Origin of the sequence: Streptomyces sp. NPDC059851 (assembly GCF_042732005.1) — a bacterium.
Classification (GTDB): Bacteria; Actinomycetota; Actinomycetes; order Streptomycetales; family Streptomycetaceae; genus Streptomyces.
Window position 1 is genome coordinate 1 of the sequence record NZ_JBHWJJ010000001.1, and the last position, 56,053, is coordinate 56,053.

Sequence of the window (56,053 nt, forward strand, 5' to 3'; positions counted from 1 at the left end):
TCAATCGCCGGCGGGGCTGGCTTCGGGCTGGGCCCGGACCCGCGCGTCGATCGTTGGTGGGGCTGGTTTGGGGCTGGGGCCGGACCCACGCCTCAATCGCCGGCGGGGCTGGCTTCGGGCTGGGCCCGGACCCGCGCGTCGATCGTTGGTGGGGCTGGCTTCGGGCTGGGCCCGGGCCTGCGCGTCGGTCGTTGGTGGGGCTGGTTTGGGGCTGGGGCCGGGCCTGCGCGTCGATCGCTGGTGGGGATGAATTGCGCGGGTCGTAGGCTCGCTGCATGAGTGAACAGACGGTGCGGGACTGGCGTGCGGCTGCGGAGGGCGGCGATCTCGTCGTACTCGACGGGTTCCATGCACTGAAGCACGCGCTGCGGTTCGGGGCCGACGTGCGGGTTGCCGTGGCCGACGATCCCGAGGCGGTGCGGGCGCTGGCGGCGCAGCTGGCTCCCGATGTGGAGGACGAGGTCGAGCGGCTCGTGCGGGCCGCCGAACTGCGGACGCTCCTCCCCCGTGTGCACCCCACCGGGGTGGCCGCGCTCGCCGTGCGGCCGGACGCCGCCGACGGGCGGGTGCGGCTGGAGCGGATGCCGCGGACGGCACCGGTCGTCGTGCTCGACAATCCGCGCAACCTCGGGAACGTCGGTGCCGTGGTGCGGCTGGCCGCCGGGTTCGGGGCGACCGGCGTGGTCACCCGGGGCGACCTGGACCCGTGGCATCCGAACGTGGTGCGGGCCGGCGCCGGGCTGCACTACGCCACCACCGTGCAGTCCGTGACCCTGGACACCCTCCCGGACGGGCCGGTGTACGCGCTCGACCCGGAGGGCGAGGACATCCGTGCCCTCACCCTCCCGGACGACGCGCTGCTGGCCTTCGGCTCCGAGCGGCACGGGATCTCGCCCGAGCTGCGCGCCCGGGCCGATCACCTCGTGTCCCTGCCGATGCGCCCGCAGGTGTCCAGCTACAACCTGGCCACCAGCGTGGCCATGGCCCTCTTCCACTGGGGCGGACCGCACCCCGGCTGAGCCGCGGTCACGCCTGGCGGCGGACCTCCACCATGCGGAAGCGGTTGGCGACGAACGCCCCGTCGCACAGCGCCGCGTTCGCGGCCGGGTTGCCGCCCGAGCCGTGGAAGTCGGAGAACGCCGCGGTCTGGTTGACGTACACCCCGCCGGTCAGGTTCAGCGACAGCTGCGCCGACTCCTCCAGGCAGACCTCCTCGACGGCCCGCTCGGTGTCCTCGGAGGTGGTGTAGGCGCCGACCGTCATCGCGCCCTTCTCGCGCACCGTGCGGCGCAGCAGGGAGAGGGCGTCCGCCGTGCTGTCCACCGCCACCGCGAAGGAGACCGGGCCGAAGCACTCCGAGAGGTAGGGCGCCGAGTCGTCCGCCTTGCCGGCGTCCAGCTTCACCATGACCGGGGTGCGCACCACGGCGTCCGGGAACTCGGGGTTGGCCACCTCGCGGGAGGCCAGCGCTACCTCGCCGAGACCGGCGGCCGCCTCCAGGCGGGCCTTGACGTCCGGGTTGACCAGCGCGCCCAGCAGCGCGTTGGCGCGGGCGTCGTCACCGAGCAGGCCGCTGACCGACGCCGCGATGTCGGAGACGACCTCGTCGTACGTCTTGCGGCCGGCGTCCGTGTCGATGCCGTCCCGCGGGATCAGCAGGTTCTGCGGGGTGGTGCACATCTGGCCGCTGTAGAGCGACAGGGAGAAGGCGAGGTTCGCCAGCATGCCCTTGTAGTTGTCGGTGGAGTCGACGACGACCGTGTTGACGCCGGCCTTCTCCGTGTACACCTGCGCCTGGCGGGCGTTGGTCTCCAGCCAGTCGCCGAACTCGGTCGAGCCCGTGTAGTCGATCACCTTGACCTCGGGGCGGACGGCCAGGTCCTTGGCGATGCCCTCGCCCGGGCGGTCGACGGCCAGCGCGACCAGGTTCGGGTCGAAGCCCGTCTCCTCAAGGACCTCGCGGGCCACCTTCACCGTCAGGGCGAGCGGGAGGACGGCGCGCGGGTGCGGCTTGACCAGCACCGCGTTGCCGGTGGCGAGGGAGGCGAACAGGCCGGGGTAGCCGTTCCACGTCGGGAAGGTGTTGCAGCCGATCACCAGGGCGATGCCGCGCGGGACCGCCGTGAAGGTCTTGTCCAGCTGGAGCGGGTCCCTCTTGCCCTGCGGCTTGGACCAGTCGGCCCGCCCCGGGACGCGGGTCTGCTCCTCGTACGCGTACGCCACCGCCTCCAGGCCGCGGTCCTGCGCGTGGGGGCCGCCCGCCTGGAAGGCCATCATGAACGCCTGGCCGCTGGTGTGCATGACCGCGTGGGCGAACTCGTGGGTCCGTGCGCCGATGCGGGCCAGGATCTCGATGCAGACCAGGGCGCGGGCCTCCGGCCCGGCGTCCCGCCAGGCGCCCATGCCGGCGCGCATCGCGGGCAGCAGCACGTCCGGGTCCACGTGCGGGTACTCGATGCCCAGGGCGGGCCCGAACGGGGAGACCTCGCCGCCGGCCCAGCCGTCGGTGCCGGGCTGGTCCAGGTCGAAGCGGGTGTTGTGGAGGGCCTCGAAGGCGGCGAGGCCGTCGGCGGGGGCGGTCTCGCCGTACGCCTTGGGGTGCTCCGGGTGCGGGGACCAGTAGGCACGGCTGCGGATGGCCTCCAGCGCCTGGTCCAGGGTGGGCCGGTGCTTGGCGGACAGCTCCGACAGGGCGGGCGACTGGGAAACGGTGGGCTCGGCGGCCATCAGGGACCAACTCCTCGTTGAGCCGGGCAGGATCAGACTGGATCGCAGACTGGGATCAGGCAAGGGCGGGTGAAGAAGAGCAGACTGGAGTTAGAGTAACCGAACGATCGGTCGGGACAAGAGGGCCCGACCGACCTGTGGATAACTCGGTGCGGGAGGATCAGGACATGACAGCAATCGAGCGGTCCCGCACCGTTGCGGTGGTCGGCGCCGGCACCATGGGCCAGGGCATCGCCCAGGTAGCGCTCCTCGCAGGTCACCGGGTGCTGATCTACGACATCAACGCCGCCCTCGCCGCCGACGGCGTCGCCATCGTCCAGGACCGCGTCGAGCGCATGGCCGCCAAGGGCCGCCTGGAGCCCACCGAGGCCGAGGCCGCGAACGGCAGGATCCTTGCGGCCTCCGCCCTCTCCGACCTCGCGGACGCCGCGCTCGTCGTCGAGGCGATCGTCGAGGACACCACCGTCAAGCGCACGCTCTTCGCGGCGCTCGAAGAGGTGGTGGCCGAGGACGCCCTGCTGGCCACCAACACCTCCTCCCTCTCCGTCACCGAGCTGGCCGCCGGGCTCGCGCACCCCGGCCGCTTCCTCGGTCTGCACTTCTTCAACCCGGCCCCGCTGCTCCCCCTCGTCGAGGTGGTCAGCGGCCACGCGACCGACCCGGCCGCTGCCGAGCGCGGCTACCGCACCGTGCTGAGCTGGGGGAAGACCCCGGTCCGCTGCGCCGACACCCCGGGCTTCATCGTCAACCGCATCGCCCGCCCCTTCTACGCCGAGGCCTTCGCGGTGTACGAGGAGCAGGGCGCCGACCCGGCCACCATCGACGCCGTGCTCCGCGAGAGCGGCGGCTTCAAGATGGGCCCGTTCGCGCTGACCGACCTGATCGGGCAGGACGTCAACGAGGCCGTCACCCGGTCGGTGTGGGAGTCCTTCTTCCGCAGCCCCAAGTTCACCCCCTCGCTCGCGCAGCGCCGGCTGGTGCAGTCGGGCCGCCTCGGCCGCAAGTCGGGGCACGGCTGGTTCCCGTACGGTCCGGACGCGGTGGCCGCGGCCCCGCACACCGCCGGCCCGGAGGAGGCCCCGGAGAAGGTCACCGTGGTCGGTGACCTCGGCCCCGCCGCGGACCTCGTCGAGCTGATGGAGGAGGCCGGGATCGCGGTCACGGCCACCGGGACCGGGGGCCCGTACATCCAGCTGCCCGGCGAGGGGCAACTGGTGCTCGCGGACGGCAAGACCTCCGTCGAGTTCACCGACGTCGTCTACTTCGACCTCGCGCTGGACTACCGCGGGGCGACCCGCATCGCGCTCTCCGTCGGCGAGGACACCGGCGAGCGGACCCTCGCCGAGGCCGTCGGGCTGTTCCAGAAGCTCGGCAAGCAGGTCTCCGTGATCGGCGACGTCCCGGGCATGATCGTGGCCCGTACGGTCGCGATGCTGATCGACCTGACCGCCGACGCCGTCGCCCGGGGCGTGGCCTCCGCCGAGGACATCGACACCGCGATGAGGCTCGGCGTCAACTACCCCCTGGGCCCGTCCGCATGGCACGAGCGGCTCGGCCGCGACTGGGCGTACGACCTGCTGCACAACCTCGACGAGCGCTGCCCCGGCGGCCGTTACGCGCCCTCGCTGGCCCTGTTCAAGCTCGGCTACGCGGAATCCCCGGAGGAGGCTGCGGACGCCGAGGACGCTGCCGGGGGCGCCGAGGACGCCGCCGCGGCGGAGGAGCGCGCATGACGACCGCCAGGCGGGACACCTACACCCCCGAGTCGCTCCTGACGGTCGCGGTCCAGGTCTTCAACGAGCGCGGCTACGACGGCACCTCCATGGAGCACCTCTCCAAGGCGGCCGGCATCTCCAAGTCTTCGATCTACCACCACGTCGCGGGCAAGGAGGAGCTTCTCAACCGCGCGGTCAGCCGCGCGCTCGACGGGCTCTTCGCCGTGCTCGACGAGCCGGGGTCGGTGCGGGGCCGGGCGGTCGAGAGGGTCGAGTACGTCACGCGCCGCACGGTGGAGGTGCTGGTCGCCGAGCTGCCGTACGTGACGCTGCTGCTGCGGGTGCGCGGCAACACCCGGACCGAGCGCTGGGCGCTGGAGCGCCGCCGGGAGTTCGACCACCAGGTCGCGGAGCTCCTCAAGGCCGCAGCGGCCGACGGCGACCTGCGGGCGGACGTGGACATCCGGCTGGCCACCCGCCTGCTGTTCGGCATGGTCAACTCGCTGGTCGAGTGGTACCGCCCGCACCCCGGGACCACCCCGGACCAGCTCGCCGACGCCGTGGTCCACATGGCCTTCGACGGGCTGCGCACGGTACGCGGCTGATCGGCGGGGATGGTTCGCCGGGTTCGCGGCGAATGTGGCCGAAAAACTGTGCGATCAAGGGGCCCCTCCGGCATGTACGCTGAGCGCGACTCACAATCCTGAGCGTGTTCAAAACTGGGGGGCCGGTGCTCAATCGCCGTCTTGTAATGTCCGCTGCCGTCGCCGTGGCGGCCAGCTTCGGAACGGTGCTGGCGCCGGCGGCGGCCCAGGCCGCTCCCGCCGCGCCGGCGGCCGCGGTCAAGGGGAAGTCCGTCCCGGGCCCGGACGCGGGCAAGCCGGTCAAGCTGGCCCAGCCCGAGGTCAAGACCTTCCACAGCCCCGCCGAGCGCTCGGTCCGCAAGAGCCTGCGCACGACCAAGGGGCAGACGTCCGGTGCCACGCCGCAGGCCGACGCCGCGCCGCAGGCCGACACCGCCGTCTCCGCCGGCAACCCGGACCTCGCCGTCGTCCTCAACGCCAAGCCCACGTCGGCGCACGGCATCGAACTCCAGTCCTCGATCGTGAGCGCCCCGGGCGTCTCGCTGAAGGTCACGTACGACTGGGGCGACGGGTCGGTGGACGTCGTCGACGGCACGCCCGACCTGGAGACGACGCAGCAGCACCGCTACGCCGAGCTGGGCGAGTACAACGTCAAGGTCACCGTGACGGACGCGACGAACCAGGTGGCGGTCGTCAACGAGCTCCCGCTCTCGACGATCGGCTCGGACTTCACGCCGCACACCCCGACCCGTCTGCTGGACACCCGCAGCGGGATCGGCGCCGCGAAGGCCAAGGTCGCGCCGTACACCTCGGCCCGCGTGAAGATCGCCGGCAACGCGAAGATACCGGCGGGGGCCAGCGCCGTCGCCCTGAACGTCACCGTCACCAACACCACCAGCGGCGGCCACGTCACGGCCTTCGCGTCCGGCGGCAAGCGCCCGACCACCTCGAACCTCAACTTCGAGCCCGGCCAGACCGTTCCCAACATGGTGATCGTGCCGGTCGGCAAGGACGGGTACGTCGAGCTGTACAACGGCGGCTGGGAGTCGGTCGACCTCCTCGCGGACGTCACCGGCTACTTCACCCGCTCCGCCTCCAGCGGCTACAGCCCGATGACGCCGACCCGCTTCGTCGACACCCGCGAGGGCCTCGGCACCTCCTGGGGCCAGGTGCCCGGCCAGGGCACGTTCGGCACCCAGATCAGCGGCCTGCGGGGCGTCCCCGGCGGCATCACCGCCGTGGCGCTCAACGTGACCGTCACCAACCCGCGCGAGGACGGCCACCTGACCGTCTTCCCGAGCGACGTGCAGCAGGTCCCGACCACCTCGAACCTGAACTTCCGGGCGGGCCAGACCATCGCCAACTCGGTGATCGTCCCGGTCGGCGCCGACGGCAGCATCAAGGTGCGCAACGGCGCCTGGGCCGGGGTCGACGTCATCGTCGACGTCGTCGGCTACTACAGCCCCGACAGCCAGGGCGCGTACATGTCGGTGGCCCCGAACCGCATGATCGACACCCGGGACCCGGAGTGGGGCAGTGAGCCGCTGCCCGGCCGGTACTACCTGTGGCAGCCGATCTCCCACAAGGAGCAGGGCATCGCCGGGTACGTCATGAACACCACCGTGACCAGCCCCGCCGAGGCCGGCTTCCTGTCGGTCGCCCCGGACCCGAACACGCCGGACCAGTACTTCAACAACACCGCGGTCGAGCCGGCGCGGCCCACCGCGTCCAGCCTGAACTGGGCGGCCAACAAGACCGTCGCGAACATGGTCCAGGCGAGCTCCGGCGGTCCCAACGGCGTCGTCGACTTCTGGAACCAGAGCTGGGGCCCGATCCACCTGATCGTGGACATCTTCGGCTACTACGAGACGAAGTAGGACCGTTCGCGGGCGGCCCGGTCCCGGATGGCGACCGGGCCGCCCCGATGGCAGCCTGGGAGAGAAGTTCCCGGCGACCGGTCGCCACCTCCGCACCGCTGTACACACAGTTCCTCCGCGGGAGGTGGACCCTCGTGACGAGCCGTGCTTCTCGAACCCGCTGTCTTCTCGGCCCCCTCGTGGCCGCTGCCCTCTCCGCCGCGCTGGTACCCGTCGCGGCGCCCCCGACCGCAGCCCAGGGCTGTGACACCTCCGTGGTGTGCCTGATCAACGCCCAGCGCACCAGCCGCGGGCTACCGGCCCTGACCCTCAACGGACCGCTGACGAGCGCGGCCCGGCAGCACGCCGTCGCCGCCGTCCAGCAGAAGTGGTGGGGCCCGGGCAAGGACCCGCACCGGAACCCGCAGACGGGCTCCACGCCGGAGAGCCGCATCAAGGCGGCCGGCTACTGCCCGAATCCGCGCTCCTGGGCGTTCGGCGAGATCACCTACACCGGCTGGGGCACCGGAGGCACCCCGAAGGCCGCCGTCAACTGGTGGATGAACAGCCCGGGCCACCGCGCGCTCATCCTCGACGGCTCCATGCGCGACATCGGCAGCTGGGCGCAATCCGGTGCGGCCGACCCCGCCGGTGCCGGTGCGAGCAATGCCTGGACCTACGTGGTGACCTTCGGCCGCTGCCAGCAGTGACCCGGTCCGGCGCGCCACACGTCTGCGGGCCGGCCCGGCCTCCGGGGGCCGCTAGTCCTCCGGGAGGGCCGGGCCGGCTCCGCCGCCCTGGTGCGCCTGGTCGAGCAGGTCCGTTTCCTCGAAGACGAGCAGGGTGCGCGTGGAGAGGACCTCCGGAATGGCCTGGAGGCGGGTGAGGACCAGCTCGCGCAAGGTCCGGTTGTCCGGGGTGTGGACGAGCAGCAGGACGTCGAAGTCGCCGCTGACCAGGGCGATGTGTGCGGCGCCGGGCAGCTCGCGGAGCTTCTCGCGGACCGTGCGCCAGGAGTTCTGCACGATCTTCAAGGTGATATAGGCGGAAGCCCCTTGACCTGCGCGTTCGTGGTTGACGCGGGCCGTGAACCCGCGGATCACCCCGTCGTCGATGAGCCGGTTGATCCGGGCGTAGGCGTTCGCGCGCGACACGTGGACCTGCTCGGCCACCGAACGTATCGACGCCCGGCCGTCCGCCTGGAGCAGCCGCATGATCGACCGGTCGATGGGGTCCAGCGGGCGCGGCGGGACGGACGGGGCCTGTGGGCCGGAGGAGGCACCCCCCGCCGGGACCGGTGCGGAACCGCCTGCGGCCATTTGTTCATCCGGCATTGCCCACTGCCTCCCTGCTCTGGACGTCCTGCACCCATCCCAAGGCCCCGGCGCCCGTTTGTCCACAGCCTGAAGCCGCCTGTAGCCAAATTGCGCCAACGACCGAACAATCGGTTGGTGAGGCGCCTCACAGCCGAGGTAGCCCCCTGCCCGCTTCCCAAGAGGAGGTGTACGCCGCCATGACGGTCCAAGAGCTGCCCGGTGCCGGGGCGTCCCACCGCTCCACCCCGCCGCCCGCCTGGAGTCCCCGTACGGACCCCGCCCCGCTGCTCCCGGACCCCGAGCCGTACCGGGTGCTGGGCACGCCGGCCGCAGACGGGCTCGACCCCGAGCTGATGCGCCGCTGCTACGCCGAACTGGTGCGCGGGCGCCGTTACAACGCGCAGGCCACCGCCCTCACCCGACAGGGCCGGCTCGCGGTGTACCCCTCCACGGTCGGCCAGGAGGCCTGCGAGATCGTGGCCGCGCTGGTCCTCCAGGAGCAGGACTGGCTCTTCCCCAGCTACCGCGACACCCTCGCGGCCGTGGCGCGCGGGCTGGACCCCGTACAGGCCCTGACCCTGCTGCGCGGCGACTGGCACACCGGCTACGACCCCCGCGAGCACCGGATCGCCCCGCTGTCGACCCCGCTCGCCACCCAGCTGCCGCACGCGGTGGGCCTGGCGCACGCCGCGCGGCTGCGCGGTGACGAGGTCGTCGCCCTCGCCATGATCGGCGACGGCGGCACCAGCGAGGGCGACTTCCACGAAGCCCTGAACTTCGCGGCCGTCTGGAAGGCCCCGGTGGTCTTCCTCGTCCAGAACAACGGCTTCGCCATTTCCGTGCCGCTCGCCAAGCAGACCGCCGCCCCGAGCCTGGCCCACAAGGCCGTCGGCTACGGCATGCCCGGTCGCCTGGTCGACGGCAACGACGTGGCGGCCGTCCACGAGGTGCTGTCCGAGGCGGTCCGGCGGGCCCGGTCCGGCGGCGGGCCGACCCTGATCGAAGCCGTCACGTACCGCATGGAAGCCCACACGAACGCCGACGACGCGACCCGCTACCGCGGTGACGCCGAGGTCGAGGCATGGAAGGCGCACGACCCGGTGGACCTGCTGGAGCGCGAGCTGACCGCCCGCGGCATCCTCGACGCGGAGGGCATCGAGGCCGCCAAGGAGGCCGCCGAGCAGATGGCGGCCGCCCTGCGCGAGCGGATGAACGCGGACCCGGTCCTGGACCCGATGGACCTGTTCGAGCACGTCTACGCGGAGCAGACCGGCCGGCTGCGCGAGCAGGCGGACATGCTGCGCGCCGAGCTCGAGGCGGAGGAGCAGTCGTGACGACGGTGGCGGCGAAGCCCGCGACGATGGCGCAGGCCCTGAACCGGGCCATGCGCGACGCCATGGCCGAGGACCCGACGGTCCACATCATGGGTGAGGACGTCGGCACCCTCGGCGGCGTCTTCCGCATCACGGACGGCCTCGCGAAGGAATTCGGCGACGACCGCTGCACGGACACCCCGCTCGCGGAGGCCGGCATCCTCGGTACCGCGGTCGGCATGGCCATGTACGGTCTGCGGCCGGTCGTCGAGATGCAGTTCGACGCGTTCGCCTACCCGGCGTTCGAGCAGCTCATCTCGCACGTGGCGCGCATGCGCAACCGCACGCGCGGCGCGATGCCGCTGCCGATCACCATCCGTGTGCCGTACGGCGGCGGGATCGGCGGCGTGGAGCACCACAGCGACTCCTCCGAGGCGTACTACATCGCCACGCCCGGCCTGCACGTGGTGACCCCGGCGACCGTCGAGGACGCGTACGGGCTGCTGCGCGCGTCGATCGCGAGCGACGACCCGGTGGTCTTCCTGGAGCCGAAGCGGCTGTACTGGTCGAAGGCCGACTGGAACCCCGAGGCGCCCGCCGCCGTACCGGGCATCGGCACGGCGAAGGTCCGGCGCACGGGCACGAGCGCGACGCTGATCACCTACGGCCCCTCCCTCCCGGTGTGCCTGGAGGCCGCCGAGGCGGCCCGCGAGGAGGGCTGGGACCTGGAGGTCGTCGACCTGCGCTCGCTGGTGCCGCTCGACGAGGACACCGTCATGGCCGCCGTGCGCCGTACCGGGCGCGCGGTCGTGGTGCACGAGGCGAACGGCTTCGGCGGACCGGGCGCGGAGCTCGCCGCCCGCATCCAGGAGAAGTGCTTCCACCACCTGGAGGCGCCGGTGCTGCGCGTGACGGGCTTCGACATCCCGTACCCGCCGCCGATGCTGGAGAAGCACCACCTGCCCGGTGTGGACCGCATCCTGGACACCGTGGCCCGCCTGCAGTGGGAGAACTGATGGCGCAGGTAATGGAGTTCAAGCTCCCCGACCTCGGGGAGGGACTGACCGAGGCCGAGATCGTCCGCTGGCTGGTGGCGGTCGGCGACGTCGTCGCCGTCGACCAGCCGGTGGTCGAGGTCGAGACGGCCAAGGCGATGGTGGAGGTGCCGTGCCCCTACGGCGGTGTGGTCACCGCCCGCTTCGGGGAGGAGGGCACGGAGCTCCCCGTCGGGGCACCGCTGATCACGGTGGCGGTGGGCGCGGGTGCGGCCGCCGCGGCCGGTGCGGGTGCGCAGGCGGAGCCGGAGGCGTCCGGCTCCGGCAACGTCCTGGTCGGCTACGGCACGGACCACTCCCGCCCGGCGCGTCGGAGGCGGGTGCGACCGGGCTCCGCCGCGCCGGCTCCCGCCGCTGCCGCCGTGTCCCGGCCCGTTGCCGCTGCTCCGGCTCCGGCTCCGGCTGCTGCTCCGGCTCAGGCCGCTGTTGGCGCCCCGGCTGCCCCGGTTGCCGGACCCGTGCCGGTCATCTCGCCCCTGGTGCGCAAGCTCGCCCGGGACCACGGGATCGACCTGCGCGCCCTGCGCGGCTCCGGCCCGGAGGGCCTGATCCTCCGCGCGGACGTCGAGGCGGCGCTCAAGGCTCCCGCCCCGGCTCCCGCCCCCGCCCCGGCGGTGGCCGCTCCGGTCGCGGCGGCCGGCGAGCGCATCCCGCTCAAGGGCCTGCGGGGCGCGGTGGCGGACAAGCTCTCGCGCAGCCGCCGGGAGATCCCGGACGCCACGTGCTGGGTCGACGCCGATGCCACCGAGCTGATGGCGGCCAGGGCGGCGATGAACGCCGCGGGCGGCCCGAAGGTCTCGGTGCTCGCGCTGCTGGCCCGGATCTGCACGGCTGCGCTCGCCCGCTACCCGGAGCTCAACTCCACCGTGGACCTGGCGACGAACGAGATCGTCCGGCTGCCGGCCGTGCACCTCGGCTTCGCCGCCCAGACCGAGCGCGGCCTGGTCGTGCCGGTCGTGCGCGACGCCCAGGGGCGCAGCGCCGAGTCGCTGACGGCGGAGTTCGCCCGGATGACGGAGCTGGCCCGGACCGGGAAGCTGGCCCCGTCGGACCTCACGGGTGGCACGTTCACGCTGAACAACTACGGCGTGTTCGGGGTGGACGGGTCCACGCCGATCATCAACCATCCGGAGGCGGCGATGCTCGGGGTGGGCCGGATCGTCCCCAAGCCGTGGGTGCACCAGGGCGAGCTGGCGGTCCGCCAGGTGGTCCAGCTGTCCCTCACGTTCGACCACCGGGTCTGCGACGGCGGGGCCGCAGGCGGCTTCCTGCGGTACGTGGCCGACTGCGTGGAGTCCCCGGCGGTCCTGCTGCGCTCGCTGTAGCCGCCCGGGCGGTACCGCCGCGGCTCCCGGCACGGGTCATACGGCCCGCGTCGCCGGGAGCCGCGGCGGCGTCCAGTCCGCGTGCCGCAGGATGCCGCGGACCACGGCGCCGGAGGGGGCCAGGCGCAGCGCGCCGTTGCGCAGGGACACCGCCACGGGGTGGGAGAGCCGGTGGCCGAGCCGTCCGGCCCGGCGGGCCGCGCGGGCCACGCCCTGGCTGCGGGGCCGGCGTACGGCGTCGTAGCGGGCCAGTGCCGTCTCCACGTCCGGGGCGGCGGCCAGTTCGGCGGCGAGGGTGACCGCGTCCTCCAGGGCCTGGCAGGCCCCCTGGCCCAGGTTCGGCGTCATCGCGTGCGCGGCGTCCCCGAGCAGCGCCACCCGGCCGGCGGTGTAGGCCGGCAGCGGGGTCGCCAGCTCGTGGACGTCGTGGTGCAGCACGTCCTCGGGCCGGGTGGCCGCCAGCAGCCGGGCGACCGGCTCCTGCCAGTGCGCGAACCGCTGCCGGAGCACGGCCAGGGGGTCCGCGTGGCGGATGCCCGCCGGGGAGGCCAGCACGGCGTGCCATTCCGCCCGGCCGTCGGCGAAGGCGATGTGCCCGAACTCCGCGCCCGGCCCCCAGGTGAGCTGGAAGTCGGTGTCCAGGGCGACCGGTTCGGCGGTGATGGCGCGCAGCACCGTGGACCCGCTGTAGACGGGGCCCGGATGGTCCGGGAAGAGCCGCGTGCGGATGCCGCTGCGCAGCCCGTCGGCCGCGACCACCACGTCCGGCGTCGTGCCGGGCCGCCCGCCCGGCCCCTTGCCGAGTGCCGTGTCGAGCGAGCCGGTCACCCCGGTCCGCAGGCAGCCCGGCGGCAGCGCCCCGCGCAGCAGGCGGTGGAGCTCGGCGCGCGGGATGCCGGTCATGGGGACGCCGAGGGCGCGCTCCAGGGCGGCGCCGTCCATCCGGGACAGGGTGCGCCCGTCGGGGGTGCGGGTTCCGCCGGTGTACTGGTGCCGGGCGGCGGCGCGGACTACCCCGCCCACGCCCAGCGCGTCGAGGGCGCGGATGCCGTTCGCGGCGAGCGAGATGCCGGCGCCCGCGTCGTCGAGTACGGCGGACCGCTCCAGGACGGTCACCTCCCAGCCCGTGTGGTGCAGGCCGATCGCTGCCGCGAGGCCTCCTATGCCGCCGCCGATCACCAGGGCCCTGCCGTTCATGCGCACCTCTTTCTACAGATGTAGAAGTCGTGCTGCGCAGTGTACCGCGGAGCTTCTACAGGTGTAGAAATGGGGGGTGAGCGAAGAACGACGCGCCGTGCTGGCCGATGCTGCCATCGAGGTCCTGGCCGACGCGGGCATGCGAGGACTGACCCACCGTGCGGTGGACCGGGCCGCCGGCCTGCCCGACGGCACCACCTCGGCCTACTTCCGGACCCGCGCCGCCCTGCTGACGGCCCTCGTACGCCGTCTCGTGGCCCGGGACCAGGCCGAGCTGCAGGCCGCCGGTGAGCACACGCCCCCACTGCGCACCCCCGCCGAACTGGTCGACGGACTGGCCGCGCTGACACGGGCCCGGCTCACCGGGGAAGGGCGGCGGCGCTCGCTGGCCCGCTCCGCCTGCGTCCTGGAGAGCGTCCGGGACCCCGAGCTCCGCGAGATCCTCCTGCCCCGCGAGAACGCCGGCCGCGCCGCCGTACGGGCCTTCCTGGCCGCGTACGGCGCACCCGACCCGGACGCCCGCACGCAGACCCTGCTGGCCTGTGTGGACGGCCTCGTATTCGAACACCTGGTGCAGGGCACCGAGGTGCCGGTCGACGCCCTGGAGGGACTCGTCGCCGCTGCCCTCAGGTAGCCGCCCCGATGGGCGGACGGAACGTCAGACGGTCAGCAGGAGCTTGCCCACGTGGGTGCTCGACTCCATCGTCCGGTGGGCCTCGGCGACCTCCTGGACGGGGTACGCGGCGTGCACCACCGGGCGGACCCGGCCCGCTTCCACCAGGGGCCACACGTGCTCCCGGACGGCCGCGACGATGGCCGCCTTCTCGGCCGGCGGGCGGGCCCGCAGCGTGGTCCCGGCGATCGCCGCCCGCTTCGACAGCAGGGTGCCCAGGTTCAGTTCGGCCTTGACCCCGCCCTGCAGCCCGATGACGGCGAGCCGCCCGTTCACGGCGAGTGCGTCGACGTTCCGCGCCAGGTACTTCGCCCCGATGATGTCCAGGATCACGTCGGCCCCGGCTCCGCCCGTCGCGGCCCGCACCTCCGCCACGAAGTCCTGCTCGCGGTAGTCGATCAGGATGTCGGCGCCCAGTTCCTTGCAGCGGGCCAGTTTCTCCGGGCCCCCGGCCGTCACCGCCACCGTCGCGCCGACGGCCTTCGCCAGCTGGATCGCCATGGTGCCGATACCGCTGGAGCCGCCGTGCACGAGCACGGTCTCGCCGGGGCGTACGTGGGCGACCATGAACAGGTTCGACCAGACCGTGCAGGCAGCCTCCGGCAGGGCCGCCGCCGTCACCAGGTCCACGCCCGCCGGAACGGGCAGCAACTGGCCCGCCGGTACGGCCACCCGCTCCGCGTACCCGCCGCCGCTGAGCAGCGCGCACACCTCGTCGCCCACGGCCCAGCCGGAGACGCCGGGGCCGACCGCGGAGATCCGCCCGGAGCACTCCAGACCCGGGTGGGGCGAGGCGCCGGGCGGCGGGGCGTAGAACCCTTGGCGCTGAAGGACGTCGGCACGGTTGACGGCGCTCGCGGCGACGTCGACGAGGACCTCGCCCTCGCCGGCCACCGGGTCGGGGGCCTCGGTCCAGACGAGGGCCTCGGGACCGCCGGGCTGCTCGATCGTGATCGCATGCATGGCCCGGAGCGTACGCCAACACCCCGGTTGCGGGCCCCGTCACGGGCACCGATAGTGGGAGGGGCGTCCGACCTTGATCAGCGGCCGCCGGCGGGCCCGCCACGCGGCGCCGGCGCCTTTCTCGCGGCATCTCCCGCGGCATCGAGAGAGGGGCACTCCATGCGCACGTCCCCCCGCATCCGCCGTCTGGCGACGGCCGCGACGGCCCTCGCGACCGGCGGCCTCATGCTGCTTCCCGTTCCCGCAGTGGCGCACCCCGCTGTGCCCGCCGGCCCGGGTCCGGTGTCGGGGGGCTCGTTCCAGTTCGTCAACCTCCAGACCGCCAAGTGCGCGACCGTCGCCGGCGGCGTCTCCACGGCCAACAACGTCGAGCTCGTCCAGTTCGGCTGCGACACGCACCCGTCGCGCCGGTGGGTCCTCACGGACTACAACGGTCGCTCGTACCGGATCTACAACGACCAGACCGACAGGTGCGCGACCGTCGCCGGCGGCGAGTCCCAGGAGAACAACGTGGGGCTCGTCCAGTTCACCTGCGACAGCCACCCCTCGCGCCGCTGGCGGCTCAGCAACTGGGACAGCGCGAGCAGCTCTTACCAGGTCGTCAACGCGGCCACCGGCCTGTGCATGACGGTGGCAGGCGGGGTCTCCACCGACAACAACGTCCGGCTCGTGCAGTACGACTGCGACTCGCACCCGTCGCGCCGCTGGAGCCTGCGCCTGGCGGGATGACCGTCGCCGGGGCCGGCCGGCGGGCTGCGGGCGGGACTACTCCCCCTCGGTGGCCGGGGAGGCGGGCGGAAGCGCCCGCACGATGGTGATGAGACGGTCCGTCAACTGGAGCGGACTCGCGTGCGGGTCGTCGTACGGGATCAGCCGGTGGCCCCGCAGCACGCTGACCACCAGGTCGTCGGTCTCCCGCACGCTGCGGCCCACCTCGGACTTGGTGACCGGCCGCTCCATGATGTCCAGGCCGCTGCCCTGCTGGATCAGGTCCTCCATGACCGTGCCGGCGCTCGGGCTCAGGACCGAGAGCCCCAGCAGGCGGCCGGCCGCGCTCGCGCTCGTGATGACCGCGTCCGCGCCCGACTGGCGCAGCAACGGGGCGTTCTCCTCCTCGCGGACCGCGGCGACGATCTTCGCGCCGCGATTGAGCTGCCGTGCCGTCAGCGTCACCAGAACCGCCGTGTCGTCCCGCTGGGTGGCGACGATGACCTGACGGGACCTGTGCACCTCCGCGCGGAGCAGGACCTCGGAACGGGTCGCATCGCCCACCACCCCCGTGTAGCCCTCCGCGTTGGCCGCCTCGATCACCTTGGAGCTGGGGTCGACGATGACGACCTGATCCTTCCGGAGGCCGGTGGCCAGCAGGGTCAACAGGGCGGAACGACCCTTGGTGCCGAAGCCGACGACGACCGTGTGATCTCGCAAGTTCTTCCTCCAGCGGCCCAGCCGCCACTCTTCCCTGGTCTTCTCGGTCAGCACTTCCAGGGTGGTCCCCACCAGGATGATCAGAAAGAGCACGCGGAGCGGGGTGATCAGCAGGACGTTGACCAGCCGGGCGCTGTCGCTGTGCGGGACGATGTCGCCGTAGCCGGTCGTCGACAGGGTCACGGTGGCGTAGTAGACGCTGTCGAGGAAGTCGACCTTCTCGTCCGCGTTGTCGTGGTAGCCGCCGCGGTCGAGCCAGACGATCAGGACCGTCAGGCACAGGACGAACAGGGCCAGCAGGAGGCGTTTGACGACCTGCCGGGTGGGCTTCTCCACCACCCGCCGGGGCAGTTGGACGCGGCGGGAGACCAGCTTCTCGCCGGCCTCCCGGGCGATGGCGTCCTGGCCGTGGAGTTTCACGTGAAACATCCCCCCGAGACCCACGGCAGATCGAGGATCTCCAGGTCCTGCCCCGCCCGTGCGCCGTGCGGGGGTACGACGGCCAGCGCGTCGGCGGCGGCGATGCCGCGCAGCATCGCGGGGCCGGTGTAGCGCAGCGGCACGGCGTGTTCGTCGGTCAGCACCACCGGCACGAGCCGGGTGTCGTACGGGTGGCCAGGGATGCCGCTCTGGACGGGGACGGCGTACCGGGGGCGCTGCCGGCGGCCCGCGAGGGCGCGCAGCAGCGGTTCGGCGAGGGTCAGCAGGCCGGACACGGCGGCGAGCGGGTTGCCGGGCAGCCCGACGAGGTGGCGGCCCTCGGCGCGGTCGCCGAGCCGGGCCAGCAGCATGGGATGCCCGGGGCGTACGGCCACCCCGTCGACCAGGAGCTCCGCCCCGGCCCGCCGCAGGACGGGGTGGACGTGGTCCACGGGCCCGGAGGCGGTGCCGCCGGTGGTGATGACCACGTCCGCGTCGGAGCCGGTGACGGCGTCCAGCAGCTCCTCGGCCCCCGCGGGGTCGTCGCCGATCCGGTGGGTGGCGGTGACCTCGGCACCGATCCGGGTCAGCCAGGGGCCGAGCATGGGGCTGAGGGCGTCGCGGATCAGGCCGTCGTGCGGGCGGCCCTCGGTGAGCAGCTCGTCGCCGAGGACCAGGACCTCCACCCGGGGCCGCTGCCGGGTGGCCAGCTCGTCGTACCCGGCGGCTGCGGCGAGGCCGAGCACGGCGGGGGTGACGAGTGACCCGGCGGGCAGCATCAAGTCGCCGGAGCGGCACTCCTGGCCACGCGGGCGGATGTCCTGGCCGGTCTGCACCGGCCGGTCGGCGTAGAGCTGGGAGCCGGACTCCCGCGAGTGCTCGCTGCGGAGCACTGCGGTGGTGTCGGCGGGGATCCGGGCGCCGGTGGCGATCCGTACGGCCTCCCCGTCGGCCAGCGGTTCGGGGCGTTCGGAGCCGGCCAGCACGCCTTCGCCGGGGCGGACGGTCCAGGGGCCGGGCCCGGCCACGGCCCAGCCGTCCATGGCGGAAGTGTCGAAGGACGGCAGGTCGGTCAGGGCCTCCAAGGGCTGGTGCAGGACCTCCCCGAGCGCATCTGGCAGGGGCACGTGGTGGGTGCGGGCCCGGACACCGGATCCGGCGCGGGTGGCGGTCTCGCGGGCCTGCGCCCAGCCGGGCGCGCGGCGTCCGCCGGGCCCCGGGCCCGGGCCGCTGCCGGCGGGGTTCCGGCTGACCAGGGCGAGGGCCTCGTCGAGGGCCTCCATGGCGTGGTCGGAGTCGGTGGGGCTCATGGCGTGCCGCTCTCTTCGGTACCGGCGCCGTCCCCCGCCTCGGCGGCCCAGCGCAGTGCGAGGTCTGCGGCCTTGCGGGCGGCCTCCGCGACGGCGGCGGCGGGGTCCGCTCCGGCGGCTTCGGCACGGGCCGCCGCGTAGCCGACCAGGAAGGTGGTCAGCGGGGCGGCGGGCCGGGCGACGCCGTGGGCGGCGTCACGGGCGAGGTCGAGCAGGGCCTTGGTGTCGACGTCCACGTCGATGCCCAGCTCGGCCTTGGCGGCGGTGATCCATTGGTCCAGCACGTTTCCATGCTCCCTGATCCTGGCGCGGGCTGAAGCAAGATCCTCCCAGGTGTCGCAGTCGAAGGAGGCGAGCGGCTCGGTGTCCGTCACGTGCGCCAGCCGCAGTTCGGCGGTGAGCGCGCGCAGCGGCAGGCCCGACAGGGTTCCGTGCTCGGCGGCCAGCAGGGCGATCTCCCGGCGCAGCGGTTCCGCCCGGTAGGCGGCGACGAGGGGCTGGTCGCGCCCGGTGCGGTCGCGCAGCACGGCGCCCTCCACACCTCCGGCGCCCTCCACCCCCTCGGCACCGGGGCCACCGGGCGTTCCGGCGGGCGCCGCGAGCAGGGCCCGGACGGTGGCCCGGTCGAGGAAGGGGAGGTCGGCGGAGAGGACGAGGACCACCTCGGCCGTGGTCTGCCGCAGTCCGGCGTCGAGGGCGGCCACGGGGCCGGCGCCCGGCGGGTCCTCCCTGGCCCAGCGGACGGGGCGGGCGGTGGGCCGGCGGCTCCCGACCACCACGGTGGCCGTCGCGTCGGCGCAGGCGTCGAGGACGCGGTCGAGCAGGGTCCGGCCGCCCACGCGCAGACCCGGCTTGTCCACACCGCCGAGTCGACGCGCGGCGCCGCCGGCGAGGACGATCGCGTCGTAGCTCATGCCCCCGAGTATGCGCGGACCATGTACCAGCCGGTGAACCGCACTTGTCGTGACCTTCTGCGATCTGCCGTGACCTGCCCGAACCTGCCCGAACCTGCAGCCACTTGCGCAGGCCTGCCGCGACCTGCGCGACCTTCCGGTGACCTGGCCGCGCCGCACCCCCGGCGTCGCACCGTCCGCGCGCGTCCGTGCCCTGAGGACGGGAACGGGAACGGGAACAGGAACGGGCGGGGCCGGAGGAACCGGTCCCGCCCGCGTACCACTGCTCGCCCGCTCGGTGCCCGCTACAGATAAGGACCCGAGCGGACGGGTCGCTGCGGGCCTTCCTCGTCGTCGTCGTGGGATGCGCCGGCCGGCAGGGCCCGGCGCATCTGCTCCAGTTGGGCCCGCGCCGCCATCTGCTGCGCGAACAGGGCGGTCTGGATGCCGTGGAAGAGGCCCTCCAGCCAACCCACCAACTGGGCCTGGGCGATGCGCAGTTCCGCCTCGGACGGTACGGCATCCTCGGTGAACGGCAGGGAGAGCCGCTCCAGTTCCTCGACGAGCTCCGGAGCCAGGCCGTCCTCCAGCTCCTTCACCGACGCCGCGTGGATGCCCTTGAGCCGGACCCGGCTCGCTTCGTCCAGGGGTGCGGCGCGGACCTCTTCCAGAAGTTGCTTGATCATGCTGCCGATCCGCATGACCTTGGCGGGCTGTTCGACCATTTCCGTCACTGGGACCTCGCGCGACTCGTCATCGGCGCCGCCGACCGCCATCCCGTCCTGTCCCACGATCAGGACGTGCGGGGGACTGTCCTGCGACCGTTCACTCCTCGGCATCTCCATGCCTGTCATTCTCTCGCACACCTGCGTACCCCACGGTGTGCCCCCGTACGGGCGTGATCCACCCTGTACGGGGGCGGCAACACCGGGTGACCGTTCAGGCGGCCGCGCGCCGCGCGAACCCGCCGTCGGACCTGGTCACCAGGGCGGCCAGGAGGGCGGCGCCCAGCGGGACCAGGACCAACAGCGCCCCGAACGTCTCCCACGGCAGGACGATCGGCACGTACAGCACGTCGTCCGGGCCGCCGGCCTCCTCGATGAACTGCGCCGCCTCGCGCCGCTGGAAGAGCCGCAGGCCGACCGCGGGCAGCATCCCGGACACCGTGCCCAGGACCACGCCCATGAAGGCCACGAGGCCGCACTGGAAGCCGCTGAACGCCCGCCGCACCCGTGGTGCCGCGCCGACCGCCGCGAGGGTCCGCAAGTCGGGTTCGGCGTCGGTCTGGGCGAGGCCCGTCGCGATGCCGGCGGCGCCGATGGTGACCAGTCCCGCGAAGACGGTCAGCGCGAGCAGGGTGAGGTTGCTCTCGCTGCGGTAGCCGGACTCGATGAGGACGGGGGCCGCCACGCCGATCCGGTCGATCTGCGCGGCCAGCTGCTGCTGCCGGTCGGTGGCCTTCCCGTCCAGGGTGAAGTACGAGGCGAACGGCTGGGTGGTGAGCCCGGCGGCCCGGGCGGCGGACGGTGGCAGGACGAGGGCGATCCCGTAGGCGTGGACGCCTTCGGGTGCCTGGTGCACGGCGAACACCGCGTCCCGGCCGGGCGGGTCCTCGCCGTCCGCGCCCCGCGCGTCGTCCCCCAGCTCGGGGACCAGCCGCAGGGTGACCTTGCCGTCCTTGACGTCACGCCGGTCGAACGAGACGGCGCGGCCCGACTTCAGCGCAGAGACCGTACCCGGGTCGGTGACGGCGAGGGTGGCCAGCAACTTCTCGTCGGCGACCACCGTCCGGTGCATCGCACCGTGCCGGACCGAGGCGCAGCGCCAGTCCCGCAGCAGCGCCTTGCGCTCCGCGTCGGAGAACGAAGAGGGAGTGAGCGGGTCCTGGAAGAGCGGGCAGCGCTGCTCCTTGGGCCGGATGATCTCGGCCCGGCCGCAGCCCGGGCTGAGTGCGGGCTGCTCGCAGCCCGGCCCGCCCACCTGGACGTGGTCCACGTCCGCCCGTACGGCCAGCGGGAGTTCACGGCTCACGGCCTCACGGACGGCGGCCATGGTCTTCTGGTGGCCGGACTCGTGCAGCTCCACCTTGCCGGAGCCGGCCGGTAGTTCGGCGACGTACTCGAACCGGGCCTGGGCCTCGCTGCTGTGCTCGTAGGTGGCGACCGCGACGGTGCCGGCGACGGCGGCCAGGACGGCGGCCACGGCGGGGGCCGTACGGCCACGGTTGCGCACCGCGTCGCGCAGCGCGAGCCGCGGCGAGAGCGGCAGCCGGTGCCCGAGCCGCCCGAACAGGCCGATGAGCACCGGGGTGAGGGCGACGAGGCCGAGCTCGGCGAGGGCACTGCCGAACACGACGACGCTGGCGCCCGTCCCGGAGGCGGCGCCGAACAGGGCGATGGCGGCGCCGAGGCCGATGGCCGCGAGCCCGACGACGGGCAGCACGCGGTTGGCCCGGCGGACTCCGCGCCGGCCGGTCAGCGAGGCCAGCACGGGCTGCCGGGAGGCGGTGACGGCCGGGACGACCGCGGCCAGCAGGCCGGTCACGACGGCGAGCAGGGCGATTCCGGCGATCTCCAGCGGGCGGACGTCGAGGCTGCCGAAGCGCGCGCCGACGAACTCCTCCAGCAGCGGCCGCAGGGCCACGGTGAGCAGGGTGCCGGCCGCGGTGCCGAGGACGGCGGCCGCGGCGCCGATGACCAGGCCGCCGGAGAGCACGATGGCCCGGATGTGACGCCGGTCGCCGCCGTTGGCGCCGACGAGCCCGAGCTGGCGGCGCGAGCGGCGGGCGCCGACCGCGAAGGCGGGCCCTGCCAGCAGACAGATCTCCAGCACGGCGAGGCCGACGATCGTGGCGACCCCGGCCATTTCGCTGACCGGCAGCCGCGGCTCGGAGTCGCCCAGGCTCTCCATCTGCGCGTACAGCGGCACGTCGGACGAGGCCGGCGGGTCCAGCACGACGGCGCGGGAGTGGACCAGCACGCCCTTGGCGTTGGCCTCCTTGACCATGTTCCACGTGAAACCACCCGGCCCGACCTTCACGAGGTACGAGTCGTCGGCGACCACCCCGGGCACCCCGGCGGCCTGGAGCTCCTTGTCGAGCGGGGTCAGCAGGGTGCCGGGCGGGGCGATGACCTCGCTCTTGCCGAGTTCCGAGGGCAGCTCGTAGGCGCCCACGATCCGGTACCAGGTGCTCGATCCGCGGGGAGTGAACTGGGAGCCGACGAACAGGCCGGAGGCCTTCAGGAAGGCGTTGGTGGCGACGACCTCGCCCGCCTCCTCGGGTGTCCGGCCGCGGTCCAGCACGACCATGCCCTTGACCAGCGGACTGGACAGGTCGACCTCGCGCAGCGCGGTGTCGAGGAGCCCGTACCGGGTACGGACCTTGGCGTGGCCGGAGCTGTCCTTGAGGGACTCGGCGCCCGCCGGGACCAAGGACACCAGCTGCTGCGGGCCCGGCTCGGGCAGCTCGTCGGAGGTGAAGCCGCCGACGGGCGAGAAGCCGCCGCCGTCGGGCTTCTGGTAGACGGGCGCGCCCGTGCCGGAGGAGGTCAGGACGGCATCGGCGGCACCGATCCGCCGCGTGACGGTCTCGGCGGGGGAGAGCTCCGCGCTGCGCAGGGTCAGGTCCGCCGCGCTGACCCCGAGGATGGGCAGGGCGATCATCGCGAGGACGAGGGAGCTGCGGCCCTTGGCGCGCCAGGCATCGCGGCGCGCGATGCGGAGGGCCGCGACCCAGGAGTGGTACGCCTTCACGGACGGCCCGCCTGCCCGGACAGCAGCGATTCCGCGTGGCTGCGCAGGGTCGAGTCGACGATGCTGCCGTCGCGCAGGAAGACCACACGGTCGGCCCAGGCGGCGAACCGGGGTTCGTGGGTGACGAGGATGCCGGCGGCTCCTGCGTCGCAGCGCGAGCGGAGCAGGGCGAGGACGGATTCGCCGGTCTCGGAGTCGAGGGCGCCGGTGGGTTCGTCGGCGAGGACCAGGCGGCGGTCGCCGACGAGGGCGCGGGCGATGGCCACGCGTTGCTGCTGGCCGCCCGACATCTCGTCGGGGAACCGGTCGGCGGCCGCGCCGAGTTCCATCTCGTCCAGGGCGGCGAGGGCGGCGGCCCGGGCCTTGCGGGCGGAGGTCCCGTCGAGTTCGAGGGGCAGGGCGACGTTCTCGGCGGCGGTGAGGGCCGGGACCAGGTTGTAGTCCTGGAAGACGTAGCCGATGCTGCGGCGGCGCAGGGCGGCGAGCTGCCTGCGGTTCGCGGCGGTGATGTCGGTGCCTTCGACGAGGACGCGGCCGCCGGTGGGCCGGTCGAGGCCGCCCGCGAGGGTGAGCAGCGTGGACTTGCCTGAGCCGGAGGGCCCCATGACGGCGACGAGTTCGCCGGGGTACACGGCGAGGTCGACACCGCGCAGGGCGTGCACCTCGGTGGCCCCGGTGCCGTGCGTGCGGACGAGCTTGTCGAGCTGGAGTACGGGTTGCGCGGGGCGCTGGTCGGTCATGGGTCCCCCCTGGGACGGCGGTGGCGTCAGCTCCGCGGGGAGCGGGCGGCGCGGGGTGGCGGGGCGGCGTCGGTACCGGCCGCGGGTTCGGTGGCCTGGGACGGGGTGGGTTCGGCTCTCCGGCCGGCCGTGAGGGAGAGCCGGACGAGCCGGGACTCGCTGTGGTCGAGCCAGCGGGCCTCGGCTTCGGTCTGGAAGATCAACTGTTCGAGGACCAGGAGCCAGGCCACGTCGTCGCGTTCGCGGGAGTCGCCCTTCTCGATGGCGGCGAGTGCCTGCACCTTGAGGCGGGTGTAGTCCTGCATCGCCTTGATCGTGGCGTGCCGCTGGGCCTGGATGACGGCGCGGATGTCCACGCCGGGCGAGCCCACCGCCATGGCGAGCTTGATGGACAGCTCGTCGCGGGGCGGGTTGGCGCGGTCGACGGGGCGCGCGTACCACTCGCTCAGTTCGGCGCGGCCGGTGTCGGTGATGGCGTAGAGGGTGTGGCCGGCGGTGTCCTCGCCGCCGGGGGCGACGAGGCCGTCGCGTTCCAGGCGGGCGAGGGTGGTGTACACCTGCCCGACGTTGAGCGGCCAGGTGGAGCCGGTGCGGGATTCGAACTCGGTGCGCAGTTGGGAGCCGTACCGGGGTCCTTGTTCCAACAGGGCGAGAAGGCCGTGACGGATCGACATACTGAGTATGTATACCGAGTATGTTCGACTGCGCAACCGTCCCCCGGGCCGCTCCGGGCGCCGCCCGCCACATGGGCCCCGGGCGGGGTCCCTCACGCCCGGCGCGGGGTCAGAGGCCCTTGCGCAGCCGTGCGCCGAGATAGCCCAGCCCCAGCCCCATCAGGGCGAACCCGGTTCCGAGCGGCAGCAGGTGCGCGGCGAGGTCGGCGGCCCGGTCGTTCGTCCCGGCGGCCAGGGTGGGGTACGGGTCGGCGGGGGTGTGCTGCGCGGGGGGCGGCTCGGGCGGGGGCGGAGTGGGGGGCACGGGGCGGGGCCGCGCCGGGAGGAAGGGGCGGGAGGCGAGGACGGCCTCGGGATTCGCCGGCTCGGCCGCGGGGCGCCCCGGCCGCACCCGCCCGACCCCGGCGACGCTGCCGGCCAGCTTCCCGTACCACTCCTCGCCGGGGGCGTCGTCCGCCGGATCGGGAGCCCGGGGTGCCGACGCGGAGGGTGCGGCGAGCAGGGAGGCGGAGGCGGCCGGGGCGGCCGGCGAGAGCGCCGCGGCGAGCAGTGCGGCGACGGCGGGCAGGTGCCGGGTGCGCGCGGCCGGCGGGCGCGGCGCCCGGAGGCTTCGGTTCACGGGGAGCCCCTCCCATCCGTGGGGGTCCCCCCGGACGGAGTCTGGGGGAGGCCGGGATGTCCCGCTCAGATTCACATGGTGGGGCAAAACAGGCATCCCGGGCGCCCTGTCGGGGGTGCCCGGGATGCAGTGTCCCGCTACATGGGGCCGAACGGCCGACATCCATCCGGCGGACCGGACCATCCGGCCGACCGGACGGTCCGCCCGAACCGGAGGGTCCGTCCGAACCGAACCGAACCGAACCGAACCGGACCGTCCGCCCGAACCGGACCGTCCGCCCGAACCGGACCGTCCGCCGACGCCGGCCGGTGCCGGTCAGGTCGGCCGGACCGGGCGGCCGCCTACTGCGGGTCGCCCGTGGAGACGATCAGCGTGAACTCGGTGCCCTCCTTGTCGACCTTGCCGCCCGCCTCGGGCAGCTGCGACAGCACCGTGTCCTCGCCGTAGACCGCCTCGTCGCGCTTCTCGATCTTGTACTTCCAGCCCGCCGCCTGGATGCACTCCTTCACCGAGCGGAGGTGCCTGTACCGGAAGTCCGGCGCCATCACCTTCGTGGCGTCGCTGTAGTGCTTGCTCGGCTCCTTGCACTGCTTCGGGTCGATCGTGCGGGTCGGGTCCGGCCCCTTGTGCCCGGCCTTGGCGGAGCCGGACGGGGTGGCCGCCTGGCCGCCCGTGGTCTGCTGGCCGGCCTGGGTGCCCTTGTTGCCCTCGTCGTCGCCGTTGTTGACGACCGCGTAGACGAGGCCGCCGATGGCGATCAGCGCCACCGCGATCGCGCCCACGACCACCGGCATGTTCCTCCTGCCGCCGGAACCGGCCGAGGCCTGCTGGCCGGTCGGCGCGGAGGCGAACGGCGGCGGGGTCTGCGGCGCGTACTGCTGCGCCACCGGCGGCTGCGGCGGGTAGGCGTAACCGCCCTGACCGTGCGTCTGCGCCACCGGCGGCGGGGTCTGCGCGTACGGGGCCGGAGCCGGCGTCGGCGCGTACGGCTGCTGCACCGACGGGCCGGCCGGCGTCTGGAAGCCGGAGTCCAGCGGCGGGAACACGGTCGAGCCGACGCCCGCCCCGCTGCCGCCGGTGTGGGCGCCCGGGACGATGGCCGGGGCGCCGGTCTGACCGGCCGCCAGGACGCGAGCGATCTCGTCCGCCATGGTGGCCGCGGTGGGGAAGCGCTCGTTCGGGTTCTTCTTGAGGGCCCGTGCCACCAGTGCGTCCACCGCCGGGGTGAGCGACCGGTTGATGGAGGACGGGGCGACCGGCTCCTCCTGTACGTGGGCGTAGGCGATGGCCAGCGGCGAGTCGGCGTCGAACGGCAGCCGGCCGGTCAGCAGCTGGAACAGCATGATGCCGACCGAGTACAGGTCGGAGCGGGCGTCGACGCCGCGGCCCAGCGCCTGCTCGGGCGACAGGTACTGCGGGGTGCCGACCACCATGCCGGTCTGCGTCATCGAGGTGACGCCGGACTGCATGGCGCGGGCGATGCCGAAGTCCATCACCTTGACCACGCCGCGCTTGGTCATCATCACGTTGCCGGGCTTGATGTCGCGGTGGACCAGCCCCATCTCGTGGCTGGTGTCCAGCGCGGCCAGCACGTCGGCCGTCACCTTCAGTGCCTTCTCGGCCGGCATCGCCCCGTACTGGCGGACGTCCGCGGCGAGCACCGAGCCGAGCGGCTGGCCCTCGACGTACTCCATGACGATGTACGGCATGACCGCCGCGTCGCTCCGGCCGTCGGGGAAGGTGACCTCACCCTCGCCCGTGTCGAAGACCGAGACGATGTTCGTGTGCGACAGTTTCGCAACAGCCTGGGCCTCACGGCGGAAACGCTCGCGGAACGAGGCCTCCCGGCCGAGGTCGCTGTGCAGGGTCTTGATGGCGACTTGCCGGTCGAGCGCGCTGTCGTACGCCAAATAGACGGACGCCATACCGCCCGCACCGAGCAAGTCCCTTAGCTGGTAACGGCCACCGGCCAGAGAGCCGCCCGCGTACTGGGCCTGATTGCCGTCCTGGCTCATGACTGTTGCTTCCCCTCGGGGTGTGTCTCTACGCGTCTGGCTGAGCGCATGTCGGGCCCAGTCTGCCGGAGGGCAAGCACACGTCAAGCCAGGTACCCGTTCCGTGACGACGGGGCCACCACGAGCCATTGTCCGAACGGCGACCTGTTCCGAGGCTGTAGCGTTCATCGGAGCACACGAAATGGACCTACCGCTCAGCGGCGGCCGAGAGAGACGACGGCGAGGACTCATGGCACCCGAACCCGAGGACAGCGGCGCCGGGATGGCCGACGATCCTGAGCATTGGGGCGCCAGCGGCCTGGTCGGCGACGGCCGCTACCGGCTCACCCACCGCCTGGGCCGCGGCGGCATGGCGGAGGTGTTCGCCGCCGAGGACGTCCGGCTGGGCCGGACCGTCGCCGTGAAGCTGCTCCGCGCCGACCTCGCCGAGGACCCGGTCTCGAAGGCCCGCTTCACGCGTGAGGCACAGTCGGTCGCCGGGCTGAACCACCACGCCGTCGTGGCCGTGTACGACTCGGGCGAGGACAAGGTCGGCCCGAACACCGTCCCCTACATCGTCATGGAGCTGGTCGAGGGCCGCACCATCCGCGACCTCCTCCTCAGTGCGGAGGCCCCCGGGCCAGACCAGGCCCTCATCATCGTCTCCGGTGTGCTGGAGGCGCTGGCCTATTCGCACCAGCACGGCATCGTGCACCGCGACATCAAACCGGCGAACGTCATCATCACCGACACCGGTGCCGTGAAGGTGATGGACTTCGGCATCGCCCGCGCCCTGCACGGCGCCCAGTCGACGATGACCCAGACCGGCATGGTCATGGGCACCCCGCAGTACCTGTCGCCCGAGCAGGCCCTCGGCAAGGCCGTGGACCACCGCTCCGACCTGTACGCCACCGGCTGCCTGCTGTACGAACTCCTCGCGCTGCGGCCCCCGTTCACGGGCGAGACCCCGCTGTCCGTGGTCTACCAGCACGTCCAGGACGCGCCGGTCCCGCCCTCGCAGCTGCCGGAGGGCCAGGACATCCCGCAGGAGCTCGACGGCCTGGTCATGCGCGCCCTCGCCAAGGACCCGGACGACCGGTTCCAGAGCGCCGAGGAGATGCGCGGGCTCGTCCAGTACGCCCTGCAGATGCTCCAGGACCAGGGGCCGAACACCGGCACCTGGAACACCGGCCCGGTCACCATGGCCCTGCCGCACGGGCGGGGCGGCGCCGCGCCGACCACCGCGATGCCCGTCGCGCAGGCCGGCGGCCCGCAGCCGTACGCCGCGCACTCCACGACCTCCCAGTTCCAGCAGCCCATGGTGCCGCCGCTGAACCCGGACGACGGCACGGCCTTCCCCGGCGGCTACGACGCGCACGGGCGCGTCCAGGGCCACGGTCAGGGCCGCGACCCGTACGACGGCTACGACGCTTACGACCGGTACGACGACCGCGGCAGCGGCCGCTGGAAGCTGTGGCTGTTCGCCGTCCTCGCGATCGTCGCGATCGCGGGCGGAGTGGCGTACGCCGTGACTTCGGTGGGCGGCAAGACCAAGGGCGGTGACAACGGTCCGGCGGTCGTCCAGAGTTCTTCCAGCGCCAAGCCGGGCGCCCCGTCCGCGTCGCAGAACGCGCCGTCGAACGACACGTCGAATTCCTCCCGGCCGTCGGACGACTTCACGCCGCCGCCGTCCCGGCACAAGAGCACGCCGAGCACCAGCCCCTCGCCGTCGCAGTCGCTCACCAGCCCGTCGCCCTCGGCGACGAAGTCGAGCGCGGCGCCGTCGAAGTCCGCGCCGTCGCCCGTGAAGAGCCCGTCCGTACCGGTGGAGCCGAATCCGTTGGAGGAAACGAACTGAGCCGCCGCGGAGCCGGACCGAATGGATCCGGTTCTGCGGGAATTGGACGCCCGTTACTCAGGCGCGCCGCTGGGCCTGAAGGCGGGCCACGTACGCGGCGGCCTGGGAGCGGCGCTCCATGCCCAGTTTGGACAGCAGGCTGGAGACGTAGTTCTTGATGGTCTTCTCGGCCAGGTGCAGCCGCTCGCCGATGGCGCGGTTGGTCAGGCCCTCGCCGATCAGGTCGAGGATCCTGCGCTCCTGCTCGGTCAGGTGGGCCAGGCGGTCGTCGCCCCGGCCGCCGCTGCCGTCGCGCAGCCGCTCCAGCACCCGGGCCGTGGCCACCGGGTCCAGCAGGGAATTGCCCGCCGCCACGTCCCGTACGGCGCCGAGCAGCTCATTGCCGCGGATGGCCTTGAGCACGTAGCCCGAGGCGCCGGCCATGATCGCGTCGAAGAGGGCCTCGTCGTCGGCGAACGAGGTCAGCATCAGGCATTTGATCCCCTCGTCCTGCGAGCGGACCTCACGGCAGACCTCCACTCCACTGCCGTCCGGCAGGCGCACGTCGAGGACGGCCACATCGGGGCGCGCGGCGGGGATGCGTACCAAGGCGTCCGCGGCGGTGCCGGCCTCTCCGACGATCTCGATGTCCTCTTCGACCGACAGGAGCTCATGGACTCCGCGCCGTACCACTTCGTGGTCGTCCAGGAGGAATACCTTGATTTTTCCGTCTTCGCGCACGAACTCAGTTTCACACACTCACCCCTTCCCTGAGGTCGTTACCCGGGATAACGTGCCGTTGTTCCGGCCCCTGCAAGGCTGTGACCAGTGCTTGTTCCCCGGCTCTGCGGATTTACTTGGAAATCCAAGCAAAAACGCAGGTCAAGTGGGGTTTCGCAGTTATGCGGCGCACTGGGTAACGTGATTGCGCAGGACTGTCGCCGGGGCACCTGTCACGCCTGAATCCCGTACACGGCCGCACCCACCCCGTGCGCGGGTACGGATCCAGGTGAGCCGCACTGGACCCCGGAGAACCCGGGAGCCGGACCGACGGAGGAGCAACACGTGACCGTGGAGAGCACTGCCGCGCGCAAGCCGCGACGCAGCAGCGGCACCAAGCGGGCGGCAGGCGCTGCGAGCGCCTCCAAGGCCCCCGCAGCGAAGCCCGCTGCCGCGCAGAACACCGAGCCCCAGCTCGTACAGCTGCTGACGCCGGAAGGGGACCGGGTGGAGACCGCGGAGAACGCGGAGTTCCTCTCCTACGTCTCCGACATCACCGTCGAGGACCTGCGCGGTCTGTACCGCGACATGGTCATGACGCGCCGCTTCGACGGCGAGGCGACCGCCCTGCAGCGCCAGGGCGAGCTGGGCCTGTGGGCCTCGCTGCTCGGCCAGGAGGCCGCCCAGATCGGCTCCGGCCGCGCGCTGCGCGACGACGACTACGTGTTCCCGACGTACCGCGAGCACGGTGTGGCCTGGTGCCGCGACGTCGACCCGACCAACCTGTTGGGCATGTTCCGCGGCGTGAACCACGGCGGCTGGGACCCGAACACCAACAACTTCCACCTCTACACGATCGTCATCGGCTCGCAGACGCTGCACGCGACCGGTTACGCGATGGGCGTGGCCAAGGACGGCGCCGACTCGGCGGTCATCGCCTACTTCGGCGACGGCGCGTCCAGCCAGGGCGACGTGAACGAGGCGTTCACCTTCTCCGCGGTCTACAACGCCCCCGTGGTGTTCTTCTGCCAGAACAACCAGTGGGCGATCTCCGAGCCCACCGAGAAGCAGACCCGCGTGCCGCTGTACCAGCGCGCGGCGGGCTTCGGCTTCCCCGGCGTCCGGGTCGACGGCAACGACGTCCTGGCCTGCCTGGCCGTGACCCGCTGGGCCCTGGAGCGGGCCCGGCAGGGCGAGGGCCCGACGCTGATCGAGGCCTTCACCTACCGCATGGGCGCCCACACCACCTCCGACGACCCGACCCGCTACCGGCGGGACGAGGAGCGGGCCGCCTGGGAGTCCAAGGACCCGATCGCGCGGCTCAAGGCCCACCTGCTGGCGACCGGTGGCGCCGACGAGGCCTTCTTCGAGGCGCTGGAGGTCGAGAGCGAGGCCCTCGGCAAGCGGGTCCGCGAGGCCGTGCGCAACATGCCCGACCCGGACACGATGGCGATCTTCGAGAACATCTACGCCGACGGGCACGCGCTGGTGGACGAGGAGCGCGCCCAGTTCGCCGCCTACCTCGCCTCGTTCGAGGAGGGCAACTGATCATGGCTGTCGAGAAGATGTCGATCGCGAAGGCGCTCAACGAGTCGCTGCGCAAGGCCCTGGAGACGGACCCCAAGGTCCTGATCATGGGCGAGGACGTCGGCAAGCTGGGCGGTGTCTTCCGGATCACCGACGGCCTGCAGAAGGACTTCGGCGAGGACCGGGTCATCGACACCCCGCTGGCCGAGTCCGGGATCGTCGGCACGGCCGTCGGCCTGGCCCTGCGCGGCTACCGGCCGGTGGTGGAGATCCAGTTCGACGGGTTCGTCTTCCCCGCGTACGACCAGATCGTCACGCAGCTCGCGAAGATGCACGCGCGCGCCCTGGGCAAGGTCAAGCTGCCGGTCGTCGTCCGCATCCCGTACGGCGGCGCCATCGGCGCGGTCGAGCACCACTCGGAGTCCCCGGAGGCCCTCTTCGCGCACGTCGCGGGCCTGAAGGTGGTCTCGCCGTCGACCGCGAGCGACGCCTACTGGATGCTCCAGCAGGCGATCCTCAGCGACGACCCGGTGATCTTCTTCGAGCCGAAGCGGCGCTACTGGGACAAGGGCGAGGTCGACACCGACGCCATCCCGACCGCGCTGCACACCTCGCGGGTCGTGCGCGAGGGCTCGGACCTCACCCTGGCGGCCTACGGCCCCATGGTGAAGGTGTGCCTGGAGGCGGCCGCTGCGGCGGCCGAGGAGGGCAAGTCGGTGGAGGTCCTCGACCTGCGCTCGATGTCCCCGGTCGACTTCGACGGCATCCAGGCCTCCGTCGAGAAGACCCGCCGGCTCGTGGTCGTCCACGAGGCCCCGGTGTTCCTGGGCGTGGGCTCCGAGATCGCCGCCCGCATCACGGAGCGGTGCTTCTACCACCTGGAGGCGCCGGTGCTGCGCGTGGGCGGTTACCACGCGCCGTATCCCCCGGCCCGCCTGGAGGAGGAATACCTGCCGGGTCTGGACAGGGTGCTCGACGCCGTCGACCGCTCGCTGGCGTACTGAGGAGAGCCCCCGTGACCATCCGCGAATTCAAGATGCCCGACGTGGGCGAGGGCCTCACCGAGGCCGAGATCCTCAAGTGGTACGTCCAGCCGGGTGACACCGTCACCGACGGCCAGGTCGTCTGCGAGGTCGAGACGGCCAAGGCGGCCGTGGAGCTGCCGATCCCGTTCGACGGCACCGTGCACGCGCTGCTGTTCGAGGAGGGCACCACGGTCGACGTCGGCCAGGTGATCATCTCCGTGCAGACCGGCGACGCGTCCGAGGCTCCGGCCGCGGCTGCCGCGGCTCCCGCCGCCGCCCCGGCCGAGGCCGAGGAAGCCGCGCCCGAGGGCCGCCAGCCCGTGCTGGTCGGCTACGGCGTCGCCCAGTCCTCCACGAAGCGCCGCCCGCGCAAGGCCGTCCCCGCCGCCGCTGCCGCGGCCCCGGTCGCCGCCCCGGCCCCCGTGGCCCCTGCCGCCCCGGCTCCGGTCGCCGCCCCGGCGCCCGTCCTCAACGGCAACGGGCACGCGCCCGCCGTCGGGGACCGGCCGCTGGCCAAGCCGCCGGTGCGCAAGCTCGCCAAGGACCTCGGCATCGACCTGGCCACCGTCATCCCCACCGGGGACGGCGGGATCGTGACCCGCGAGGACGTGCACGCCGCTGCCGCGGCCGCGCTCGCCCCGCAGGCCGCCGCCCCCGCCGCCGCCCCGGTCCAGGCTCCGGTCGAGGTGCCCGCCCAGGCCTCGGCGGCCGCCGCCGCGCCGGCCGAACCGGGTGCCCGGGAGACCCGTATCCCGGTCAAGGGCGTCCGCAAGATGACCGCCCAGGCCATGGTCGGCTCGGCGTTCACCGCGCCGCACGTCACCGAGTTCATCACCTTCGACATCACGAAGACGATGAAGCTGGTCCAGGACCTCAAGGCCGACCCCGACCTGGCCGGGCTGCGGATCAACCCGCTGCTGCTCATCGCCAAGGCGGTCCTGGTGGCCGTCCGCCGCAACCCGGACGTCAACGCGTCCTGGGACGAGGCGGCCCAGGAGATCGTGCTCAAGCACTACGTCAACCTGGGCATCGCGGCGGCCACCCCCCGCGGCCTGATCGTCCCGAACGTCAAGGACGCCCACGCCAAGACGCTGCCGGAGCTCTCCCGGGCCCTGTCCGAGCTGGTTGCCACGGCCCGTGACGGCAAGACCTCCCCGGCCGACATGCAGGGCGGCACCCTCACCATCACCAACGTCGGCGTCTTCGGCGTGGACACCGGTACGCCCATCCTGAACCCCGGCGAGTCCGCGATCCTCGCGGTCGGCGCGATCAAGCTCCAGCCGTGGGTCCACAAGGGCAAGGTGAAGCCGCGCCACGTCACGACCCTGGCGCTGTCCTTCGACCACCGTCTGATCGACGGCGAGCTCGGCTCCAAGTTCCTGGCCGACATCGCCGCCGTGCTGGAGGACCCGCGCCGTCTGGTCACCTGGCAGTAACGGGCAGCGGCAGCACCCGCCCGCACCACCGACCGATGGCCGGCCCCGCCGAGGGGGCCGGCCATCGGCCGTTGCCCATGGCCCCGGCCGGAAGCCCCGAAATCCCTGGCCACGGCCGCCACCACGTGTGATCATCCACGGATGATCTTCCGTGCTGCCACCGCAGACCCCGCCGATCTCGACCGCGCCGCGGCCCACCCCGCCGACGGCCCCCTCCCCGCCCTGCCGGCCGGAAGGGTCCGCGAAGAATTCGCCGCCCACCGGTTCCGCCCCGAGTGGACCTGGTTCGCCGAGGGCGCCGACGGCGAGGTCCTGGCCCGCGCCCTGTGGTGGGGCCGCGCCGACAGCGAGCGGCCCATCGCCCTGGACTGCCTCCAGGTCCGCTCCTCGGTCGCCGACCCGGCCGCCCTCGCAGCCGGACTGCTCGCCGCAGGGCACGAGGCCTTCGGCACCCTCCCCCTCTACAACCTCTCCCTGCCCGCGGACTGGCGCACCCGCCCCGATCTGGCGGAGGCGGTCGCCTGGCGGCGGGAAGCCGCGTACCGGACGGGCCTGACCCGCGAGATCGAGCGGCTGCGCTACGAGTGGACCCCAGCGGCCGGGACCGCCGCCCCGACCGGGCGGCTGGTCTTCCGGGAGGGCACCGACGAGGAGTTCCTCGACGCCTTCGTCCGGGTGTCCGCCGGCAGCCTCGACCTGGCCACGCAGAGCGAGCTGCGCACGAAGACCCCCGAGCAGCTGGCCCGCGAGGACATGGAGTTCTACTTGGACTGCCCCGGCGAGCGCTCCTGGTGGCGCCTCGCCGAGCTGCCGGACGGCACGGTCGCCGGCCTGGCCGTCCCGTCGGCGACCCCGTACCACCGCAACGTCGGCTACCTGGGCGTCGTGCCCGAGCAGCGCGGGCAGGGCCTGATCGACGAGGTCCTGGCCGAGATCACCCGCTTCCACGCCGCCGCGGGCGCCGACCGCATCACCGCGACGACGGACACCGTCAACGCCCCCATGGCCGCCGCTTTCGCCCGCGGGGGCTACGAGGTCTCCGAGATCCGCCTGGTCCTGGAGGCCCCCGAGCACGGCTGACCCGGGCGGGGCGCCGAGGCCCCGCTCGCCCGGGCCGCCCCCGGACCGCCCGGCGGTCCGGGGGCGGCGTCGTCGAGGTTCGAGCGGCGCTCGCAGACCCGGCGGATCTCCTCCGCCAAGGTGACGACCGTGCCGTCCAAGGTGTTGTCGTCGGGCCGGGCGTAGCGGTCGGCGGGCACCCCGGCGGCCTGGAACCGGGCGCCTGACCCGAGAGCAGTGGTACGCCCGTCTTGGTGGAGCCGGGCAGGAGCGCATGATGCTCTGGCAGGTACGCGCCGCCCAGTATGGCGGCCCGCACCGTGTCCCCCTCCTGCGGGGTGCGCTTCTTCGGGGCGGAGGGCCGTGCGGCCAGGACTCCGGCCAACAGGTCGGCGCCGCTTCACCGACCGCCTGGCCCCGGCCGGCCTGCACCCGCCGGCGTGGCCGGGGCGAGCACTTCGCCGGTCTCCTCGTCCGCCCCCGACCGGACAAGGGCGCGGGCGCGGGCGGTACGGGCCGTCCCGCCCTCACCAGGGGCAGCTTCCGGCTCACCGCCCCCTCCGTCTCGCGCTCGTGGTGCTGTCATCCGACCAACCACACCGCCACGAAAGCGGCGCGCATGCGGTCCACGAACGCGCGAACGGCACCGGCAGTAGACGCACGGCATGACACCGACGTATGACACCTCACTATGGATCCCGAAGGAACACGTGAGTCCGGGACTGAAGGGGGCGTGCCGGGTGCCCATTGCCGAGTTGCAGGTCTACTCCGTCGAGGATGCCGATGCCGCGGGCGGGCTGTGCGCCGTCCGGTGCATCGGGGGCGTCGCCCGGACCGGCCAGGTGTACGCCGCCGGGGACGCACGCCTCGGGCTGCGGCACGTCGAGCGGCGCGGGCACCGGGTGACCTCCCTCCGCGCGGGCCAGGCGGCACGGGTCCGCCTCACGGGCGCCATGACCCCGCTGCTGACCCGCGGTCAGGTGCTGACCGCGGTGCCGCCAGGGGGCCACGCGCTGGCCGACCTGGAGGCCTGGCTGGCCACCGAGCCGCCGCTGGCCGACGAGCCGCATCCGCTGACCCTGCGCTCCCACGGCGTGTCCGGGATGCAGGACGACGCCCTGCCCGACGGGATGCGGCTGCGCTGGGGCCGGGTGGCGGTGGTCGCGGTGGACCGGACGGCCGCGTGGGCGGGCTGGCACCCGCTGGACCATGCGATCGACCGGGCCGGCGTCCGGGCCTACCTCATCGGGGAGTTCGGCCCCGGGCCCGGCCGCGGCGGCGACCCCGAGGGGCTGTGCCGCGAACTGCTTACCCTGATCGACCTGACCCCGGCCCAGGCAGCCGCGGAGGGGTTGGCCTGGCGCGAGCTGCCCCGCCGCCGCATCCGCCACTTGCGCCGCATCAAGCTCCTGCTGAACAGCATGGCCCTGGTCCGGCCCCACCTCGGCGGGGCCCCGGACACCGCCCGGGCCGTGGACGCGTGGGCGGGGGTCAGGGCGGTGCTGCCCTGAACCTCCGTCAGAGTGCCGCCCACGGCGCGGCGGTGGCCCGGGTGCGGCATCATGGCGTGGTCCGCGAACGGGGGAAGCGGGGGAAGCGGGGAAGCGCGTGTCGCTGCACGACGGGCCGGAGGCCGGCGGCCGGACGGTGATCGCCGGGCGCTACCGGCTGCACGAGAAGCTGGGCCGCGGCGGCATGGGCGTCGTGTGGCGGGCCACCGACGAACTGCTCGGGCGCTCCGTCGCGGTCAAGGCGCTGTCCCTCGACGCGGGGGCCGATCCGGCGGGTGCGCTGCGCGAGGCGCGCGCCGTGGCGCAGATCCGACACCCGCACGTGATCGTGGTGCACGACGTGGTCGAGCACGAGGGGCAGCCCGTCATCGTGATGGAGCTGGTCGACGGCGGGTCGCTCGCCGACCGGCTGGCCGCCCCCGGCGGGACGTTCTCCCCGCGGGAGGCCGCCGGGGTGGGGCTCGCCCTGCTCGACGCGCTGTCCGCCGGGCACGTGCACGGAGTGCTGCACCGCGACGTGAAGCCGGCGAACGTCCTGCTGGAGGCGGGTACGGGCCGGGTGGTGCTGACCGACTTCGGCATCGCGAGCCTCCCCGGGACGACGACGATCAGCGGGACCGGGGTGTTCGCGGGGACCCCCGAGTACTCGGCGCCGGAGCGGATGCAGGGTGGACCCGGCGGCCCGGCGTCGGACCTGTGGTCGCTGGGCGCCCTGCTGTGCGCGGTGGTGGCGGGGGAGTCGCCGTTCCGCCGGGATTCGCTCGGCGCCGTCCTGCACGCCGTCGTCTACGAGGAGATCCGGCCGACGGACCGGTTGGGGCCGCTCCTGCCGGTGGTGCGCGGCCTGCTGGAGCGGGACCCGGAGCGGCGGCTCGGGGCCGCGGAGGCGCGACGGCTGCTGGCCGCGTGCGCGGAGCGCGGACCGTCCGCTGCGGGGGCCGCGTACACGCCCACGGAGCAGGTGGACCGGGCGCCGGCCCCCGAGGGCGAACGCGCGGCCGGGGTGGTGGAGCAGCACCTCGACCGGGAGGCCCCCACGGGCCGGGACGGCCGGCCTCGGCTGCGGGGTGCGCGGGCGGCGCTGGTCGTGGCCGGGGCCGCCGCGGCCTGTGCCGGCGCGGTGACGGCGGTGACGCTGCTCGACGGCCGGACGTCGAAGGGTCCGGTCGACGGGGCGGGGCGGGCACCGGCGGCCCCCGCCCCGTCGGGGCCCGCGGCCCCGTCGACGGCGTCGCCCGCGCCGTCCTCCTCGCCCACGGACCTGCCGCCGTCGCCCGGGGCGTCGGTGTCGGTTCCGGTGCCGGTGCCTTCCACGCCGCCGCAGGCCGGGGGCGTGCCGGCCGGTTACACGAAGGTCGAGGACGTGCGTGGGTTCGGCCTGTACGTGCCCCGGGGGGCGAACCGTTCGACGGACGGCGAGCGGACCTTCTACATCACGGCGGACGGAGCCGTCCGGGTCGGCATCAAGTTCGGGTCGGTCCCGCCCGGCGGGGCGATGGGTTCGATGATCGCCGCCGACGAGCGGGGGCCGGTCAACAACAAGGGGTACCGCGAGAACCGGGTCACGGCGACCACGCACCGCGGGTTCCCGGCCGCTTTCTGGGAGTTCACCTGGGACGGATTCAGCACCGCGGAGGGCGCCCGGCACACGTACGACCTCGCCTGGGAGCAGGACGGGAGGCTGTACGACGTGTGGGTGTCCGCCCCGGTCGGCCGCTCCCGGGAGGCCCGCGGCATCTTCGACACGGCCGTGGCCTCCTTCGCCGCGTCCGGCCGCTGACGGGCCGGACGGCGGCGCAGGCCGGCCCGGCCGGCTATCCCGCCTTGGCGGCGTTGCCGAGGACCTTGGTCGGGGTGATGCGCACGACGACGCGCACGTCCTCCGCCGGCGCCTCCAGGTACTCCTTGCTCCCACCCGGGCCGAGGTACTCCTCCGCGATGCGGGCGGCGACCGCCCGGCCGGCGTCCTCGGTGACGGTGGCGGTGCCGCGGATCTCCACGTACAGGTAGGGGTTGGCCAGGTCGAACACGGTCAGGCCGACGCGCGGGTCGCGGACGATGTTCCGCTCCTTGCGCCGCCCCTGCTCGGTGGAGACCAGCAGCTCGCCGCCGTCGCGGGAGACCCACACCACCGAACTCTGCGGGCTGCCGTCGGGGTTGAGCGTGGACAGGACAGCCGGGTGCGGGGCGTCGAGCAGGCTGCGTACGGTGTCGTTCAGCTCAATCGTCATGCCGGCGAGGCTAATGGCGGTACGGAAGGCCCGTACAGCGATTCCCGCCGACTCCCGGTGGTCGGTAACCGCGGCAGGTACGGCTATGCCGGGGCCGTGGTTCCCATGAGGTCCACCAGGGCGGAGAGGCTGTCCGTGGCGTGGCCGGCGTCCATGCCGCGGCGGACGAGGGCGGCGACCGCGGCCGGGAGGGTGGTGTCGACGCCCGCGGCGGAGTTGGTGTGCAGGACGTGCTCGACGCTGGCCATCGCCATGGCCAGGCGGTCCACGTCGCCGTCGTGTCGGCCGGCGTCGATGCGTTCGGCGTAGAAGGCGAAGAAGCCGGGGAGCGAGTTCGCGGTCTCGGTCGCGTGCTCCAGGACGTCGGCCGCGGTCAGGCCGTTGGCGCGGGCGAGGGCGACCGCCTGCCAGTAGCTCAGCATGGAGGTCCAGAACATGACCATGCCGATCTGGTAGAGCAGCGCGGCGGTTCCCGGGTCCTCGCCCCGGTAGTCGGTCCGGCCGGTGACGACCTCCAGCAGCGGCCGGTGTGCCTCGAACACCTCCCGGGGGCCGCTGTAGAAGGTGGACGACGCGGGCTGTCCGACCCCGGAGGGCGGCACGGTGACGCCCCCGGTCAGCTGCACGGCGCCCCGTTCGGCGGCCCAGCGGGCGGCGGCGCGCGCCTGCTCGGGGGTGTCGGAGCTGAGGTTGACCAGGACCCGGCCGTCGAGCGAGGCGGCCGCCGGTTCCAGGACCTCGTACATCGCCGCGTAGTCGGTGAGGCTGAGCACCACCACCTCGTTCGCGGCGAGGGCCTCCCCCACCCCCGCGGCGAACCGGGCGCCGCGGGCGACGAGGTCGTCGGCGCGCGAGGCGGTGCGGTTCCACAGGGTCACCTCGTACCCGCGGTCGAGGAAGGCCGCTGCCATGGCCCGGCCCATCGGGCCCAGCCCGATGACGGTGACCGACGGTGCCTGCGGCCGTCCGGTGTCGTTGCTGCGCATGAGAAACCACCCCTCATTGAATTACTAGAACGAGCGCTCTATCTAGAGCTCGGACGGAAACGTAGCACAGCTCTAGAACGAGCGCTCTACTCAATTCCGCGGGTACGGTGATCCCATGCAGAACACCACCCGGGAGCGGATCGTCGTCGCCGCCGCGCGCCTGCTGCAGCGGCAGGGCTACGTCGGCACGGGCATCAAGCAGATCGCCACGGAAGCGGAGGCCACCCTCGGCTCCGTCTACCACTTCTTCCCCGGCGGCAAGGAGGCCGTCGCCGTGGCGGCGATCCAGCACGGCGGCCGGGAGTTCGCCACGCTGCTGCGCGAGGCGCTGGACAGCACCGCGGACCCGGCGGAGGCGGTGACCGCCTGCACCGGGCGCCTCGCCGTGGAACTCCGGGCCTCCGGCTGGACCGACGGCTGCCCCGTCACGGCCGCGGCCCTGGAGACCCTCGGCGCCGACTCCGCCATCCAGCAGGCGTGCGCCGAGGCGCTGCACGGCTGGGAGCAGCTGGTCTCCGACAAGCTCCTCGCCGCCGGCTTCGGCCCGGCGGACGCCCGGGACCTGGCGACCACCGTCATCAGCACCCTGGAGGGCGCCGAGGTCACGGCCCAGGTCAACCGCAGCGAGGAGCCCCTGCACGCGGCGGGCCGCCAACTGGCCCGGCTGGTGCGCTCGTACGCGTACCGGGAGGCCTCCCCGGCCTGAGAGCGGGAGCCGGCGCGCACCGCCTGCCGGCGGCTCCGTCACGAGAGGCGGTGCCGCCCCCGCCTCGGTAGCGTGGGAAGTGGACCCGTTGCGTCTCACCCTCCGCTCAAGGAGCGCTGCACGCATGTCCACACCACCGCCGCCACCGCCGCCCCCGCCGTCGTCCCCCGAGCCGAACCCGAACCCGCAGTGGGGACCCCAGGGGCAACAAGGACAGCAGGGACAGCAGGGACAGCAGGGGTCCCAGGGGTCCCAGGGGTCCCACGGATTCCAGGGAACCCGGGGCGGTCCCGTCCCCCCGTACGGCACCCCGCAGGACTGGTCCGCTCACCCCCCGCCGCCGGCCCGGAAGACCAACGTGCTGGCCGTCGTGGCGTTCGTCCTGTCGCTCCTGTGCGTGCTGCCGCTGGTGCCGCTGGTCCTCGGCGTCGTCGCCCTCGGGCAGATCCGCGAGCGCGGTGAGCAGGGCCGGGGCCTCGCCGTCGCGGCCATCGCCCTCAACTGCGTGACCCTCGTGCTGTACGGCCTCGCGGCCTTCGGGGCACTGGACGACCCTCCGCAGCGCGACAGCAGCGGCGAGGTCACCGGGCCGGGCACCAGCGAGGTGGAGGACATCCGCAAGGGGGACTGCTTCACCACGGACGACGACCTGAGGGCGTACGAGGACGAGGGCGGCGCCCCGGCCGCCCCCTCCGTGCGCAACGTACCCTGCGCCCAGCCCCACGAGGGTGAGGTGTACGCCGTCTTCACGTTGGAGGACGGTCCGTTCCCGGGCACGGAGAAGGTCACCGCGATGGCCGCGCAGAAGTGCTCCGATGCGGCCCTCGCCGACTACACGGGCAGCGCGGCGCAGCTCCCGCAGCAGCTGAACAGCTACTTCTACGTTCCGGTGTCCGGAACGTGGGACCTCGGCGACCGCAAGGTCACCTGCTTCCTCGGCGACCCCACCGGCAAGATCACCGGCTCGGTCCGCGCCCCCGGCTCCTGAGCCGGCCCCCGGTCCGGTCGCCGGGCCCGGAAGTTACCGGTCCGCCCCGTTCCAGGGGATGTTGAGCCACGGGCTGCCCGGGTCGGTGGTCAGGGCCTGGTGGACGGCGGCCATGTCCGTGTACCAGTGCCCGTACTCCTCCTCGTCGAACTGGAGGCAGCGGCCCAGGACGAAGCCCGCCGAGAAGTCCTCCCAGGAGCGGTACGCGAGCCGGCACATGCGGCCGGCGCGGACGACGGCGTTCTCTGCCTCCTCGACCGTGCCGAAGCGGGCGCCGAGGCCCCAGCGGGCCATCTGGGAGGCCCGCCCGTAGTCCCAGGCCTCGACGGAGCGGACGTACTTGCCCTCGCCGAGGATCCCGTCGGCGCGGAAGCGCTGCTCGTAGCGGGTGATCCGGCCGATGACCCGCTGCACGCCCGCGACCTCCCCCTCGATCTCCGCGGCCGAGCGGGGCCGGGCGGTGGTGACGCCGTCGGGGGTGATGCGGGGTTCGGCGGCGCGTTCGGCGTTGGCGCGGAGGGTGGCCTCGGTGGCGTGCCGCCAGTGCTCGATGTCGACGGGCCCGGCGAACTCCTTGGCGAGGGCGACGCGGACCCGCAGGGTGAACTCCCACACCGAGCTGACCGTGTCGGCGGCCAGCAGTTGCTCGGTGGCGGCGAGCCACTGTTCGCGGGTGGTGACCCCCCACCAGTCCTTGAGCTTCTCGCGTTCCTTGAGGTAGCCCTCGCCGTGGTAGCCGAGGGCGTTCCAGAAGTGGCCGTTGCGTACGGCCAGGTGCGCGCCGCAGGCGAGCCCGAAGGCCACCGGTCCGTGCAGGGGGCCGCCGACGTGCAGCGCGTGGACGGTGTTCTCCTTCAGTCCGTACTCGGTGGCCCGGTTCCAGTGGAACTTCCACACCTCGCGGTCGGCGGGGGAGGACGGGAGGAAGGCCTCGCACGGGCTGTCCGGGTTGATGGCGAGGTACGGGGGGTCGCCGGGGTCGATGCGGTGTGCGAACCAGCTGAGGCTGTGGCGGGAGAACACCTGGTCGGGGGTGGGGGCGGGGAGCATGCCGGCCGTGTACGCGACGTAGCAGGGGGCGGCGCCGGCCTGCGGGAAGCGGACGGGTCGGAGGTACACGGCCTGGGGGTGCTGGTCCAGGTGGGCGCGGGACTGCGGGACGAACAGCTCGGCGCGGGCGAGCGCGTCGAAGTAGGCGGGCCAGTCGTCGGCGGCCTTGGCCTCGTACAGCTGTCGTTCGATGATGCTCGGCGCGATCCAGGTGCCCATGTGGGAGAACCCTAACGGGGGCCCGTGCCGCCCGCGGGCCGCGGGACCAACACCGGAGGGGACCCTTCCGATCGAGCTGCGGAAGGGGCCGCGCGGGGTGGTCCCGCCACCGTCTGTGTGCTCGGCGGTGGTGGCCGGGTCACCATCACGGGATGCATAAGGCCTGGTGGGGCGCCCGGGGCCAGTGGTCCGGTCCGCCCGCGGCCCGCTCCGCCGAGCACGCGCGCGGCCTCTGTCCTGGCCAAGGGCCTGCGCTGCGTTCCGGTCGGTGGTCACACGGCCCGTCCGGTCCGTTCGGCGTGATGGTCCGCCCTGCACGTGCGGCCGAATGTGTGTGACGGCTCCACCTGGTTCTCGCACTCCCCCCAGCCCCAGGGTTGAAGCGCTGAGGAGGAAGCCGGGGGAAGGGATGGATGCATCATGAGCGCACCAAGTCTCGAACGACTGGAGACGCTGAGCAGCCGGTTCGTGCCGGACCTGGTCGTCGACGAGCTCTGCGCCGAACTGTTCGCCTCACTGCCGCGCAGTGACCAGCGCCGCAAGGGCGAGGTGTACCTGCGGGGGCTGCTCAAGGCCGAGGGCCGCAAGTCGATACGGAACATCGCGGCCCATGTCGGCGACCGGGCGGCCGAGCAGAGCCTCCACCACTTCGTCGTGTCCTCCACCTGGGACTGGGGCCCCGTACGGGCCGCTCTCGCCCGGTACGTCGAACGCGCCCTGCGGCCCCGTGCGTGGGTGGTCCAGCCGGTGGTCATCTCCAAGGCGGGGACCGAATCGGTCGGCGTCGCACGCCGGTTCGTGCCGGAGCGCGGGCAGATGGTCAACAGTCAGGTGGCGTTCGGCGTGTGGTCCGTCGCGGAGGAGCAGAGCTGCCCCGTCAACTGGCGGCTCGCGCTCACGCAGAAGTGGCGCGACAGCGTCGGCCCGCTGTCGCCGAACGTGCACCGGTCGGAGCTGGCGACGAGCCCGCTGGAGTGCGCCGCCGGGGCCGTGGAGGAACTGCGCGACTGGGTCGGGCAGCCGCACCGGCCCGTGGTGTTCGACCTGCCCGATGTCGATCCGGCCGCGGTGGCCCGTCGCTTCGGCCCGGTCGGCACGCACTTCGTGGCGACGGCCCGCGGCTCGATGCGGGTACGGTGCGCCGACCCGGTGCTGCCCACCACCGGGAACCGCGAACTGGCGGCGCACCAGCTCCTCCTGATGGCCCGCACGCTGCGTCGGCCGGTGACCTGGCAGGACCCGGTGACCCTCCAGCCGTGCACCTCGTTGGTCGTCGGGGTCCGGGTGGAGCTGCCGCAGGCGCCGGCCCCCGTGCTGCTGTTCGGCGAGTGGACCGACCCGCGGGGCTGGCCCGAGCGGTGCTGGGTCAGCGATATGACACAGGCCCCTCCCGGGGCGCTGCTGCGGCTGGCGAAGCGCGCCCGGTTCGTCGAGCACGACTTCGCGACGGTCTCGCAGAAGGTGGGGATGACCGACTTCGGCGGAAGGTCCTTCGGCGGCTGGCACCGGCACACCACTTTGGCGTCGGCGGCGCACGCGGTGCGGATGCTCACCGAGCGCAGGGGCGGCGAACGATAGCCGCGCCGCGCCGCACGACAGTGGACGACGCGTCACAAACAAGCAGGCGAGCAGCAGTTGGCCGCTGTTGTTACTGTTCGCACAGTCCGCGGGCCCGGTGGCGTGAACCGGATCCCGTTGTGCATCTGCAGACAGGAACGTGCATGAAGAAGTCCTTCTCCGCGCTGACCGTGGCCGGTATAGCCGCCGCTTCGCTGGTCACGACGGCCCCCTCGGCATCTGCCGCCGGCTGCGTCTCGACCTGGCTCAAGACCCCCGGAACGAGCACGGTCGGCGCCATGGTCGGCGTCAAGGCCGACTCGCCGTGCCGGGACCTCAACGTGTCCTGGTCCTACAGCCCCCACGGGGCCTACTCCGGCTACTACGGCATGTACCGCAAGGCGGGGACGACGGGTTGGATCGGCGGCTCGCGCGGCTACGTCCAGATGAACAACGGCTACCACGACATCAACGACTCCTACTACGCGTTGGTCACCGACCTGACGCCGGGCCGGGAGTTCACCGTGCTCAGCCGCAACTGGGGCGAAGAGGTCACGATCGTCCACTGACCCGCCCCCGTGCCTGCCGGGCGGCCCGTCCGGCAGGCACGGCCGGGAATCCCGACCCCCTCGTCATCGGAGGTAGGCGGTCATGCCCCGCCCCGCCCGGCGCGCTCGCCGGCCCCGCCGCCAGGCCGTCCTCGCGGTACTCCTCACGGGTACGGCCCTGGCCCTGTCGTCCGCCTGCTCGGCCCCCGAGCGCCCGGCGGCCGCTGCTGCCCCGGAGGGTGCCCCAGCGTCCGGTCCCGCCGTGCCGGTGTCGTACGGCGTGCCGCAGGACACCACGGCCATGGTGCTGCCCGCGAGCGGCAAGGACACCCGGCTCACGCAGGGCCTCGACGGCTTCGCCAACCTGGCCCGGACCGAGGCGACACGGGTCTGCCTGGCGGCGGCGCACGCACGGGCGCCCGCAGCACCGCCGGCCATGTTCATCCGGCTGTTCGAGATCCCGGACCTGGAGACGGTCGCCCGCAACGGCTTCGCAGCGGCTCCCGTCCCCTCCCCCGGCGCTGCTCCGGCCTCCGCCGGTGCCGCTCCGGACGCCGCGCTGACGGACCGCTGCGGGCGGGAGGGCGCTGCTGCTGCCGCCGAGGTCCAGTCCGTCTACGGCCCCTTGCAGTCGCTCTGGCTGACCGGGCTCGCGCAGCTGGAACGGGAGGAATCCGTCGTGGCCGCCCGCAAGGGCCTCGCAGCGTGCCTGGCGGGCAAGGGAGTGCGGGCGGCCGACGAGAACCAGTTCTTCGACCATGTCGACAGGACGCTCCAAACGGTCGACGGCCAGGAGGCCATGAGGGCCGAGGACCGCCGGCTCGGAGCGGTGTACGCGGCGTGCATGGAGCCCGTCGAGGCGGTGCGCGAACCCCTGCGCACCAAGCTGCGCGAACGGTTCGCAGCCGACCACCAGGCCGACCTCGCGCAGATCCGGGCCACCCTCCCCCAGCGCATCGCGGTTGTGGAGCAGCGGCGCGGGATCCGCTTCTCCGTCCCCGCCCCCGGCTGAGTCGCGGTACCGGCCGCTCGCCGCCGCCGTTCCGGCCGCCTCACGGGGCGGGGGAACGGCGGCGCCGGTTCAGCCGATCACGTGGCGGGGGGCGGCGGTGCGGCGGCCCTGGCTGAGGGCCCGACGGGTCCGCTGGAGCTGGAGGGCGAGCTGCACCTGGAGGGCCTGGGTGGGCTTCTGCCAGTCCTCGCCGAGTATCTCGGTGATCCGCTCCAGCCTGCGGGAGACCGTGTTGGGGTGGACGTGCAGGGACTCGGCGGCCCGGGAAGGGCTGTTGGCGGAGGCGAAGTACGCCTCCATCGTGCGGATCAGCTCGGTGTACTGCTGGTCGTCGTAGTCGAGGACCGGGCCGATGGTGTCGTTGATGAACCGGTCGATGTTCGGCTTCTCGGAGAGCAGGACGCCGAGGAACCCCAGCTCCTCGGGGGAGGCGGTGCTCCCGGCACCGGTCAGCGCGGCCACCGCGTCCAGGCAGCGGCGGGCCTCCTGGTGCATGCGGGCGACGTCGGACGGGTTGTCGACGGGCCCGGCCGAGCCGGCCGTGACGGGCCGCCCGAGCACCTCGGTGAGCTCCTTGGACGCCGCCCGGGCGATGGCACCGGCCTCGGTGCCGGGGAGGAGCAGCACCACGCCGTCGCCGTCGACGCTCTTGAGGCCGTGGTGGCGGTTGGCGTACGAGGCGGCCCAGGCGGCGACCCGGCCCTGGACCCCGCCCTCGGGGCGGGCGATGACGATGACGTGGGGCTCGTCGAGGTTGAGGGCGAGCCGGCGGCTCTGTTCCGCGATCTGCACCGGGGACAGGGACGTGCCGCGCAGCAGGTCCTGGAAGAACTCGTCCCGCATGTGGCCCTCGGCGGCGGCCATGCCCTGCTCCATCAGCAGGACCACCGCCGTCACCTGGGCGGTGAGGGCCAGGAGCTGGACCTGGAGGTAGCCGGCGGGCTCCTCGGTGGTGAGGATGAGGGTGCCCAGCATCTCGTCACCGGCGGCGATCGAGGCGACCCACACCCCGTCGGAGGTGCTGCGGGGCTGGCGGTCGGTGTGGGCGTCGAGCAGGACGGTGCGGATCTCCGCCTCGTTCAGCTGCGGGGGCTCGCCGACGGGGCACGCGAGGGTCCGGCCGGCGGCGTCGCGGACGACGAGGGTGCCTTCGAGGCCCTTGACCGCCTCGGCGGCCAGGCTGCCGAGCCCCACGCCCTGCAGGACGAGGTCGAGGAGGCGGCCGTGGGTCTCCCGCAGCTGGCGGGCCGTGGTGGAGGAGTCCAGGGCGCGCGAGGTGTCCTGCTCCAGTTCCTCTACCTCGTACCGGGTCTGCTCCAGCAGGCGGGCCTTCTCGATTGCAACGGTTGCGAGGTCGGCGAGCGAGCTCATCAGCGAGACCTCGTCCGGGGTGAAGTGCCGGACGTGGCGGTCGGCGACGTACAGGGCGCCGAGGCTGGCGCCGGCGTGCCGCAGCGGGACGGCCATGACGGCGTGCAGCCCCTCGGCCTGCACCACCTCGTCGATGACCGGGCTGTGGGTGAAGCTCGCGTCGTTCATGTAGTCGGCCGACCAGAAGGGGGCCGAGCCCTCGGCGGCGCGCCGGCCGACACCGCCGCCGGTGAGGGGGATGGCGAACCCGATGGTCAGGGCGGAGGCGTGGCCGTCGGCCGAGCGCACCCGGGAGCAGCCCTCCTCCAGGTCGTCGAAGCTCACCCAGGCCATGTCGAGGCCGAGCAGGAGCCGGGCCCGGCGGGTGATGACCTTCAGCAGTTCGTCCAGGTCGTAGGGAAGGGTGAGGTCGCGGGCGGTGTCGACGAGGGCGGCGAGGCCGGCCTCGCGCTGTTGGCGGCGTACGAAGAGGGCCCGGATGCCGAGGCTCTGGTCGCGGGCCCTGGTGAGCTGGGCGAGTTCTTCTCCGGACAGGCCTGACTCGCGCGCTTTGCGGACCACCTCGTCGAAGGCGGCTGCGGGCGCCTCTCTGTTCAGCAGTTCCAGCATTTCGTAAGCGTGGTCGACCACGACTTTCCCCCCGACCCCCATTTGAGCCGTTCACGATTGCACGAAGTTGGGTGCAAGCAATCTCATGGCCCGCCAGAAAGTATCTCTTGGGGCAAGAACCGGTCAAGAATCACTGGGAACCCGGTCCAGGTCAGACGCCCCGAGGGTGGCCCGATCACCACACCTCCCGAGGGATGCTGTCATGTGGGCACCTTCTGGTCGAGGTCTCCTCAAGGGCAGGCTGATCACCGAGCGCACCGGTGGCGTCACCACCGCCGGAGCGCCCTCAGCCACGGTGCTTCCCTGAGGAGTTCGCATGAACCAGCTGACCCAGCTGTCTCAGCTCCAGAGCTACGAGCGGTCGCTGCTGCGCAGCAGGCTGTCCCTGACCAGGGTGGACCGCCCGCGGGTGTTCACCCTGGCGGGCCGCGAATGGGACCTGTTCGACGAGGTCTTCGCGCCGGTGTACTCCCCCTCCACGACGGTGGCCCTGGAGCTCCTCGGCCTCAACGAGGTTGACGGAAAGGCCCGTTCGGGTTCGTTCCTGGAGATCGGGTGCGGCACCGGAGTGATCGCCGTCACCGCCGCCCTGGCCGGATACGACCGGGTCGTCGCGGCCGACATCAGCCCCTCGGCCGTGGAGAACGCCGCGGTCAACGCGGAGCGGCACGGTGTGACGGACCGTCTCCAGGCCTTCCACAGCGACCTGTTCTCGGGCCTGCGTGAGAAGGAACGTTTCGACACGGTCTTCTGGAGCTCCAACTACGTGATGGGGCCCGAGACCTACGAGTACAAATCCGTGCACGAGCGGGCCTATGTGGACACCGGCTACCAGGCGCACCGCCGCTTCCTGGAGCAGTCCGTGCACTGGACGACCCCCGGGGGTCGGGTCCTGCTCCACTTCAGCGACCGCGGCGACGCGGAGGCGCTGTACCGGATCGCCGACGCCTGCGGGCGCGAACTGGAAACGGTGGCCAGCCGGCGGGTGCGCGAGGGGGAGTACGGAGAAGACATGGTCGAGCACATGCTGATCGAAATCAGGCCAGTCTCGGCTTGATTTGAACGGGGGGATATTTCGTCGTGCGTACGCTACTTGTCGACAATTACGACTCGTTTACGTATAACCTCTTCCACTATCTGGCCGAGGTGAATGGCCGGGAGCCCGAGGTCGTCCGTAATGACGACCCGAACTGGAAGATCGCACAACTCTCGGCGTTCGACAACGTCGTCGTCTCACCCGGTCCCGGAACCCCGCGCCGGTCCGCCGACTTCGGCATCTGCACCGAGATCATCGAACGCTCCGACCTGCCCCTCCTCGGCATCTGCCTCGGCCACCAGGGGATCGGCCACGTGCACGGCGCCACCGTCGACCGCGCCCCGGAGCCCCGGCACGGCCGCACCTCGCCGGTCCTGCACGAGGGGACGGAGCTGTTCGCCGGGCTGCCCTCACCGCTGGAGGTGGTCCGCTACCACTCGCTCACCGTGACGGACCTGCCCGACGGGCTGGAGGCCACCGCCTGGACCCCGGACGGCGTCCTGATGGGCCTGCGGCACCGCACCCGGCCGCAGTGGGGGATGCAGTTCCACCCCGAGTCGATTTGCAGTCAGTACGGAATCCAGCTGCTTGCAAACTTCGCGGACCTGACCCGCGCCCACCTGGCCGGGCAGCACGCCGCCCGCCGCCGGCCGCCTGCCGCCCCGAAGCCCGCGCCCACCGCCCACCCGACGCCCGCCCAGGACGCGCCCGCCACCGAGGCGGACCCGGTGCGCCGGCTCCGGCTCGTCGCCCGCACCCTGCCCACCCGCTGGGACGCCGAGACCGTCTACGACCAGCTGTTCCGCGGCAACGACCACGCCTACTGGCTGGACAGCAGCCTGCCCGGCGCCGACCGGGGCCGGTTCTCCGTCATGGGCGACGCCACCGGCCCGCTGGCCAGGGTCGCCTCGGCCGACGTGTGGAGCAAGGTCGTCACCGTCGACTCGGCGGACGGCGGCAGCGAGCTCGTCGCCGCCCCCTTCCTGGAGTGGATCGACCGCGACCTGCGCTCCCTGCGCACCGAGCTCCCCGAGGAGCCCGCCCTCCCCTTCGACTTCACCCTCGGCTGGGTCGGCTACCTCGGCTACGAGCTCAAGGCCGAGTGCGGGGGCGACCTCGTGCACCGCTCGCCCGTCGCCGACGCCACGATGGTCTTCGCCGACCGGGCCCTGGTCCTCGACCACGCCGAGCGGACCACCTACCTGCTCGCCCTCGTCGAGGACGACGCGCAGGCGCCCGCCCCCGCACCGGCCGCCGCCCCCGCATCCGCCGCCGCGGCCGACGCCTGGCTGGCCGGCACCGCCGAGCGCCTGGCCCGCCTCGCCGGGTTCAAGCTGCCCGCCCCGCGCCCGCAGGAGGGCGGCGGCGAGATCCGGCTGCGCCACGACCGCGGCGCCTACCTGGACCTGATCGACAGCTGCCTGGAGGAGATCGCCGCCGGAGAGACGTACGAGGTCTGCCTCACCAACATGGCCGAGGTCGAGACCGCCCTGGACCCCTGGGCGGCGTACCGCACCCTGCGCCGCAGCAGTCCCGCGCCCTTCGCCGCCCTCCTCCAGTTCGGCGGACTCAACGTGCTCAGCACCTCGCCGGAGCGGTTCCTGCGCGTCTCCCCGGACGGCTTGATCGAGTCCTCGCCGATCAAGGGCACCCGGCCGCGCGGCGCCACCGCCGAGGAGGACGCGGCCCTCGTGGAGGACCTGAGGAGCGACGAGAAGGACCGCTCCGAAAACCTCATGATCGTCGACCTCGTCCGCAACGACCTCGGCCGCTGCGCGGTCTCCGGCACCGTCGAGGCCGAAGAACTGTTCCGGGTCGAGAGCTACGCCACCGTCCACCAACTCGTGAGCACCGTACGGGCCCGCCTGCGCCCGGAGCTGTCCGCCGTGGACTGCGTCCGCGCCGCCTTCCCCGGCGGCTCGATGACCGGCGCCCCGAAGATCCGCACCATGCAGATCATCGACCGGCTCGAAGCGGGCCCGCGCGGGGTCTACTCCGGCGCCATCGGCTACTTCTCGCTCTCCGGCGCCGCGGACCTGAGCATCGTGATCCGCACCGCCGCCGTCACCGCCGACCGCGTCACCTACGGCGTGGGCGGGGCCGTGGTCGCCCTGTCCGACCCGGACGCCGAGTACGAGGAGACCGCCGTCAAGGCAGCTCCGCTGCTGGCGCTGACGCGAACCCGGTTCCCGGATCGGAGGCCGGCACGGATTCCGTCCTGACCGGCCGGCCGTGCTGGAGGCGCGCGAGCTCCGCAGCCTCCAGCACGGCCGCGACCTCACCGGTGCGCACCCCCCGCCGCTCCAGCGCGCGCAGCGCGCACGCCGCCTCGGCATCGGCGTTCAGCAGGGTGTCACCGGTCAGCGCCGGTTCCCGGGCGGCGGCCTCCAGCATCGTGACGGACAACGCGAGCGCCGTGTTCCAGCCGACCAGGGCGCCCACCCCGCCGTCCGCTCCGGGGCCCCACAGCAGCCGCGGCTGGAGCGCCCCGTTGGCCCGCAGCACTTTCCACCAGTCCCCGGACAGCCGCTCCTCGCGCAGCCGGTACATCCGCCGGGCCACCGCCAGGCCCGCGGCGCCGCGCACCTCGTCGTCCGCGGCCACCCCCAGCCGGTCCAACCGGGCGGCGACCTCGCGGTCGAACAGGCCCACCGGGAACGAGGCCACCATCGGGGCGCCGCCCAGCGGCCGGCCCGAGGCGAGGGCCCGCTCCAGCCCGGCCACGTACGCGTCGAGGACCTCGGCGTACCGCTCGTCCGAGAACACCAGCGCGGCGTGCACCCCGACCCCGTCGGCGAGGCAGTCCGCCAGCGCCTCGACCCCCGCCGGGGTCATGGGCATGCGGATGAGCGCATTGGGCCGCCCCACCGCACCGTGCAGGGCGCGGGCCGCCGCGGCCAGTGCCCGCGCGTCATGGGCCCAGCGGGGCGGCAGGGGTACGGAGACGTGGCCCACCGTGCCCTTGCTTCCCTCGAACAGGGGCATCAGGAGATCACAGGCACCCCGCACCGTGGCCGGCGTACCGCCGTCCGGCACGAGGGCGTTGTGGAAGTGGCCGCCCAGTGTCGGATACCGGGCCCCGGTGGCGAACTCGGCGGGATCCCGCGCGCTCAGCCACGGGGACACACCCTCCGACACCAGCTGCTTCAGCAGCGATCCAGCTCCTTGACTCACCACGCTCCGCACCTTAGAACGTCCCTACATATCCCGGAAACAATGCGGTGATGGTGTGTCAAGTGCGCGCCTCCGAACGCCCCGCCGGGAGTGCGGACCATAAATGGTTTCCCACCCGTCGCCGTTGTACCGGCGGCGGATGCGTCAGGTTTATTTCGGAATCCTCCATTCGACCTGACCGAAAATACGCCACCTGACGGAGTGAGAAATGTCTGGTGGTTCGCGCGATTCTCCGATTCAGAGACTGCTCGCTGCATCTGATGTCACGGCAGGTACGTACAGCACTGGGAGGTGCCGCATGCACGGTGTTGCACGCTGGAAAAGATTGCCCGCGGGCCAGCAACCCGTATGGCCGGATGAAGAAGCCCTGGCGAGCGCCAGGGCCGAACTCGCGGGAGCCCCCGCGCTGGTACGCCGTGAGGACGTCGACCACCTGCGGACCCTGCTCGCCGCGGCGGCGCGGGGCGAGCTGCACATCATCCAGGGCGGCGACTGCGCCGAGGACCCCGCCGAGTGCACCCCCGGCTACGTGGCCCGCAAGGCGGCGCTCCTGGACGTCCTGGCCGGTGTCATGAAGGCCCGCTCGCTCAAGCCCGTCCTCCGCGTGGGCCGGCTCGCCGGGCAGTTCGGCAAGCCCCGCTCCAGCCCGACCGAGACCGTGGCCGGCGTGGAGCTCCCGGTCTACCGGGGCCACATGGTCAACAGCCCGGAGCCCGACCCCGAGCTGCGCCGCCCCGACCCGCAGCGCCTGGTCACCGGCTACAAGGCGGCCGCCGGCGCCATGACCGCCCTCGGCTGGCACGCCGAAGGCCGCCCCTCCCCGGCCGAGGCCCCGGTGTGGACCAGCCACGAGGCCCTGCTCCTCGACTACGAGGGCCCGATGCTGCGCACCCAGGCCGACGGCTCCGTACTGCTCACCTCGACCCACTGGCCTTGGATGGGCGAGCGCACCCGTCAGCTCGACGGCGCCCACGTGGAGCTGTTCGCGACCATCGCCAACCCGGTCGCCACCAAGGTCGGCCCGACCATGACCCCGGACGGACTCGTCGAGCTGTGCGGCAGGCTCGACCCGCAGCGGGAGCCCGGCCGGCTCACGCTCATATCCCGGATGGGCCAGGGCAAGGCCGCCGAGAAGCTGCCCGCGCTGGTCCGCGCGGTCCGCGGGGCCGGCCATCCGGTGCTGTGGATGTGCGACCCGATGCACGGAAACACCGTCACCGCGCCCGGCGGCATCAAGACACGTTATGTCGAAACCGTCGTGCGCGAGGTCGAGGAATTCCAGAGGGCCGTCGTGGAAAACGGCGGAGTCGCGGCCGGACTCCACCTGGAGACGACCCCCGACCAGGTGCACGAATGTGTCACCGACGAATACCACATCGACGAGCTCGGCGAGAAGTACACCTCGTTCTGCGACCCGCGCCTCAATTCCGACCAGGCAATCGAAGTCGCCTCGGCATGGCGCGGCTGAGGCCGAAAACCAAGGGGGTTACTCCATCATGGAAGGAAAGATCGCTCTGGTCACCGGAGCGGCCGGCGGCATAGGCGAGGCCATCGTGCGCGCGCTGGCCTCCCGGGGCGTCCGCGTGGCCGCGGTCGACCGGGACGCCGACCGCCTGCGCAAGGTGGCCAAGGCCGTCGAGGAGGACGGCGGTGCCCGCGTGGAACCGTTCCCCGCGGACGTCACCGCCAGCGCGGACGTCGAGGGGCTCGTCGACGACGTCGAGGCCCTGGTCGGCCCGCTCGACTTCCTCGTCAACGCCGCCGGCGTGCTGCGGCTCGGCGAGGCGCGCACGCTGACCGACCAGGAGTGGAGCACGACGTTCGCGGTCAACACCACGGGGGTCTTCTTCGTCTCCCGGGCCGTCGTCAACCGCATGGTGCCGCGCCGCAGGGGCGCGATCGTCACGATCGCCTCCAACGCCGCGGGCACCGCCCGTACCGAGATGTCCGCGTACGCCGCCTCCAAGGCGGCCGCGACCATGTTCACCAAGTGCCTGGGCCTGGAGGTCGCCAAGTACGGCATCCGCGCGAACCTCGTCGCCCCCGGCTCCACGGACACCCCGATGCTCAACTCCATGTGGCAGGACGAGAGCAGCGCCCGGGCGTCCATCGACGGTGTCCCGGACGCGTACCGCGTCGGCATCCCGCTGGGCAAGCTGGCCCGCCCCGAGGACGTCGCGGAGGCGGTCGTCTTCCTCCTCTCCGACAAGGCGTCCCACATCACCATGCACGACCTCACCGTGGACGGCGGTGCGGCGCTCGGTGTCTGAGACCGGTGCAACCAGCCAGCGAACCGTGAACGAGACCGTGAACGAGAGGGAGAAAGGAATGGCAGGCATACCTGCGATCACCCCCTATCCGATGCCGGCGGCGGCCGACCTGCCGGCCTCCGCCGTCGACTGGGAGGTCGATGCCGACCGCGCCGTCCTGCTGGTGCACGACCTGCAGAAGTACTTCCTGGCCGCGTTCCCGCAGGGCGAGCAGCCCGTCGTGGACCTGGCCCGCAACGCCGGCGAGCTGCGCACCCGCGCGGCCGAGCTCGGCATCCCGGTCGCGTACACCGCCCAGCCGGGCGGCATGACCCCCGAGGAGCGGGGCCTGCTGAAGGACTTCTGGGGCCCGGGCATGCGGCCCAGCGTCGAACACCGCCAGGTCATCGACCCCGTGGCGCCCGTCGACGGCGACTGGATGCTCACCAAGTGGCGCTACAGCGCCTTCTTCAAGACCGACCTGCTGGAGCGGATGCGCGCCGCCGGCCGCGACCAGCTGATCATCTGCGGTGTCTACGCCCACGTCGGCGTCCTCATGACCGCCGTCGACGCGTTCACCAACGACATCCAGCCCTTCCTGGTCGCCGACGCCGTCGCCGACTTCAGCTGGGACGAGCACCGGATGGCGCTGGAGTACGCCGCCGGTCGCTGCGCGCGCCTGACCACCACCAAGGAACTGCTCACGGCCCTCCCGGACCGGGTGGCCGCGTACGCGGGAAGGGAATCCGCATGACCGAGGACCTGCTGGCCCGGATCCTCGCCGACCGGCCCCCGGCCTTCGCCCTGATCCACCGCCCGGAGACCACCGTCCGCCGTAGCCTCGACGTGTTCCTGGGCGAGTTCACCGAGGCGGCCACCCTCGCCGACATCCCCCTCGCCGACGTCGAGGCCGGCGCCGGCGTCCGCCAGGACGTCCTCGCCCTCGTCCCGTACCGGCAGCTCGCCGAGCGCGGCTTCGCGGCGCCCGACGACGGCACCCCGCTGCTCGCCATGACGATCGCCGAGCAGGGGCAGGTGCCGCTCGCGACCGTGCTGGACCGGATCCCCGACGAGCCCGTGCGGCTCGTGCCGGGCGGCGACTTCGACATCGACGACGACACCTATGCCGAAACGGTTCGCCGCGTCATCGCGGACGAGATCGGCACCGGCGAGGGCGCGAACTTCGTGATGAAGCGCTCCTTCGTCGCCGACATCAGCGACTGGTCGGTCGGCGCGGCGCTGCGCTTCTTCCGACGGCTCCTGGAGCGCGAGACCGGCGCCTACTGGACGTTCATCGTCCACACCGGCGACCGCACCCTCATCGGGGCCTCCCCCGAGCGGCACGTGAGCGTCTCCGGCGGCCGCGCCGTGATGAACCCCATCAGCGGCACCTACCGCTTCCCGCCCTCGGGGCCGGAGCTGCCCGGCGTCATGGACTTCCTCGCCGACCGCAAGGAGGCCGACGAGCTGTACATGGTCGTCGACGAGGAACTGAAGATGATGGCCCGGATCTGCGAGGCCGGCGGCCGCGTCGTGGGCCCGTACCTCAAGGAGATGGCCCGCCTCGCCCACACCGAGTACTTCATCGAGGGCCGCACCACCCGCGACCCGCGCGAGATCCTCCACGAGACCCTCTTCGCCCCGACCGTGACCGGCTCCCCGCTGGAGAGCGCCGGCAAGGTCATCCAGAAGTACGAGCCCCAGGGCCGCGGCTACTACAGCGGCGTCCTGGCCCTGATCGGCCAGGACGAGCAGAGCGAGCGCACCCTGGACTCGGCGATCCTGATCCGCACCGCCGACATCGACGACGGCGGCCGCATGCGCATCGGCGTCGGCGCCACCCTGGTACGCCACTCCGACCCGCTGTCCGAAGTGGCCGAGACCCGGGCCAAGGCGTCCGGGCTGCTCGCCATGTTCGAGCAGCAGGGGCCGCCGCGCTTCGGCGACCACCCGGAGGTGCGGGCGGCCCTGAGCCGGCGCAACGCCACCATCGCGGGCTTCTGGCTGGACGACGACTCCGCCCGGACGCGGCCCGTGCCGCTGCTGGTGGGCCGCAAGGTGCTCGTCGTCGACGCGGAGGACACCTTCACCGCGATGATCGAGCACCAGCTGCGGGCCATGGAGGCCGACGTCACCGTCTGCCGCTTCGACGAGCCGTACAGCTTCGCCCCGTACGACCTCGTCGTGATGGGGCCGGGGCCGGGCGACCCGCGCGAGCTGGACCACCCGAAGATCGCGCACCTGCACGGGGCGATCGACACCCTGCTCGCGGAACGGCGGCCCTTCCTCGCGGTGTGCCTGAGCCACCAGGTGCTCAGCACCAAGCTCGGCTTCCCCCTCAAGCGCCGCGCCCAGCCCAACCAGGGCGTGCAGCGCGAGATCGACCTGTTCGGGCGGCGCGAGCGCGTCGGCTTCTACAACACCTTCGCCGCGCAGAGCACCGCGGACGCCGTCGAGGTGCCCGGCATCGGCACCGTCGACGTGTGCCGCGAAGCGGGGACCGGCGAGGTGCACGCGCTGCGCGGCCCCGGCTTCCGCTCGATGCAGTTCCACGCCGAGTCGGTGCTCACCGAGGACGGCATCCGCATCGTCAGCGAGGCGCTGTCCGGCCTGCTCAGCGAGACGCTGGTATGAGGGCGACCGTGGC

The 56,053-nt window shown here is 73.0% G+C and carries 48 protein-coding genes (1 of these 48 cut by a window edge); 29 read left to right on the forward strand and 19 right to left on the reverse strand.

The annotated features are described in order from the left end of the window. Positions 1-275: 275 nt before the first annotated feature. Positions 276-1,019, forward strand: coding sequence for a TrmH family RNA methyltransferase (locus tag ACFV7Q_RS00005; protein ID WP_385421697.1), 744 nt, complete (start codon positions 276-278; stop codon positions 1,017-1,019). A 7-nt stretch (positions 1,020-1,026) separates the two neighbouring features. On the opposite strand, the gene paaN is transcribed toward ACFV7Q_RS00005, so the two are convergent. Further along, positions 1,027-2,727, reverse strand: a complete 1,701-nt coding sequence (paaN, locus tag ACFV7Q_RS00010) for a phenylacetic acid degradation protein PaaN (RefSeq protein WP_385421700.1) — start codon at positions 2,725-2,727, stop codon at positions 1,027-1,029. 167 nt (positions 2,728-2,894) lie between these two features. On the opposite strand from paaN, the gene ACFV7Q_RS00015 reads away from it, so the two are divergent. From ACFV7Q_RS00015 to ACFV7Q_RS00030, 4 genes are all read left to right on the forward strand, one after another. Beyond that, a complete protein-coding gene (locus ACFV7Q_RS00015) occupies positions 2,895-4,460 on the forward strand; it encodes a 3-hydroxyacyl-CoA dehydrogenase (RefSeq protein WP_385421703.1) in 1,566 nt (521 codons plus the stop codon). Then, positions 4,457-5,047 carry a TetR/AcrR family transcriptional regulator gene (locus ACFV7Q_RS00020; RefSeq protein WP_385421706.1) on the forward strand — a complete coding sequence of 197 codons (591 nt, stop codon included), beginning with the start codon at positions 4,457-4,459 and terminating at the stop codon, positions 5,045-5,047. Before ACFV7Q_RS00015 ends, ACFV7Q_RS00020 begins: the two co-directional genes overlap by 4 nt. A gap of 146 nt (positions 5,048-5,193) precedes the next feature. Then, positions 5,194-6,903, forward strand: coding sequence for a PKD domain-containing protein (locus ACFV7Q_RS00025; protein WP_385421709.1), 1,710 nt, complete (start codon positions 5,194-5,196; stop codon positions 6,901-6,903). A gap of 179 nt (positions 6,904-7,082) precedes the next feature. Further along, positions 7,083-7,592, forward strand: coding sequence for a CAP domain-containing protein (locus tag ACFV7Q_RS00030; RefSeq protein WP_385421712.1), 510 nt, complete (start codon positions 7,083-7,085; stop codon positions 7,590-7,592). Positions 7,593-7,643: 51 nt separating this feature from the next. Here the strand turns inward: ACFV7Q_RS00030 and ACFV7Q_RS00035 are convergent, their stop codons facing one another. Then, positions 7,644-8,216: an Lrp/AsnC family transcriptional regulator gene (locus tag ACFV7Q_RS00035; RefSeq protein WP_385421715.1), complete on the reverse strand. Its 573-nt coding sequence runs from the start codon at positions 8,214-8,216 to the stop codon at positions 7,644-7,646. 179 nt (positions 8,217-8,395) lie between these two features. On the opposite strand from ACFV7Q_RS00035, the gene pdhA (ACFV7Q_RS00040) reads away from it, so the two are divergent. Genes pdhA (ACFV7Q_RS00040) through ACFV7Q_RS00050 form a run of 3 tightly spaced genes read left to right on the forward strand, consistent with a single transcriptional unit; the run spans position 8,396 to position 11,891 of the window. After that, positions 8,396-9,532: a pyruvate dehydrogenase (acetyl-transferring) E1 component subunit alpha gene (pdhA, locus tag ACFV7Q_RS00040; RefSeq protein ID WP_385421718.1), complete on the forward strand. Its 1,137-nt coding sequence runs from the start codon at positions 8,396-8,398 to the stop codon at positions 9,530-9,532. Positions 9,533-9,558: 26 nt separating this feature from the next. Beyond that, positions 9,559-10,527, forward strand: a complete 969-nt coding sequence (locus ACFV7Q_RS00045) for an alpha-ketoacid dehydrogenase subunit beta (protein WP_385422009.1) — start codon at positions 9,559-9,561, stop codon at positions 10,525-10,527. Continuing rightward, the gene (locus ACFV7Q_RS00050; protein WP_385421720.1) at positions 10,527-11,891 is read left to right on the forward strand and encodes a dihydrolipoamide acetyltransferase family protein; all 1,365 of its coding nucleotides are present in this window, start codon (positions 10,527-10,529) and stop codon (positions 11,889-11,891) included. The genes ACFV7Q_RS00045 and ACFV7Q_RS00050 overlap by 1 nt, the downstream gene beginning before the upstream one ends. A 36-nt stretch (positions 11,892-11,927) precedes the next feature. Here ACFV7Q_RS00050 and ACFV7Q_RS00055 read toward each other — a convergent pair whose 3' ends face one another. Then, positions 11,928-13,088, reverse strand: coding sequence for an FAD-dependent monooxygenase (locus tag ACFV7Q_RS00055; protein ID WP_385421722.1), 1,161 nt, complete (start codon positions 13,086-13,088; stop codon positions 11,928-11,930). Between the two features lie 76 nt (positions 13,089-13,164). Between ACFV7Q_RS00055 and ACFV7Q_RS00060 the strand changes: the two genes are divergently transcribed. Then, complete coding sequence (locus ACFV7Q_RS00060) at positions 13,165-13,722, forward strand: TetR/AcrR family transcriptional regulator (protein ID WP_385421725.1); 558 nt, start codon at positions 13,165-13,167, stop codon at positions 13,720-13,722. 24 nt (positions 13,723-13,746) lie between these two features. Here the strand turns inward: ACFV7Q_RS00060 and ACFV7Q_RS00065 are convergent, their stop codons facing one another. Then, positions 13,747-14,724, reverse strand: a complete 978-nt coding sequence (locus tag ACFV7Q_RS00065; protein WP_385421728.1) for an NAD(P)H-quinone oxidoreductase — start codon at positions 14,722-14,724, stop codon at positions 13,747-13,749. Between the two features lie 159 nt (positions 14,725-14,883). Here ACFV7Q_RS00065 and ACFV7Q_RS00070 point away from each other — a divergent pair, with 159 nt between their 5' ends. Further along, positions 14,884-15,453 (forward strand): RICIN domain-containing protein, encoded by a 570-nt coding sequence (locus ACFV7Q_RS00070; RefSeq protein WP_385421730.1) that lies wholly within the window; start codon positions 14,884-14,886, stop codon positions 15,451-15,453. 36 nt (positions 15,454-15,489) lie between these two features. Here the strand turns inward: ACFV7Q_RS00070 and ACFV7Q_RS00075 are convergent, their stop codons facing one another. The 9 genes from ACFV7Q_RS00075 to ACFV7Q_RS00115 form a co-directional block, all read right to left on the reverse strand. Next, the gene (locus tag ACFV7Q_RS00075; RefSeq protein WP_385421733.1) at positions 15,490-16,581 is read right to left on the reverse strand and encodes a potassium channel family protein; all 1,092 of its coding nucleotides are present in this window, start codon (positions 16,579-16,581) and stop codon (positions 15,490-15,492) included. Next, complete coding sequence (locus tag ACFV7Q_RS00080; protein WP_385421736.1) at positions 16,569-17,882, reverse strand: molybdopterin molybdotransferase MoeA; 1,314 nt, start codon at positions 17,880-17,882, stop codon at positions 16,569-16,571. Before ACFV7Q_RS00080 ends, ACFV7Q_RS00075 begins: the two co-directional genes overlap by 13 nt. Next, positions 17,879-18,796, reverse strand: a complete 918-nt coding sequence (locus ACFV7Q_RS00085; protein ID WP_385421740.1) for an NTP transferase domain-containing protein — start codon at positions 18,794-18,796, stop codon at positions 17,879-17,881. Before ACFV7Q_RS00085 ends, ACFV7Q_RS00080 begins: the two co-directional genes overlap by 4 nt. Before the next feature lie 284 nt (positions 18,797-19,080). Next, a complete protein-coding gene (locus ACFV7Q_RS00090; protein WP_385421743.1) occupies positions 19,081-19,620 on the reverse strand; it encodes a bacterial proteasome activator family protein in 540 nt (179 codons plus the stop codon). A 94-nt stretch (positions 19,621-19,714) separates the two neighbouring features. Then, positions 19,715-22,438 (reverse strand): FtsX-like permease family protein, encoded by a 2,724-nt coding sequence (locus ACFV7Q_RS00095; protein WP_385422011.1) that lies wholly within the window; start codon positions 22,436-22,438, stop codon positions 19,715-19,717. Between the two features lie 86 nt (positions 22,439-22,524). Further along, positions 22,525-23,268, reverse strand: coding sequence for an ABC transporter ATP-binding protein (locus tag ACFV7Q_RS00100; RefSeq protein ID WP_385421746.1), 744 nt, complete (start codon positions 23,266-23,268; stop codon positions 22,525-22,527). Positions 23,269-23,294: 26 nt separating this feature from the next. Next, on the reverse strand, positions 23,295-23,942 hold the full coding sequence (locus ACFV7Q_RS00105; RefSeq protein ID WP_385421748.1) for a PadR family transcriptional regulator: 648 nt from the start codon (positions 23,940-23,942) through the stop codon (positions 23,295-23,297). A 109-nt stretch (positions 23,943-24,051) separates the two neighbouring features. Continuing rightward, a complete protein-coding gene (locus ACFV7Q_RS00110) occupies positions 24,052-24,561 on the reverse strand; it encodes a hypothetical protein (protein ID WP_385421750.1) in 510 nt (169 codons plus the stop codon). Between the two features lie 341 nt (positions 24,562-24,902). Continuing rightward, on the reverse strand, positions 24,903-26,576 hold the full coding sequence (locus ACFV7Q_RS00115; RefSeq protein WP_385421753.1) for a protein kinase: 1,674 nt from the start codon (positions 26,574-26,576) through the stop codon (positions 24,903-24,905). A gap of 229 nt (positions 26,577-26,805) precedes the next feature. Here ACFV7Q_RS00115 and ACFV7Q_RS00120 point away from each other — a divergent pair, with 229 nt between their 5' ends. Continuing rightward, positions 26,806-28,413, forward strand: a complete 1,608-nt coding sequence (locus ACFV7Q_RS00120; RefSeq protein ID WP_385421756.1) for a protein kinase — start codon at positions 26,806-26,808, stop codon at positions 28,411-28,413. A 57-nt stretch (positions 28,414-28,470) separates the two neighbouring features. Here the strand turns inward: ACFV7Q_RS00120 and ACFV7Q_RS00125 are convergent, their stop codons facing one another. Beyond that, on the reverse strand, positions 28,471-29,133 hold the full coding sequence (locus tag ACFV7Q_RS00125; RefSeq protein WP_385421759.1) for a response regulator: 663 nt from the start codon (positions 29,131-29,133) through the stop codon (positions 28,471-28,473). Between the two features lie 324 nt (positions 29,134-29,457). Between ACFV7Q_RS00125 and pdhA (ACFV7Q_RS00130) the strand changes: the two genes are divergently transcribed. The 6 genes from pdhA (ACFV7Q_RS00130) to ACFV7Q_RS00155 all read left to right on the forward strand — a co-directional run bounded on the left by pdhA (ACFV7Q_RS00130) (position 29,458) and on the right by ACFV7Q_RS00155 (position 37,450). Beyond that, entirely contained in the window at positions 29,458-30,660 is a 1,203-nt protein-coding gene (gene pdhA, locus ACFV7Q_RS00130) for a pyruvate dehydrogenase (acetyl-transferring) E1 component subunit alpha (protein ID WP_385421762.1), read from the forward strand. Between the two features lie 2 nt (positions 30,661-30,662). After that, positions 30,663-31,643, forward strand: coding sequence for an alpha-ketoacid dehydrogenase subunit beta (locus ACFV7Q_RS00135; protein ID WP_385421764.1), 981 nt, complete (start codon positions 30,663-30,665; stop codon positions 31,641-31,643). A gap of 32 nt (positions 31,644-31,675) precedes the next feature. Then, the gene (locus ACFV7Q_RS00140) at positions 31,676-33,100 is read left to right on the forward strand and encodes a dihydrolipoamide acetyltransferase family protein (protein WP_385422013.1); all 1,425 of its coding nucleotides are present in this window, start codon (positions 31,676-31,678) and stop codon (positions 33,098-33,100) included. A gap of 141 nt (positions 33,101-33,241) precedes the next feature. Continuing rightward, positions 33,242-34,180, forward strand: coding sequence for a GNAT family N-acetyltransferase (locus tag ACFV7Q_RS00145; protein ID WP_385421767.1), 939 nt, complete (start codon positions 33,242-33,244; stop codon positions 34,178-34,180). A gap of 719 nt (positions 34,181-34,899) precedes the next feature. Beyond that, on the forward strand, positions 34,900-35,670 hold the full coding sequence (locus tag ACFV7Q_RS00150) for a hypothetical protein (protein WP_385421770.1): 771 nt from the start codon (positions 34,900-34,902) through the stop codon (positions 35,668-35,670). 184 nt (positions 35,671-35,854) lie between these two features. Next, positions 35,855-37,450 carry a serine/threonine-protein kinase gene (locus ACFV7Q_RS00155; RefSeq protein WP_385422016.1) on the forward strand — a complete coding sequence of 532 codons (1,596 nt, stop codon included), beginning with the start codon at positions 35,855-35,857 and terminating at the stop codon, positions 37,448-37,450. A gap of 34 nt (positions 37,451-37,484) precedes the next feature. Here the strand turns inward: ACFV7Q_RS00155 and ACFV7Q_RS00160 are convergent, their stop codons facing one another. Both ACFV7Q_RS00160 and ACFV7Q_RS00165 read right to left on the reverse strand, forming a co-directional pair. After that, positions 37,485-37,901, reverse strand: coding sequence for a PPOX class F420-dependent oxidoreductase (locus tag ACFV7Q_RS00160; RefSeq protein ID WP_385421773.1), 417 nt, complete (start codon positions 37,899-37,901; stop codon positions 37,485-37,487). Positions 37,902-37,984: 83 nt separating this feature from the next. Further along, positions 37,985-38,887 (reverse strand): NAD(P)-dependent oxidoreductase, encoded by a 903-nt coding sequence (locus tag ACFV7Q_RS00165; protein WP_385421776.1) that lies wholly within the window; start codon positions 38,885-38,887, stop codon positions 37,985-37,987. 115 nt (positions 38,888-39,002) lie between these two features. Between ACFV7Q_RS00165 and ACFV7Q_RS00170 the strand changes: the two genes are divergently transcribed. Both ACFV7Q_RS00170 and ACFV7Q_RS00175 read left to right on the forward strand, forming a co-directional pair. Next, positions 39,003-39,593 (forward strand): TetR/AcrR family transcriptional regulator, encoded by a 591-nt coding sequence (locus ACFV7Q_RS00170; protein ID WP_385421780.1) that lies wholly within the window; start codon positions 39,003-39,005, stop codon positions 39,591-39,593. A gap of 124 nt (positions 39,594-39,717) precedes the next feature. Further along, the gene (locus ACFV7Q_RS00175) at positions 39,718-40,581 is read left to right on the forward strand and encodes a DUF4190 domain-containing protein (protein WP_385421782.1); all 864 of its coding nucleotides are present in this window, start codon (positions 39,718-39,720) and stop codon (positions 40,579-40,581) included. 33 nt (positions 40,582-40,614) lie between these two features. Here ACFV7Q_RS00175 and ACFV7Q_RS00180 read toward each other — a convergent pair whose 3' ends face one another. After that, positions 40,615-41,850, reverse strand: a complete 1,236-nt coding sequence (locus tag ACFV7Q_RS00180) for a DUF1266 domain-containing protein (RefSeq protein WP_385421785.1) — start codon at positions 41,848-41,850, stop codon at positions 40,615-40,617. 420 nt (positions 41,851-42,270) lie between these two features. Between ACFV7Q_RS00180 and ACFV7Q_RS00185 the strand changes: the two genes are divergently transcribed. The 3 genes from ACFV7Q_RS00185 to ACFV7Q_RS00195 all read left to right on the forward strand — a co-directional run bounded on the left by ACFV7Q_RS00185 (position 42,271) and on the right by ACFV7Q_RS00195 (position 44,967). Further along, positions 42,271-43,428, forward strand: a complete 1,158-nt coding sequence (locus ACFV7Q_RS00185) for an IS701 family transposase (protein ID WP_385421788.1) — start codon at positions 42,271-42,273, stop codon at positions 43,426-43,428. 143 nt (positions 43,429-43,571) lie between these two features. After that, a complete protein-coding gene (locus tag ACFV7Q_RS00190; RefSeq protein ID WP_385421790.1) occupies positions 43,572-43,976 on the forward strand; it encodes a hypothetical protein in 405 nt (134 codons plus the stop codon). Positions 43,977-44,058: 82 nt separating this feature from the next. Beyond that, entirely contained in the window at positions 44,059-44,967 is a 909-nt protein-coding gene (locus ACFV7Q_RS00195; RefSeq protein WP_385421793.1) for a hypothetical protein, read from the forward strand. A gap of 69 nt (positions 44,968-45,036) precedes the next feature. Here ACFV7Q_RS00195 and ACFV7Q_RS00200 read toward each other — a convergent pair whose 3' ends face one another. Beyond that, positions 45,037-46,947 (reverse strand): helix-turn-helix domain-containing protein, encoded by a 1,911-nt coding sequence (locus ACFV7Q_RS00200; RefSeq protein ID WP_385421795.1) that lies wholly within the window; start codon positions 46,945-46,947, stop codon positions 45,037-45,039. A 316-nt stretch (positions 46,948-47,263) separates the two neighbouring features. On the opposite strand from ACFV7Q_RS00200, the gene ACFV7Q_RS00205 reads away from it, so the two are divergent. After that, entirely contained in the window at positions 47,264-48,004 is a 741-nt protein-coding gene (locus ACFV7Q_RS00205) for a 50S ribosomal protein L11 methyltransferase (RefSeq protein ID WP_385421798.1), read from the forward strand. Between the two features lie 23 nt (positions 48,005-48,027). Next, on the forward strand, positions 48,028-50,205 hold the full coding sequence (gene pabB, locus ACFV7Q_RS00210; RefSeq protein ID WP_385421800.1) for an aminodeoxychorismate synthase component I: 2,178 nt from the start codon (positions 48,028-48,030) through the stop codon (positions 50,203-50,205). On the opposite strand, the gene ACFV7Q_RS00215 is transcribed toward pabB, so the two are convergent. Further along, on the reverse strand, positions 50,132-51,157 hold the full coding sequence (locus ACFV7Q_RS00215; protein WP_385421803.1) for a transaldolase family protein: 1,026 nt from the start codon (positions 51,155-51,157) through the stop codon (positions 50,132-50,134). The genes pabB and ACFV7Q_RS00215 overlap by 74 nt on opposite strands. Before the next feature lie 298 nt (positions 51,158-51,455). Between ACFV7Q_RS00215 and ACFV7Q_RS00220 the strand changes: the two genes are divergently transcribed. The 5 genes in view from ACFV7Q_RS00220 to ACFV7Q_RS00240 are tightly spaced (at most 58 nt apart) and all read left to right on the forward strand, a layout consistent with a single transcriptional unit that may run on beyond the window. Further along, the gene (locus tag ACFV7Q_RS00220) at positions 51,456-52,625 is read left to right on the forward strand and encodes a 3-deoxy-7-phosphoheptulonate synthase (RefSeq protein WP_385421806.1); all 1,170 of its coding nucleotides are present in this window, start codon (positions 51,456-51,458) and stop codon (positions 52,623-52,625) included. 28 nt (positions 52,626-52,653) lie between these two features. Next, positions 52,654-53,427 carry a 2,3-dihydro-2,3-dihydroxybenzoate dehydrogenase gene (locus tag ACFV7Q_RS00225; protein WP_385421808.1) on the forward strand — a complete coding sequence of 258 codons (774 nt, stop codon included), beginning with the start codon at positions 52,654-52,656 and terminating at the stop codon, positions 53,425-53,427. 58 nt (positions 53,428-53,485) lie between these two features. Next, positions 53,486-54,160: an isochorismatase family protein gene (locus ACFV7Q_RS00230; protein WP_385421811.1), complete on the forward strand. Its 675-nt coding sequence runs from the start codon at positions 53,486-53,488 to the stop codon at positions 54,158-54,160. Next, complete coding sequence (locus ACFV7Q_RS00235) at positions 54,157-56,040, forward strand: anthranilate synthase family protein (protein ID WP_385421814.1); 1,884 nt, start codon at positions 54,157-54,159, stop codon at positions 56,038-56,040. Before ACFV7Q_RS00230 ends, ACFV7Q_RS00235 begins: the two co-directional genes overlap by 4 nt. Continuing rightward, positions 56,037-56,053: the 5' end (the start) of a hypothetical protein gene (locus ACFV7Q_RS00240; protein ID WP_385421816.1), read on the forward strand. It continues 316 nt past the right edge of the window; only the first 17 of its 333 coding nucleotides appear in the window; the start codon lies at positions 56,037-56,039; its stop codon lies off the right edge, out of view. The genes ACFV7Q_RS00235 and ACFV7Q_RS00240 overlap by 4 nt, the downstream gene beginning before the upstream one ends.

Excerpts from the sequence above, each read along its gene's own strand:
- ACFV7Q_RS00105 (WP_385421748.1), bottom strand. The coding sequence starts at position 23,942 with ATGTCGATCCGTCACGGCCTTCTCGCCCTGTTGGAACAAGGACCCCGG.
- ACFV7Q_RS00050 (WP_385421720.1), top strand. The coding sequence starts at position 10,527 with ATGGCGCAGGTAATGGAGTTCAAGCTCCCCGACCTCGGGGAGGGACTG.
- ACFV7Q_RS00075 (WP_385421733.1), bottom strand. The coding sequence starts at position 16,581 with ATGTTTCACGTGAAACTCCACGGCCAGGACGCCATCGCCCGGGAGGCC.
- ACFV7Q_RS00140 (WP_385422013.1), top strand. The coding sequence starts at position 31,676 with ATGCCCGACGTGGGCGAGGGCCTCACCGAGGCCGAGATCCTCAAGTGG.
- ACFV7Q_RS00230 (WP_385421811.1), top strand. The coding sequence starts at position 53,486 with ATGGCAGGCATACCTGCGATCACCCCCTATCCGATGCCGGCGGCGGCC.
- ACFV7Q_RS00190 (WP_385421790.1), top strand. The coding sequence starts at position 43,572 with ATGAAGAAGTCCTTCTCCGCGCTGACCGTGGCCGGTATAGCCGCCGCT.
- ACFV7Q_RS00020 (WP_385421706.1), top strand. The coding sequence starts at position 4,457 with ATGACGACCGCCAGGCGGGACACCTACACCCCCGAGTCGCTCCTGACG.
- ACFV7Q_RS00005 (WP_385421697.1), top strand. The coding sequence starts at position 276 with ATGAGTGAACAGACGGTGCGGGACTGGCGTGCGGCTGCGGAGGGCGGC.
- ACFV7Q_RS00135 (WP_385421764.1), top strand. The coding sequence starts at position 30,663 with ATGGCTGTCGAGAAGATGTCGATCGCGAAGGCGCTCAACGAGTCGCTG.
- ACFV7Q_RS00205 (WP_385421798.1), top strand. The coding sequence starts at position 47,264 with ATGAACCAGCTGACCCAGCTGTCTCAGCTCCAGAGCTACGAGCGGTCG.
- ACFV7Q_RS00095 (WP_385422011.1), bottom strand. The coding sequence starts at position 22,438 with ATGATCGCCCTGCCCATCCTCGGGGTCAGCGCGGCGGACCTGACCCTG.
- ACFV7Q_RS00195 (WP_385421793.1), top strand. The coding sequence starts at position 44,059 with ATGCCCCGCCCCGCCCGGCGCGCTCGCCGGCCCCGCCGCCAGGCCGTC.
- ACFV7Q_RS00090 (WP_385421743.1), bottom strand. The coding sequence starts at position 19,620 with ATGGAGATGCCGAGGAGTGAACGGTCGCAGGACAGTCCCCCGCACGTC.
- ACFV7Q_RS00155 (WP_385422016.1), top strand. The coding sequence starts at position 35,855 with ATGGGCGTCGTGTGGCGGGCCACCGACGAACTGCTCGGGCGCTCCGTC.
- pdhA (WP_385421718.1), top strand. The coding sequence starts at position 8,396 with ATGACGGTCCAAGAGCTGCCCGGTGCCGGGGCGTCCCACCGCTCCACC.
- ACFV7Q_RS00120 (WP_385421756.1), top strand. The coding sequence starts at position 26,806 with ATGGCACCCGAACCCGAGGACAGCGGCGCCGGGATGGCCGACGATCCT.
- ACFV7Q_RS00070 (WP_385421730.1), top strand. The coding sequence starts at position 14,884 with ATGCGCACGTCCCCCCGCATCCGCCGTCTGGCGACGGCCGCGACGGCC.
- ACFV7Q_RS00225 (WP_385421808.1), top strand. The coding sequence starts at position 52,654 with ATGGAAGGAAAGATCGCTCTGGTCACCGGAGCGGCCGGCGGCATAGGC.
- ACFV7Q_RS00115 (WP_385421753.1), bottom strand. The coding sequence starts at position 26,576 with ATGAGCCAGGACGGCAATCAGGCCCAGTACGCGGGCGGCTCTCTGGCC.
- ACFV7Q_RS00185 (WP_385421788.1), top strand. The coding sequence starts at position 42,271 with ATGAGCGCACCAAGTCTCGAACGACTGGAGACGCTGAGCAGCCGGTTC.
- ACFV7Q_RS00015 (WP_385421703.1), top strand. The coding sequence starts at position 2,895 with ATGACAGCAATCGAGCGGTCCCGCACCGTTGCGGTGGTCGGCGCCGGC.
- ACFV7Q_RS00035 (WP_385421715.1), bottom strand. The coding sequence starts at position 8,216 with ATGCCGGATGAACAAATGGCCGCAGGCGGTTCCGCACCGGTCCCGGCG.
- ACFV7Q_RS00220 (WP_385421806.1), top strand. The coding sequence starts at position 51,456 with ATGCACGGTGTTGCACGCTGGAAAAGATTGCCCGCGGGCCAGCAACCC.
- ACFV7Q_RS00085 (WP_385421740.1), bottom strand. The coding sequence starts at position 18,796 with ATGAGCTACGACGCGATCGTCCTCGCCGGCGGCGCCGCGCGTCGACTC.
- ACFV7Q_RS00065 (WP_385421728.1), bottom strand. The coding sequence starts at position 14,724 with ATGCATGCGATCACGATCGAGCAGCCCGGCGGTCCCGAGGCCCTCGTC.
- ACFV7Q_RS00160 (WP_385421773.1), bottom strand. The coding sequence starts at position 37,901 with ATGACGATTGAGCTGAACGACACCGTACGCAGCCTGCTCGACGCCCCG.
- ACFV7Q_RS00170 (WP_385421780.1), top strand. The coding sequence starts at position 39,003 with ATGCAGAACACCACCCGGGAGCGGATCGTCGTCGCCGCCGCGCGCCTG.
- ACFV7Q_RS00055 (WP_385421722.1), bottom strand. The coding sequence starts at position 13,088 with ATGAACGGCAGGGCCCTGGTGATCGGCGGCGGCATAGGAGGCCTCGCG.
- ACFV7Q_RS00100 (WP_385421746.1), bottom strand. The coding sequence starts at position 23,268 with ATGACCGACCAGCGCCCCGCGCAACCCGTACTCCAGCTCGACAAGCTC.
- ACFV7Q_RS00045 (WP_385422009.1), top strand. The coding sequence starts at position 9,559 with ATGGCGCAGGCCCTGAACCGGGCCATGCGCGACGCCATGGCCGAGGAC.
- ACFV7Q_RS00165 (WP_385421776.1), bottom strand. The coding sequence starts at position 38,887 with ATGCGCAGCAACGACACCGGACGGCCGCAGGCACCGTCGGTCACCGTC.
- ACFV7Q_RS00200 (WP_385421795.1), bottom strand. The coding sequence starts at position 46,947 with ATGCTGGAACTGCTGAACAGAGAGGCGCCCGCAGCCGCCTTCGACGAG.
- ACFV7Q_RS00145 (WP_385421767.1), top strand. The coding sequence starts at position 33,242 with ATGATCTTCCGTGCTGCCACCGCAGACCCCGCCGATCTCGACCGCGCC.
- ACFV7Q_RS00235 (WP_385421814.1), top strand. The coding sequence starts at position 54,157 with ATGACCGAGGACCTGCTGGCCCGGATCCTCGCCGACCGGCCCCCGGCC.
- ACFV7Q_RS00080 (WP_385421736.1), bottom strand. The coding sequence starts at position 17,882 with ATGAGCCCCACCGACTCCGACCACGCCATGGAGGCCCTCGACGAGGCC.
- ACFV7Q_RS00180 (WP_385421785.1), bottom strand. The coding sequence starts at position 41,850 with ATGGGCACCTGGATCGCGCCGAGCATCATCGAACGACAGCTGTACGAG.
- ACFV7Q_RS00025 (WP_385421709.1), top strand. The coding sequence starts at position 5,194 with ATGTCCGCTGCCGTCGCCGTGGCGGCCAGCTTCGGAACGGTGCTGGCG.
- ACFV7Q_RS00175 (WP_385421782.1), top strand. The coding sequence starts at position 39,718 with ATGTCCACACCACCGCCGCCACCGCCGCCCCCGCCGTCGTCCCCCGAG.
- paaN (WP_385421700.1), bottom strand. The coding sequence starts at position 2,727 with ATGGCCGCCGAGCCCACCGTTTCCCAGTCGCCCGCCCTGTCGGAGCTG.